The 50,796-nt window shown below is 63.5% G+C and carries 52 protein-coding genes; 24 read left to right on the top strand and 28 right to left on the bottom strand.

The features are described 5' to 3' along the window. Positions 1 to 111: 111 nt before the first annotated feature. Positions 112 to 924: a VOC family protein gene (locus tag LCM4576_RS25580; protein WP_071035291.1), complete on the bottom strand. Its 813-nt coding sequence runs from the start codon at positions 922 to 924 to the stop codon at positions 112 to 114. Positions 925 to 1,122: 198 nt separating this feature from the next. Between LCM4576_RS25580 and LCM4576_RS25575 the strand changes: the two genes are divergently transcribed. Beyond that, entirely contained in the window at positions 1,123 to 1,680 is a 558-nt protein-coding gene (locus LCM4576_RS25575) for an alpha/beta hydrolase (protein ID WP_071035290.1), read from the top strand. Between the two features lie 8 nt (positions 1,681 to 1,688). Here the strand turns inward: LCM4576_RS25575 and LCM4576_RS25570 are convergent, their stop codons facing one another. The 3 genes from LCM4576_RS25570 to LCM4576_RS25565 all read right to left on the bottom strand — a co-directional run bounded on the left by LCM4576_RS25570 (position 1,689) and on the right by LCM4576_RS25565 (position 3,025). Beyond that, positions 1,689 to 2,462, bottom strand: coding sequence for an HpcH/HpaI aldolase/citrate lyase family protein (locus LCM4576_RS25570; RefSeq protein WP_071035289.1), 774 nt, complete (start codon positions 2,460 to 2,462; stop codon positions 1,689 to 1,691). Between the two features lie 96 nt (positions 2,463 to 2,558). Next, positions 2,559 to 2,690, bottom strand: coding sequence for a hypothetical protein (locus LCM4576_RS37575; RefSeq protein WP_274534985.1), 132 nt, complete (start codon positions 2,688 to 2,690; stop codon positions 2,559 to 2,561). Positions 2,691 to 2,704: 14 nt separating this feature from the next. Then, positions 2,705 to 3,025, bottom strand: a complete 321-nt coding sequence (locus tag LCM4576_RS25565) for a DUF1476 domain-containing protein (protein WP_041000781.1) — start codon at positions 3,023 to 3,025, stop codon at positions 2,705 to 2,707. Positions 3,026 to 3,299: 274 nt separating this feature from the next. Between LCM4576_RS25565 and purC the strand changes: the two genes are divergently transcribed. The 6 genes from purC (at position 3,300) to LCM4576_RS25535 (ending at position 6,455) form a co-directional block, all read left to right on the top strand. Continuing rightward, positions 3,300 to 4,094: a phosphoribosylaminoimidazolesuccinocarboxamide synthase gene (gene purC, locus LCM4576_RS25560; RefSeq protein WP_071035288.1), complete on the top strand. Its 795-nt coding sequence runs from the start codon at positions 3,300 to 3,302 to the stop codon at positions 4,092 to 4,094. Positions 4,095 to 4,155: 61 nt separating this feature from the next. Beyond that, entirely contained in the window at positions 4,156 to 4,395 is a 240-nt protein-coding gene (gene purS, locus LCM4576_RS25555) for a phosphoribosylformylglycinamidine synthase subunit PurS (protein WP_071035287.1), read from the top strand. An 18-nt stretch (positions 4,396 to 4,413) separates the two neighbouring features. Continuing rightward, on the top strand, positions 4,414 to 4,668 hold the full coding sequence (locus LCM4576_RS25550; protein WP_071035286.1) for a hypothetical protein: 255 nt from the start codon (positions 4,414 to 4,416) through the stop codon (positions 4,666 to 4,668). After that, a complete protein-coding gene (gene purQ / locus LCM4576_RS25545) occupies positions 4,665 to 5,333 on the top strand; it encodes a phosphoribosylformylglycinamidine synthase subunit PurQ (RefSeq protein ID WP_071035285.1) in 669 nt (222 codons plus the stop codon). Before LCM4576_RS25550 ends, purQ begins: the two co-directional genes overlap by 4 nt. 41 nt (positions 5,334 to 5,374) lie before the next feature. Continuing rightward, positions 5,375 to 5,785: a hypothetical protein gene (locus LCM4576_RS25540; RefSeq protein WP_071035284.1), complete on the top strand. Its 411-nt coding sequence runs from the start codon at positions 5,375 to 5,377 to the stop codon at positions 5,783 to 5,785. Positions 5,786 to 5,792: 7 nt separating this feature from the next. Continuing rightward, entirely contained in the window at positions 5,793 to 6,455 is a 663-nt protein-coding gene (locus tag LCM4576_RS25535; RefSeq protein ID WP_071035283.1) for a Pr6Pr family membrane protein, read from the top strand. 3 nt (positions 6,456 to 6,458) lie between these two features. On the opposite strand, the gene LCM4576_RS25530 is transcribed toward LCM4576_RS25535, so the two are convergent. After that, complete coding sequence (locus LCM4576_RS25530; RefSeq protein ID WP_407067404.1) at positions 6,459 to 6,800, bottom strand: DUF1127 domain-containing protein; 342 nt, start codon at positions 6,798 to 6,800, stop codon at positions 6,459 to 6,461. Between LCM4576_RS25530 and LCM4576_RS25525 the strand changes: the two genes are divergently transcribed. The 6 genes from LCM4576_RS25525 to LCM4576_RS25500 all read left to right on the top strand — a co-directional run bounded on the left by LCM4576_RS25525 (position 6,799) and on the right by LCM4576_RS25500 (position 13,546). Continuing rightward, positions 6,799 to 8,208, top strand: coding sequence for a PLP-dependent aminotransferase family protein (locus tag LCM4576_RS25525; protein WP_071035281.1), 1,410 nt, complete (start codon positions 6,799 to 6,801; stop codon positions 8,206 to 8,208). The two genes, LCM4576_RS25530 and LCM4576_RS25525, sit on opposite strands and share 2 nt — an antisense overlap. 146 nt (positions 8,209 to 8,354) lie before the next feature. After that, a complete protein-coding gene (purL, locus tag LCM4576_RS25520; protein WP_071035280.1) occupies positions 8,355 to 10,586 on the top strand; it encodes a phosphoribosylformylglycinamidine synthase subunit PurL in 2,232 nt (743 codons plus the stop codon). Continuing rightward, complete coding sequence (locus tag LCM4576_RS25515) at positions 10,583 to 11,107, top strand: hypothetical protein (protein WP_071035279.1); 525 nt, start codon at positions 10,583 to 10,585, stop codon at positions 11,105 to 11,107. The genes purL and LCM4576_RS25515 overlap by 4 nt, the downstream gene beginning before the upstream one ends. A 203-nt stretch (positions 11,108 to 11,310) precedes the next feature. Beyond that, a complete protein-coding gene (locus tag LCM4576_RS25510; protein ID WP_040981261.1) occupies positions 11,311 to 11,544 on the top strand; it encodes a BolA/IbaG family iron-sulfur metabolism protein in 234 nt (77 codons plus the stop codon). A gap of 252 nt (positions 11,545 to 11,796) precedes the next feature. After that, positions 11,797 to 12,132 (top strand): Grx4 family monothiol glutaredoxin, encoded by a 336-nt coding sequence (gene grxD, locus LCM4576_RS25505; protein ID WP_040981263.1) that lies wholly within the window; start codon positions 11,797 to 11,799, stop codon positions 12,130 to 12,132. 145 nt (positions 12,133 to 12,277) lie between these two features. Next, on the top strand, positions 12,278 to 13,546 hold the full coding sequence (locus tag LCM4576_RS25500) for a multidrug effflux MFS transporter (protein ID WP_083361522.1): 1,269 nt from the start codon (positions 12,278 to 12,280) through the stop codon (positions 13,544 to 13,546). Positions 13,547 to 13,587: 41 nt separating this feature from the next. Here the strand turns inward: LCM4576_RS25500 and LCM4576_RS25495 are convergent, their stop codons facing one another. From LCM4576_RS25495 to rpsD, 3 genes are all read right to left on the bottom strand, one after another. Continuing rightward, entirely contained in the window at positions 13,588 to 14,415 is an 828-nt protein-coding gene (locus LCM4576_RS25495) for an inositol monophosphatase family protein (RefSeq protein ID WP_071035278.1), read from the bottom strand. A 102-nt stretch (positions 14,416 to 14,517) separates the two neighbouring features. Next, positions 14,518 to 15,408 carry a tRNA 2-thiocytidine(32) synthetase TtcA gene (ttcA, locus tag LCM4576_RS25490; RefSeq protein ID WP_071035277.1) on the bottom strand — a complete coding sequence of 297 codons (891 nt, stop codon included), beginning with the start codon at positions 15,406 to 15,408 and terminating at the stop codon, positions 14,518 to 14,520. Positions 15,409 to 15,569: 161 nt separating this feature from the next. Then, complete coding sequence (gene rpsD, locus LCM4576_RS25485) at positions 15,570 to 16,187, bottom strand: 30S ribosomal protein S4 (protein WP_071035276.1); 618 nt, start codon at positions 16,185 to 16,187, stop codon at positions 15,570 to 15,572. Positions 16,188 to 16,556: 369 nt separating this feature from the next. Between rpsD and LCM4576_RS25480 the strand changes: the two genes are divergently transcribed. After that, on the top strand, positions 16,557 to 16,760 hold the full coding sequence (locus tag LCM4576_RS25480) for a hypothetical protein (RefSeq protein WP_040981271.1): 204 nt from the start codon (positions 16,557 to 16,559) through the stop codon (positions 16,758 to 16,760). A 71-nt stretch (positions 16,761 to 16,831) separates the two neighbouring features. Here LCM4576_RS25480 and LCM4576_RS25475 read toward each other — a convergent pair whose 3' ends face one another. Further along, the gene (locus LCM4576_RS25475; RefSeq protein WP_040981273.1) at positions 16,832 to 17,014 is read right to left on the bottom strand and encodes a DUF3008 family protein; all 183 of its coding nucleotides are present in this window, start codon (positions 17,012 to 17,014) and stop codon (positions 16,832 to 16,834) included. Positions 17,015 to 17,170: 156 nt separating this feature from the next. Here LCM4576_RS25475 and LCM4576_RS25470 point away from each other — a divergent pair, with 156 nt between their 5' ends. Further along, positions 17,171 to 18,562 carry an RNB domain-containing ribonuclease gene (locus LCM4576_RS25470; protein WP_071035275.1) on the top strand — a complete coding sequence of 464 codons (1,392 nt, stop codon included), beginning with the start codon at positions 17,171 to 17,173 and terminating at the stop codon, positions 18,560 to 18,562. Positions 18,563 to 18,565: 3 nt separating this feature from the next. On the opposite strand, the gene murI is transcribed toward LCM4576_RS25470, so the two are convergent. The 3 genes from murI to LCM4576_RS25455 form a co-directional block, all read right to left on the bottom strand. Further along, positions 18,566 to 19,366, bottom strand: coding sequence for a glutamate racemase (gene murI, locus LCM4576_RS25465; RefSeq protein ID WP_071035274.1), 801 nt, complete (start codon positions 19,364 to 19,366; stop codon positions 18,566 to 18,568). Between the two features lie 173 nt (positions 19,367 to 19,539). Continuing rightward, a complete protein-coding gene (locus tag LCM4576_RS36605; protein ID WP_157901237.1) occupies positions 19,540 to 20,139 on the bottom strand; it encodes a hypothetical protein in 600 nt (199 codons plus the stop codon). A gap of 81 nt (positions 20,140 to 20,220) precedes the next feature. Then, positions 20,221 to 21,069 (bottom strand): RNA methyltransferase, encoded by an 849-nt coding sequence (locus LCM4576_RS25455; protein WP_071035272.1) that lies wholly within the window; start codon positions 21,067 to 21,069, stop codon positions 20,221 to 20,223. 208 nt (positions 21,070 to 21,277) lie between these two features. Between LCM4576_RS25455 and LCM4576_RS25450 the strand changes: the two genes are divergently transcribed. Both LCM4576_RS25450 and LCM4576_RS25445 read left to right on the top strand, forming a co-directional pair. Further along, entirely contained in the window at positions 21,278 to 22,489 is a 1,212-nt protein-coding gene (locus LCM4576_RS25450; RefSeq protein WP_071035271.1) for an NADP-dependent isocitrate dehydrogenase, read from the top strand. Positions 22,490 to 22,657: 168 nt separating this feature from the next. Beyond that, on the top strand, positions 22,658 to 23,293 hold the full coding sequence (locus LCM4576_RS25445) for a glutathione S-transferase family protein (RefSeq protein WP_071035270.1): 636 nt from the start codon (positions 22,658 to 22,660) through the stop codon (positions 23,291 to 23,293). Positions 23,294 to 23,500: 207 nt separating this feature from the next. On the opposite strand, the gene alaS is transcribed toward LCM4576_RS25445, so the two are convergent. Together alaS and recA are read right to left on the bottom strand one after the other, a co-directional pair. Continuing rightward, complete coding sequence (gene alaS / locus LCM4576_RS25440; RefSeq protein WP_071035269.1) at positions 23,501 to 26,170, bottom strand: alanine--tRNA ligase; 2,670 nt, start codon at positions 26,168 to 26,170, stop codon at positions 23,501 to 23,503. A gap of 433 nt (positions 26,171 to 26,603) precedes the next feature. Next, positions 26,604 to 27,701: a recombinase RecA gene (gene recA, locus LCM4576_RS25435; protein ID WP_071035268.1), complete on the bottom strand. Its 1,098-nt coding sequence runs from the start codon at positions 27,699 to 27,701 to the stop codon at positions 26,604 to 26,606. A gap of 383 nt (positions 27,702 to 28,084) precedes the next feature. Here recA and LCM4576_RS25430 point away from each other — a divergent pair, with 383 nt between their 5' ends. Both LCM4576_RS25430 and LCM4576_RS25425 read left to right on the top strand, forming a co-directional pair. Continuing rightward, positions 28,085 to 29,038 (top strand): carbohydrate kinase family protein, encoded by a 954-nt coding sequence (locus LCM4576_RS25430; RefSeq protein WP_071035267.1) that lies wholly within the window; start codon positions 28,085 to 28,087, stop codon positions 29,036 to 29,038. Positions 29,039 to 29,076: 38 nt separating this feature from the next. Then, positions 29,077 to 29,994 carry a pseudouridine-5'-phosphate glycosidase gene (locus LCM4576_RS25425; protein WP_071035266.1) on the top strand — a complete coding sequence of 306 codons (918 nt, stop codon included), beginning with the start codon at positions 29,077 to 29,079 and terminating at the stop codon, positions 29,992 to 29,994. A gap of 219 nt (positions 29,995 to 30,213) precedes the next feature. On the opposite strand, the gene LCM4576_RS25420 is transcribed toward LCM4576_RS25425, so the two are convergent. Then, the gene (locus LCM4576_RS25420) at positions 30,214 to 30,537 is read right to left on the bottom strand and encodes a TfoX/Sxy family protein (RefSeq protein WP_041008713.1); all 324 of its coding nucleotides are present in this window, start codon (positions 30,535 to 30,537) and stop codon (positions 30,214 to 30,216) included. A gap of 89 nt (positions 30,538 to 30,626) precedes the next feature. Here LCM4576_RS25420 and LCM4576_RS25415 point away from each other — a divergent pair, with 89 nt between their 5' ends. Both LCM4576_RS25415 and LCM4576_RS25410 read left to right on the top strand, forming a co-directional pair. Then, positions 30,627 to 31,124: a GFA family protein gene (locus LCM4576_RS25415; RefSeq protein ID WP_071035265.1), complete on the top strand. Its 498-nt coding sequence runs from the start codon at positions 30,627 to 30,629 to the stop codon at positions 31,122 to 31,124. A 78-nt stretch (positions 31,125 to 31,202) separates the two neighbouring features. Then, a complete protein-coding gene (locus LCM4576_RS25410) occupies positions 31,203 to 31,661 on the top strand; it encodes a RidA family protein (protein WP_071035264.1) in 459 nt (152 codons plus the stop codon). Between the two features lie 18 nt (positions 31,662 to 31,679). Here the strand turns inward: LCM4576_RS25410 and sufA are convergent, their stop codons facing one another. The 8 genes from sufA to LCM4576_RS25370 form a co-directional block, all read right to left on the bottom strand. Further along, positions 31,680 to 32,060, bottom strand: a complete 381-nt coding sequence (gene sufA / locus LCM4576_RS25405) for a Fe-S cluster assembly scaffold SufA (RefSeq protein ID WP_041000813.1) — start codon at positions 32,058 to 32,060, stop codon at positions 31,680 to 31,682. Between the two features lie 103 nt (positions 32,061 to 32,163). Then, positions 32,164 to 32,556 carry an SUF system Fe-S cluster assembly protein gene (locus LCM4576_RS25400; RefSeq protein ID WP_071035294.1) on the bottom strand — a complete coding sequence of 131 codons (393 nt, stop codon included), beginning with the start codon at positions 32,554 to 32,556 and terminating at the stop codon, positions 32,164 to 32,166. A gap of 5 nt (positions 32,557 to 32,561) precedes the next feature. After that, positions 32,562 to 33,803 (bottom strand): cysteine desulfurase, encoded by a 1,242-nt coding sequence (locus tag LCM4576_RS25395; RefSeq protein ID WP_071035263.1) that lies wholly within the window; start codon positions 33,801 to 33,803, stop codon positions 32,562 to 32,564. A gap of 105 nt (positions 33,804 to 33,908) precedes the next feature. Beyond that, positions 33,909 to 35,189, bottom strand: a complete 1,281-nt coding sequence (gene sufD / locus LCM4576_RS25390) for a Fe-S cluster assembly protein SufD (protein ID WP_071035293.1) — start codon at positions 35,187 to 35,189, stop codon at positions 33,909 to 33,911. 25 nt (positions 35,190 to 35,214) lie between these two features. Next, the gene (gene sufC, locus LCM4576_RS25385; RefSeq protein WP_071035262.1) at positions 35,215 to 35,970 is read right to left on the bottom strand and encodes a Fe-S cluster assembly ATPase SufC; all 756 of its coding nucleotides are present in this window, start codon (positions 35,968 to 35,970) and stop codon (positions 35,215 to 35,217) included. 33 nt (positions 35,971 to 36,003) lie between these two features. Then, on the bottom strand, positions 36,004 to 36,243 hold the full coding sequence (locus LCM4576_RS25380) for a hypothetical protein (protein ID WP_071035261.1): 240 nt from the start codon (positions 36,241 to 36,243) through the stop codon (positions 36,004 to 36,006). Continuing rightward, positions 36,240 to 37,757, bottom strand: a complete 1,518-nt coding sequence (gene sufB / locus LCM4576_RS25375; RefSeq protein WP_071035260.1) for a Fe-S cluster assembly protein SufB — start codon at positions 37,755 to 37,757, stop codon at positions 36,240 to 36,242. Before sufB ends, LCM4576_RS25380 begins: the two co-directional genes overlap by 4 nt. Positions 37,758 to 37,947: 190 nt before the next feature. Then, on the bottom strand, positions 37,948 to 39,108 hold the full coding sequence (locus LCM4576_RS25370; RefSeq protein WP_071035259.1) for a cysteine desulfurase family protein: 1,161 nt from the start codon (positions 39,106 to 39,108) through the stop codon (positions 37,948 to 37,950). A gap of 260 nt (positions 39,109 to 39,368) precedes the next feature. On the opposite strand from LCM4576_RS25370, the gene LCM4576_RS25365 reads away from it, so the two are divergent. After that, a complete protein-coding gene (locus LCM4576_RS25365) occupies positions 39,369 to 40,043 on the top strand; it encodes an alpha/beta hydrolase (protein WP_071035258.1) in 675 nt (224 codons plus the stop codon). A gap of 27 nt (positions 40,044 to 40,070) precedes the next feature. Here the strand turns inward: LCM4576_RS25365 and LCM4576_RS25360 are convergent, their stop codons facing one another. Together LCM4576_RS25360 and LCM4576_RS25355 are read right to left on the bottom strand one after the other, a co-directional pair. Continuing rightward, positions 40,071 to 40,940, bottom strand: a complete 870-nt coding sequence (locus LCM4576_RS25360; RefSeq protein ID WP_083354732.1) for a phosphatase PAP2 family protein — start codon at positions 40,938 to 40,940, stop codon at positions 40,071 to 40,073. A 47-nt stretch (positions 40,941 to 40,987) separates the two neighbouring features. After that, entirely contained in the window at positions 40,988 to 42,631 is a 1,644-nt protein-coding gene (locus tag LCM4576_RS25355; protein ID WP_071035257.1) for a glycosyltransferase family 39 protein, read from the bottom strand. A 338-nt stretch (positions 42,632 to 42,969) separates the two neighbouring features. On the opposite strand from LCM4576_RS25355, the gene tyrS reads away from it, so the two are divergent. Next, a complete protein-coding gene (gene tyrS, locus LCM4576_RS25350) occupies positions 42,970 to 44,223 on the top strand; it encodes a tyrosine--tRNA ligase (RefSeq protein ID WP_071035292.1) in 1,254 nt (417 codons plus the stop codon). An 11-nt stretch (positions 44,224 to 44,234) separates the two neighbouring features. Here tyrS and LCM4576_RS25345 read toward each other — a convergent pair whose 3' ends face one another. Next, positions 44,235 to 47,660 (bottom strand): DUF3971 domain-containing protein, encoded by a 3,426-nt coding sequence (locus LCM4576_RS25345; protein WP_071035256.1) that lies wholly within the window; start codon positions 47,658 to 47,660, stop codon positions 44,235 to 44,237. A gap of 95 nt (positions 47,661 to 47,755) precedes the next feature. Between LCM4576_RS25345 and LCM4576_RS25340 the strand changes: the two genes are divergently transcribed. After that, a complete protein-coding gene (locus tag LCM4576_RS25340) occupies positions 47,756 to 48,223 on the top strand; it encodes a peroxiredoxin (RefSeq protein WP_071035255.1) in 468 nt (155 codons plus the stop codon). 41 nt (positions 48,224 to 48,264) lie between these two features. Here the strand turns inward: LCM4576_RS25340 and LCM4576_RS25335 are convergent, their stop codons facing one another. Together LCM4576_RS25335 and LCM4576_RS25330 are read right to left on the bottom strand one after the other, a co-directional pair. After that, positions 48,265 to 49,401, bottom strand: a complete 1,137-nt coding sequence (locus tag LCM4576_RS25335) for a GNAT family N-acetyltransferase (protein WP_071035254.1) — start codon at positions 49,399 to 49,401, stop codon at positions 48,265 to 48,267. Continuing rightward, the gene (locus LCM4576_RS25330; protein WP_071035253.1) at positions 49,398 to 50,399 is read right to left on the bottom strand and encodes a sterol desaturase family protein; all 1,002 of its coding nucleotides are present in this window, start codon (positions 50,397 to 50,399) and stop codon (positions 49,398 to 49,400) included. Before LCM4576_RS25330 ends, LCM4576_RS25335 begins: the two co-directional genes overlap by 4 nt. Positions 50,400 to 50,796: the final 397 nt, after the last annotated feature.

Genomic DNA, 50,796 nt, shown 5'->3' with positions numbered 1-50,796 from the left:
ACACCGAACCCGACTTCGCTTCCCGTGCAAAGCCCTCCTTGTGGGAGAAGGTGGATCGGCGCGCTAGCGCCGAGACGGATGAGGGGTGCTCCAGCTTGGCGTAGCCGTCGCTCAAGCCTTCCCAGGCACAGTCCTGATCACCGTGCCCCAGGGATCCTCACGGCTCGTCTCGGCCTTCGCACTGTCTGAGCGCATCTCGACCCAGGCGAGGCCCGAGCGGGAGGGATCGCGGCGGCCGGCGCCGGCGCTTTGCCAGGCATTGGCGCCGATATGGTGATGGTAATGGCCGGACGACAGGAACACCGCCTGGGCGCCATATTTGGCGACGGTGTCGAAGCCGAACGCCTCATGCCACCAGGCTTCGGCATCTTCCGGCCGGCCGACGCGCAGATGCACATGGCCTACAATGGTGTTTTCCGGCGCGCCTTGCCAGCCGGCATCGCCCGCCGGCACGCTGCCCACCACCGCCGGCAGGTTCAGCCGCTCCGTCGCCATGGCTATTCTGTCACCATTCCATTTCCAGTCCTGCGGACGGCGGTCTGCATAGATTTCGATGCCGTTGCCCTCTGGGTCGGTCATATAGAGCGCCTCGCTGACCAGATGGTCGGAAGCGCCCTCGATGCCGATGCGGTTGGCGGCGGCATGGTTGATCCAGCGGCCGAGATCCGCCCGCGACGGCAGGAGAAAGGCGGTGTGGAAGAGCCCGGCGCTGCGCGGATCGTCCGGCTTGGCCGAAGAATCCTGTTCAAGCACCAGCAATGGTCGGTTGGCAGCGCCAAGCGTGATCGTGCCATCGGCGCGGCTTAGTTCCTGCAAGCCGACGACGGCGCGGTAATAGGCTGCCAGGCTTTCGGCGTCGCGCGCCTTCAACCCGACACGCGACACGCTGACCGGTGTGGTCGCGGCAAAAGGCAGTTCGCTCATCAAGCTCTCCGTTCGGGCGGCACCTATTCCCGAAATGGGATCTTGAGGYCGCCAGCTCTTGTTCCTTCTTCCCTCCAAATCGTTGATTGCGATCGTTCACACAAGGCAGCAAGAATCGAACAAGTTGTTCACACTTGCGATCACGCCGATATTGGCGACAGGGTTGCAGGCGAGAAGGCCGCTCGCTACATCGGCGCCATGAAAGTCAAAGACGCAGATATCCTGATCGTGCCGGGCTACACCAATTCCGGCCCCGAGCACTGGCAGACCCGCTGGCAGTCGAAACTGTCGACGGCGCGCCGGGTCGAACAGGYGGAATGGACGAAGCCCGTGCGCGAGGACTGGACGGCGAGCGTAGCGAACGCCGTCAACGAGGCCGAGCGTCCAGTGGTTCTGGTTGCGCACTCGCTTGGCGTGGCGGCGGCGGTGCAGGCCATCCCGCAATTCAAGAAGCCTGTCGCCGGCGCCTTTTTTGTCGCGCCGCCCGACGTCTCCAACCCGGAAATCAGGCCGAGGCATCTGATGACCTTCGGCCCATATTCGCGCGATCCCCTGCCCTTTCCGTCGATCGTGATTGCCAGCCGCAACGATCCGTTCTGCGCCTTCGAGGTCGCCGAAGACATCGCCGCCGCTTGGGGATCGCTGTTCATCGATGCCGGCGAGGCCGGGCATCTCAACCACGATGCTGGCTTCGGCCCATGGCCCGAGGGTTCGATGACCTTCGCCAAATTCCTGACGGAGTTGAAGGAGCCGTAAGGCCGGATTCAAGAACCGATTGAATCCCGCATGCTCTTCAGCAACGTCTTGGCGCCAAGCGAGATCAGCGTGTGGTCCGAGCCCATGGCGAGCAGCCGGAAGCCCATCGACACGACGCGACCGGCAATCGCCGGTTCGATGACATAGATCGCGGCATGCTTGCCGGCCTTGCGCGTCCGCTCGGCGATCGACGCGACCGTCTCCATCATGCTTTCCAGCGTCGAGCTGACGGTGGCGCCATTCGACCAGGCGATCGAGAAATCCGACGGGCCGACGAAGATGCCGTCGATGCCGTGCGTGTCGAGAATGCCATCGAGCGCCTCGAGGGCCGCCCGCGTCTCGACCATGGCGAAAGCCATGGTGCGCTGGTTCGTATCGCGCAGCCATTCGGCATGGTCGCCCTTGCCGTGACGCGGGAAGGCATAGGTCGGGCCCCAGGAACGCTCGCYCAGCGGCGGATATTTCATCGCGGCGGCGAACTGCCTCGCATCGGCCACGGAGTTCACCATCGGCGCGATCACCGCCTCGGCGCCGAAATCGAGCGCGCGGCTCGCCATGTCGAAGCGCCCGACCGGAATGCGCACCAGCGCCGGCTTGTTGGCGGCCAGAACCGGCACCAGCCCGCGCAGCACGCTGTCCTCGTGATGGCCGCCATGCTGCATGTCGAGGGTGACGGCATCGAAACCCTGTTTGGCGATGATCTCGACCGTCAGCGCATCCGGCACGCCCGACCATGCAGTGAAAAGCGTTTCGTCGGCGGCCAAGCGGGATTTGAGCGACATCGGAACTTTCCTTGTTAACAATCCGCAGTTTCGGCCGGAAACGGTGTGAAGGCAAAGAAAAACCGCCCGGTTTGGCCGGGCGGCCRATTGGTCCAGTCAGAGCAATTCCGGGAAAAGCGTGTAAAGTTTAGGTTCGACGACTTCGCCGTAACCTTCCGTCCGGAATTGCGTAAAAACAAAGAGATCGAGCATGAGACCGAAACGCGTGAAGCGGTTTTCGGACGACATCACGTCATCCAGCCTTAGCTGTTCTTGATCTGCTCGATCGCCTGCGCCATCAGCTCGTCCATGGTCCGGCGGATCTGATGGTCGGACTGGTTGACGCCGGCGGCATCGAAATCCTTGCGGATCTTGCGGAAAACATCGTGGTCGCCCGCCTCCTCGATATCGGAGACCACAACTTCCTTGGCATAGGCCTCGGCATCGGCGCCGGATTTGCCGAGTTTCTCGGCGGCCCACAGGCCAAGCGCCTTGTTGCGGCGCGCCGCGGCCTTGAAGCGAAGTTCCTCGTCGAAGGCGAATTTGCGCTCGAAGCCCTCTTCGCGGTCTTTCATGCTGCTCATGACGTCCCTCCGATCAATCCGATTCGCTTGGCAGTGAATATGTGTGATGGGCAAGCACAAACCAAAAGGCCGCGGGCCGGTCAATATGGTTCGTGGCATGCTGCGCTGCGGCATTTCGGTTCCGAAAGCGGTTGATTCGCGGGATTTGCCGATTGAGCAAACAAGGCGATTGCGATAACACCGGCATTGAACGCCGCCTTCGCCATACTAATTTAGGCAGACGGACAGGAACCGGTCACTTGCCGCCTGCCCGCAGATCCAGAGAAAAAATCAGATGAAAAATCGCCGCCGCATTTACGAAGGCAAGGCCAAGATCCTCTATGAGGGACCTGAGCCGGGAACGCTGATCCAGTTTTTCAAGGACGATGCCACCGCCTTCAACAAGAAGAAGCACGAAGTGGTCGATGGCAAGGGCGTGCTCAACAACCGCATTTCCGAGCACATCTTCAACCACTTGAACCGCATGGGCATCCCGACCCATTTCATCCGCCGGCTCAACATGCGCGAGCAGTTGATCAAGGAAGTCGAGATCATTCCGCTCGAGGTCGTCGTGCGCAATGTCGCGGCCGGATCGCTGTCAAAGCGCCTCGGCATCGAGGAAGGCACGGTGCTGCCGCGCTCGATCATCGAATTCTACTACAAGGCCGACGCGCTCGACGACCCGATGGTGTCGGAAGAACACATCACCGCCTTCGGCTGGGCCAGCCCGCAGGAAATCGACGACATCATGGCCCTGGCCATCCGCGTCAACGACTTCCTTTCCGGCCTGTTCCTCGGCGTCGGCATCCAGCTCGTCGACTTCAAGATCGAATGCGRCCGCCTGTTCGARGGCGACATGATGCRCATCGTCGTCGCCGACGAGATCTCGCCGGATTCCTGCCGGCTGTGGGACGTCGCCACCCAGGACAAGCTCGACAAGGACCGTTTCCGTCGCGACATGGGCGGCCTGGTCGAGGCGTATCAGGAGGTCGCCCGCCGTCTCGGCATCATCAACGAAAACGAGCCCCCGCGGCCGATGGGTCCGGTCCTCGTCGCCTCCTCCGAGCCGCCCAAGGGCCTGAAGCACTGATTACCAGGCCTGCCGGACAATAGCAGGCCTTTTTCCTAAACGAGCCTAACCTGGAGCATCGATGAAAGCCCGTATCACCGTCACCCTCAAGAACGGCGTCCTCGACCCGCAGGGCAAGGCGATCGAGCATGCGCTCTCCGGATTGGRCTTCGACGGCGTCGGCCAGGTGCGCCAGGGCAAGGTGTTCGACATCGAGCTCACCGGAACCGACAAGGCCAAGGCCGAAGCCGACCTGAAGGCCATGTGCGACAAGCTTCTGGCGAACACGGTGATTGAGAACTATAGTGTTGCTATAACCTGAGGTTGTAGCGGAGGCACAATGCCGGAAGCCACGAACGAATTGATGTTCGAGCTGTTGAAACGGATCCATCACGAAATCGGCGAWCTTCGCCAGGATGTGTCCGAAGCCAAACGTGAGTTGAACGTGATGCGAGGTCACATGGTGGCCACGCAGAGTGATATCCATAACATCTATGGTATTCTTGGCCGTCAGGATGAGCGACTCGAACGCATAGAGCGCCGTCTCGAATTGCGCGAACTTGCCGAAAACCAGAGGCCTTACGAACCGAAATGAAATCAGYCGTCGTCCTCCTGCCTGGGCTCAATCGCGACCGCGACATGATTGCGGCGCTGACCAAGATTTCCGGCCAGGCGCCGGCGACCGTCTGGCAGACCGACACCGAAATCCCCGATGTCRACCTGATCGCCATCCCCGGCGGCTTCTCCTTCGGCGATTATCTGCGTTGYGGCGCGATCGCGGCGCGTATGCCGGTGATGCGGGCGGTCGCCGAAAAGGCGGCCAAGGGCGTCACCGTCATCGGCGTCTGCAACGGTTTCCAGATCCTGGTCGAGGCCGGCCTGCTGCCCGGCGCCCTGATGCGCAACGCCTCGCTGAAATTTGTCTGCCGGCAGGTGAAGCTTGAGATCGCCAACGCCAACACCATGTTCACCCGCCGCTACCAGCCCGGACAGGTCATCCGCTCGCCGGTCGCGCATCATGACGGCAATTACTTCGCCGACGCCGAGACGCTTGCTCGGCTCGAGGGCGAAGGCCAAGTGGTGTTCCGCTATGCCGAAGGCACCAATCCCAACGGGTCGATCAACGACATTGCCGGCATCGTCAACGACAAGGGCAACGTGCTCGGCCTGATGCCGCACCCGGAGAACCTTATCGAAGCGGCGCATGGCGGCAATGACGGGCGGGCGCTGTTCGAGAGCGCACTCGGCCTCGCGGCTTGATTCTTTGACATCCTAATCCGGAACGCGGGGGCGGACTGACCATGAGACCGACGATTGCTCGCCTTGCTCTCCTGGCCGCCGCTGGGCTCGCCTTGGCTTCCTGCCAGTCCAGCCCCAAGACCAGGCCGGTTCCCTCAGGCAAAAGCGCCTCGCTGCTTGCGATGGAGCAGGTCACGATCGCCGCGCATAAATGCTGGATCGCCAGCAAGGACCCGGCCTTCAAGGCCTACCAGATGGCCAACGAGCTCAATTCCTACAGCGGCACGCCGCGCTTCCTGCTGGTGCCCGCCAAGCACTATGGCGGCAAGCCGCTGCTGGTCRTGCAGGCGCAAGGCAATTCCAGCCGCGTCGACGTCTTCGGGCCGCTGATGAATGAGCCGCTCGGCGCGCGCATCGGCTCTGACATCGCCCGCTGGCAGGCCGGCAATCCGTCCTGCGCGGCTTCCGCCTGAGGTTGTCATGAGCCGGTTCCTGCAGATCGCGGGACTGGTTGTCGGGCTGGTTGCGCTTGTCCTGCAATTCGCCATCAGCATGCCGGCGTCGATGGCTGCGGGGCGCAGCCTGCCCGGTTCGATCGTCTTCTATTTCAGCTTCTTCACCATCCTCACCAACATCGCTGCGGTGATGGTGCATGCCTCGCTGCTGTCCCCCGCTGGCTATGCCTGGTTTCCGGCCTTTGCCGGACAGAGAATGCGTGCCGGAGTGGCGGTCGCCATCACGCTGGTCTTCATCGTCTATGCGACGGTGCTGGCAGGCCTTTGGCAACCGCAGGGCCTGTTCCTGCTTTGCGACATCCTGCTCCACTACGTCACGCCATTCATCTTCGTGCTGTGGTGGCTCATAGCCGGTGCCGACRGCACGACGCGCTGGCGCGATATCTCCTGGTGGATGATCTATCCGCTCGCCTACCTCGCCTACGCGCTGATACGCGCCCCCTTCGCCGGCGAAGTGCCCTATCCGTTCCTTGACGTGGCCAAGAACGGCGCGGCCAGCGTCGCCGTTTCGGCCCTGGGCGTCACGGCCTTGTTCATCGGATTGAGCGTGCTTGCCGTGCTGATCGATCACGGCATCGGCCGGTTGCGAGCAAAACCCGCAACCGGGATGGCGTCGAGCCGAAGATAGGCATCACTCCCAGAATGCCCTGATGCCTTCGCGATGGGCATCGCAGYGCGAGATGCCGATATCCTTGAGTTGCTCGTCCGTCATCTCCAGGAGGGCAAGGCGGCCGCGCCGGCRCTCAAGCATGCGATCGACTTGTTTGGCGGCGGAACGGAGCACGAATACCAGCCGACCGACGAAGCCGCGACGGCTCCATGGATCGGTCTGCGCGCCAAATGCCGGACCGGCGTGGCGAATTGTCTTGATTGTATCCATTGTCATTCTGCCTTGTTTCGATTGTACCTTTTCAATCGCAGGCTCGATATGATTTGACTCATCGCGCGGTGCAATATAGAAAATTGTCACCATGACAAATTGGCTCCCTGACCTCTCCTCTGGCTCCGGTCCGCTGTATCAGCGTCTTGCTGACAGCATTGAGTCAGATATCGACAAGGGCGTCATCGACGCCGGTGCGAAACTGCCTCCGCAGCGCGACCTCGCCTATGACATCGGCACGACCGTCGGCACCATCGGCAGGGCCTATCAGCTGCTGCGCGAACGCGGTCTGGTGAGCGGCGAGGTCGGCCGCGGCACCTATGTGCTCGGCCAGCGCRCCGAAGCCCCGAAACCCGACCTCGAACTTGGCTTGCAAGGCACTCRCCCCATCGACGCGCCGAGCGGCAAGCTGCGCTTCGACAGCACCGCCGCGCCCGATGTCGGCCAGGGCGCGGTGATTGYCGACATCCTGGCGCGCACCGCGCAGGAGCACCCGCACGACATTTCGAGCTACACACGCGATTTTCCTGAACGCTGGTACGAGGCGGGCAGCCGCTGGCTTTCGCGCAATTCCTTCCGACCATCGCTCGATTCTATCGTGCCTACGCTGGGCACCCATGCCGCGGTCATGGCGGYGATCGCGGCGCTGACCATGCCCGGCGACTACGTGGTCTTCGAGCACCTCACCTATTCGCAGATCGCGCGCAGCGCCGGACTCATCGGCCGTCGCACGGCGCTGGTTTCGGCTGACGAGGATGGCATCGACCCGGATGATTTCGAGCGCGTCTGCGCGCAGAAACATCCGAAGGTGATGTTCCTGATGCCGACCGCGAAGAACCCGACGCTGGTGACGCTGTCGGCGGAGCGGCGGCAGGCGAWCGCGAAAATCGCGCGCGAATACAATGTCGCGCTGATCGAGGACGATCTTTACGGCGARCTCACCGACGACCCGACACCGCTGCTGGCCGAATACGCGCCGGAACGCACGATCGTCGCCGGCGGCCTGTCGAAATCGGTCGCGGCAGGCGTGCGCGGCGGCTGGCTCTCCTGCCCGCCGGCCTACCGCCATCGCATCCGCGTCGCCCACAAGATGATGACCGGTGGCCTGCCCTTCCTGCTGGCCGAGGTCGGCACAAGGCTGGTGATATCGGGCCAGGCGGGCGAGATCCGCAAGCGCTGCATTGCCGAAATCCAGGCGCGCCTCRCCATCGTGCGTGACGTGCTCAAGGGGTTCGACTTCAAGGCACGTGACAATGTGCCCTTTGTCTGGCTGACGTTACCGGACCCGTGGCTGTCCGGCACCTTCAAGAACGCCTGCCTGGCGCAAGGCGTACTCATCGACGACGAGGACGAGTTCAAGGCCGGCYGCTCCGGGCAGGTCTTTCACGGCGTGCGCTTTGGCGTGTCGCAACCGCGGCAAAGCAGGGATGTCGCCGGCGGTGTCGCCGTCATCCGCCGCCTGCTCGACGAAGGCCGCGCCGGCTACGACAGTTTTTCCTGATCGAGCCGGCGAGCCAGACCCTAAGCATAGCCGGAGTGRCAGTTTTCCGGCGTTTTCCCTATCTGGTGGGGGTGTATCGCGCGAAAGCTTGCGATAAGAGGAGACTCAAAGAACCTCCCCTTTCCCACGGACAAAAATCGCCGCTCATGACTATTTCCAATTCCGTGCCGATCACCCCCGAGCTCGTCGCCGCGCATGGGCTGAAGCCCGACGAATACCAGCGCATCCTCGATCTGGTCGGCCGCGAGCCAAGCTTCACCGAACTCGGCATCTTCTCGGCGATGTGGAACGAGCACTGCTCCTACAAGTCCTCCAAGAAATGGCTGCGCACGCTGCCGACCAGCGGCCCGCAGGTGATCCAGGGTCCAGGCGAGAATGCCGGCGTGGTCGACATCGGCGACGGCGACTGCGTGGTGTTCAAGATGGAGAGCCACAACCACCCGTCCTACATCGAACCCTACCAGGGCGCGGCGACCGGGGTTGGCGGGATTTTGCGCGACGTCTTCACCATGGGCGCCAGGCCGGTTGCGGCGATGAACGCGCTGCGCTTCGGCGCGCCGGACCATCCAAAGACCAGGCATCTGGTCGCCGGCGTGGTTTCGGGCGTCGGCGGCTATGGCAATTCCTTCGGCGTGCCGACCGTCGGCGGCGAGGTCAATTTCGACGCCCGCTACAACGGCAACATCCTGGTCAACGCCTTTGCGGCAGGCCTTGCCAAGACCAACGCCATCTTCCTGTCGCAGGCCAAGGGCGTCGGCCTGCCGGTCGTCTATCTCGGCGCCAAGACAGGGCGCGACGGCGTCGGCGGCGCCACGATGGCTTCGGCCGAATTCGACGACAAGATCGAGGAGAAGCGCCCGACCGTGCAGGTCGGCGATCCCTTCACCGAAAAATGCCTGCTGGAAGCCTGCCTAGAGCTGATGGCCTCCGGCGCCGTCATCGCCATCCAGGACATGGGTGCGGCCGGCCTCACCTGCTCGGCGGTCGAGATGGGCGCCAAGGGCGATCTCGGCATCGAGCTCGACCTCGACAAGGTACCGGTGCGCGAGGAGCGCATGAGCGCCTATGAGATGATGTTGTCGGAAAGCCAGGAGCGCATGCTGATGGTGCTGCGCCCCGAGAAGGAGGAGGAAGCCGAGGCGATCTTCCGCAAATGGGGGCTCGACTTCGCCATCGTCGGCAAGACCACCGACGACCTGCGCTTCCGCGTCATCCATCAGGGCGACGAGGTCGCCAATTTGCCGATCAAGGAGCTGGGCGACCAGGCGCCTGAGTATGACCGCCCCTGGGTCGAGGCGAAGAAGCCGGCGCCGCTTGCCGCGAACGATGCGCCCAAGGCCGATGTCGCCGACGCGTTGCTGAAAATGCTTGGCGGGCCGGATCTCTCCTCGCGCCGCTGGGTGTGGGAGCAGTACGACACGCTGATCCAGGGCAATTCGTTGYAGCTTCCTGGCGGCGATGCCGGCGTCGTGCGCGTCGAAGGCCATCCGACCAAGGCGCTCGCCTTCTCCTCCGACGTCACGCCGCGCTATTGCGAGGCCGATCCATACGAGGGCGGCAAGCAGGCCGTCGCCGAATGCTGGCGCAACCTGACTGCGACCGGCGCCCTGCCGCTCGCCGCCACCGACAACCTCAATTTCGGCAATCCCGAACGGCCCGAGATCATGGGCCAGTTCGTCGGCGCCATCAAAGGCATCGGCGATGCCTGCCGCGCGCTCGGCTTCCCGATCGTTTCCGGCAATGTCTCGCTCTACAATGAAACCAACGGCCGCGGCATCCTGCCGACGCCGACCATCGGCGGCGTCGGCCTCATCGCCGACTGGTCGAAGATGGCGCGTATCGGCTTTGCCGCCGAGGGCCAGATGATCGTGCTGGTCGGCGCGCCGCCGACATGGGGCAGCCATCTCGGCCAGTCCGTCTATATGCGCGACATCCACGGCCGCGCCGACGGTCCGCCGCCACCCGTCGACCTCGACCATGAGAAGCGCGTCGGCGACCATGTGCGCGCGCTGATCGCTTCCGGCATCGTCACCGCCGCCCATGACGTCTCCGATGGTGGCCTGGCCGTGGCGCTGGCGGAGATGGCGATGGCCTCCGGCATCGGCGCCACCATCCCGGGGCTTACCGGCACCGATCCGATCCCGGTCTGGTTCGGCGAGGACCAGGGCCGCTATCTGCTGACGCTGTCGATCGACCCGCAAAGCGGCGAATGGGACAGGATCCGCGAGCAGCAGGGCAAGCTCGGCATCTTCGCGCCCTGGATCGGCACCACCGGCGGGCGTGACTTGAAGCTTGGCGAGGCACGGTCGATCCCGGTCAGCGAATTGACCGCCGCCCATGAGGGCTGGTTCCCGCGCTTCATGGACCAGGCCAGTTGACGAGACTCACCGCGAAGGCGCTGATCGCAGTCGTCTTCTGGCCCTGCCTGTTCTTCTTCTGGTTTCTCGGACCGTTCGTGCTGTTCCTGCTTTCGACGACCTCGAGCGAGGTCTGTCCGCTGCTGGAGACTCGCGCGCAATTCCTTGCCGCGGCCAACGGCACGCTGCCGATGCTCGTCGTGCAGACCCTGATCTACGCGGTTCCGGTCGTCTGCCTCTTGCTGTGGAACAGACTTTCTCCGGACCCGGCGCGGGCAAGGCATGTCGCGATCTGCGTCAAGCTCTTCGCCGTCGCAGCGGCGATCGGGGCGGTTTGGGACTATGGCTCGTCCTTGATATGCGACGGCTACGGYCGGCCCTTCTTCTCACCCGCATGGCAGATAACAAGCTACCTTCCCATCGTCAGCCTGTTGATCAACATTCCGCTCTACGTGCTGGTCTTCAGCCTGGGCCGGGCCTATTCGACGCGCGATGACATCACCGAAGATGGCGTGGTTCATCCGAGCCAGGACAATTCCTAAGCATGTCTCCCGAAAGTGAGAACCGGTTTCGGGATAAGGACATGCGTAAAATCAAAACCTAAAGCGCATGGAGCGAATCTGAAAGATCGCGACGCGCTTTCGGCTTCATCACCCAACGGCACGGCTTCAATCCGGGCTGGAAAGGCTTTAGGCTCACTCCGAGTCACATACCCGGCCTGCCCCGCTTGAAACAGGATTTTGCCATGGCAATGGATGCCCACGACATCGAAAAACTGATCAAGGAAAGCATTCCGGACGCCAAGGTGACGATCCGCGACCTGGCCGGCGACGGCGACCACTACGCGGCCGAGGTCGTTGCGGAGAGTTTCCGGGGCAAGAGCCGTGTCCAGCAGCACCAGATGGTCTACGACGCGCTGAAGGGCAATATGGGCGGCGTGCTGCACGCGCTGGCGCTGCAGACCAGCGTCCCCGACTGACCGCTGCCGTCACCCAGAGCAATTCCAGGAAAAGTGTGTAACGGTTTTCCGTCAGGAATTGCATAAGACAAACAGATAGAGCGGTTCGGCGTTTCCTTGATACGGCGAACCGTTCTAGCCTTGGCACAAAATCGCGTTATCCCTTGCGCCATTCAAGTAGCGTCGCGGCTAACGTCTTGTTTCAGCCACCCTATGGGTTTATTTGAAGGACATGCTTCGAGCCTGACTCCCACAGGCGTGAAAGGATTGTCCATGACCGGCATCAGCGACTACATCGACAATGAAGTGAAGAGCAACGACGTCGTGCTCTTCATGAAGGGCACGCCCGGCTTCCCGCAATGCGGGTTCTCCGGCCAGGTGGTGCAGATCCTCGACTACATCGGGGCCGACTACAAAGGCGTCAACGTGCTCGACTCGGCCGAATTGCGGCAGGGCATTAAGGACTATTCCAACTGGCCGACCATCCCGCAGCTCTATGTGAAGGGTGAATTCGTCGGCGGTTGCGACATCGTGCGCGAGATGTTCCAGGCCGGCGAATTGCAGGACTTCCTCGTCGAAAAGGGCGTCAGCGTCAAAGGCGCCGCCTAATTGAATCGCACCGGCCAGCCGGCCGGTAGCGTTAATTTCCGGGGCAGCCCCCACCTCGGCATTGTGGTTCCCTGAGCTCGGGAACGAAACGAACTCATGCGCCGGCAGTCCGGCGCATGTTCGTTTGAAACGATCGGATTTTGCGGTGGACAAGCAGGCTGTGGCGCARCAATCGGCAACCAATTTGCCTATTCCGCGCTGGGAATTCATCGCGCTCTGCGCAGCGCTGATGGCGCTCAACTCCCTGGCCATCGACATCATGCTGCCGGCGCTGCAGCAGATCGGCRCCTCGCTTGGCGTCGAGAGCGAGAACCACCGCCAATATGTCATCACCGCCTATATGCTCGGCTTCGGCGGCGGACAGCTTTTGTTCGGGCCCATTTCGGATCGCTTCGGACGCCGCGCGCCACTGGTCTTCGGCCTGGTCGTCTATGTCGTGGCCGCGGCCGCCGCCGCCATAGCGCCCAGTTTCGCCCTGTTGCTGACCTGGYGTCTCATCCAGGGCATCGGCGCTGCAGCGACCCGGGTCATCGCCGTCTCGATCGTGCGTGACACCTTCGAGGGCCGGCGCATGGCCGAGGTGATGTCGCTGATCTTCATGGTGTTCATGGCCATCCCCGTCATCGCGCCCGGYATCGGCCAGTTCGTCATGCTGTTCGCCAGCTGGCACTGGATTTTCGTGACCATGGCTATCGGCGCGCTGATCGTTTCGACCTGGGCCCTGCTGCGCCTGCCGGAGACGCTGCATCCCGAATATCGCCGCGCGCTCTCGGTAGGGTCAGTGCTAGGCGGCTTCCGCATCGTGCTCACCAACCGGCTCACGCTTTGCTACGCCTTTRCCAGCACGTTCATCTTCGCCGCCATGTTCGGCTTCATCAGTTCGGCGCAGCAGATCTACATCGACATCTTTCACGTCGGCGAATTGTTCCCGCTGATCTTTGCCGGCGTCGCCGGCGTGCTCGCCTTCTCCAACTATCTCAATTCGCGGTTGGTCGGACAGATCGGCATGCGCCGCCTGTCGCAAGGCGCGCTGCTCATCTTCCTGTGCATCAGCCTTGCCTGGCTGGTGGTCTCGCTGGAGATGCAGATGCCGCTCTGGCTCTTCGTCACCTTTTTTGCCGGCGCGATGCTGCCGTTCGGCGGACTGGGCGCGAATTTCAACGCCTTGGCCATGGAGCCGCTCGGCGAACTCGCCGGCACGGCGGCATCCATCCTTGGTTTCATGCAGACTTTTCTCGGTGCCCTCATCGGCGCGGCGATCGGCCAGGCCTATAACGGCACCGTCACCCCTCTGGCCGCGGGCTTCTGCAGCGTCTCGGTCGCAGCTTTGCTGATGATCCTGATCGCCGAGCGGGGCAGGATGTTCCAGCCCCACAATCCCCCCGTTTCGGGGCACGTCACCGATCTTCACTAATTGCCGTCTGGCGGCCAGCGCCAGCCGGTGCGCAGGTATTCCTATTCAGCCCAAAGCTCGCGGCGCAACTCGTCCCAGCTTTGCTTGTCCGGCGCCACCAGCAGGCCGCCGTCGACATGCGACGGCAAGTAGGCGCTGCCGTCGATGCGCGCGACATGGCCGCCGGCTTCCTGATGGATCAGCGCACCGGCAAGATGATCCCAGGGCATCAGCTTGTTGTAGAGCACGAAATGGGCGTGACCGCTCGCAAGCAACCGGTACTCATGCGCCGCGCAGCGATACGAAAATTGCGACAGCGTCTTGGTCTGGTTGCGGGCGAGCCGCGAACGCTCGGGCTCTTGGAGAAACTGCCAGGAAACGGCGCCGGTCATCTGCGACATCGGCACCGGTGCCGCAACGCGTACCTTCTCCAGCGCGCCATGCGCGTGGCGGATATGGCTGCCGGCGCCCTTGGCGCCGATCAGCCAGTCCTTGCCGACCGGATCGTGGATGATGCCGGCGACGGTCTCGCCGTTGACGACGACGCCGGCCATGACGCCGAACAGCGGCACGCCGGACGCGAAGTTGAAGGTGCCGTCGACCGGATCGATGACGAAGGCAAGCGCGGCATCGCCGAGGCCCGACAGCAGCGCCGGATTGTCGGAGCAGGCCTCCTCCCCGACCACCATGGCGTCGGGATAGCGTTCGCGCAGCCGGGCGGTGATCAGCCTTTCGGCATTGACGTCCGCCTCTGTGACGAGGTCGGCGGCGGACGTCTTCTGGCGCACGTCGCCCTCGCCCAGCCGTCGGAAGCGCGGCATGATTTCGGCCTTTGCCGCGTCGGCGAGAAGCTCGGCCAGCCAGTCGATCGCTTTATCGTCAAATCGCATTGGAAATGTCTTGTCCTGTGTTCGTGCTAGAGCATGATGCCGAAAAGTATGAAGCGGTTTTCGGACGACATCATGCTCTACTTCCTTGATTTAGAGCCGGATTTAGATTTCAGGTCGAACAGAGCTGGAACCATGCGGCTCTAGCCCCGCGAAGTCGAACAGCTTCCTGTCCAACAGATGCGAGGGCCTTACATTGGTCATGGCACGGATCATCGTGTCCTTGCGCCCCGGCATGCGCTTCTCGATGTCGTCGAGCATCGCCTTCATGGCGTTGCGCTGCAGTCCTTCCTGGCTGCCGCAGAGGTCGCATGGGATGATCGGGAATTTCATCGCGTTGGCGAATTTCTCGAGGTCGGCCTCAGCACTATAGGCAAGCGGCCGCAGCACCATGACATCGCCCTCGTCATTGAGGAGCTTGGGCGGCATGGCGGCGAGACGCCCGCCATGGAACAGGTTCATGAAGAAGGTTTCGAGTATGTCCTCGCGGTGATGGCCAAGCACCAGCGCCGAACACCCCTCTTCCCGCGCGATGCGGTAAAGGTGGCCGCGCCGCAGCCGCGAGCAGAGCGAGCAATAGGTGCTGCCTTCCGGCAACTTGTCGGTTACCACCGAATAGGTGTCCTGGTATTCGATGCGGTGCGCGATGCCGTTGGCGTTGAGATAATCGGGCAGGATGTGCTTCGGGAAATTCGGCTGGCCCTGGTCGAGGTTGCAGGCGAGCAGCTCGACCGGCAGCAGGCCGCGCCATTTGAGGTCGAGCAGAAGCGCGAGCAACCCGTAGGAATCCTTGCCGCCGGAAAGCGCCACCAGCCAACGTTCGCCGGGTTTGACCATGGCGAAATCCTCGATCGCTTGACGGGTGAGCCTCAACAGCCGCTTGCGCAGCTTGTTGAATTCGACCGAGGTCGGCACGTCGCGGAACAGCGGATGAAAGCCGCCTTCGGCATCGTCGTCGATAGGCTCGAGGGATTTGAGGTCTGGCAACATATTCATGGCGCCGGCTCCGCGTTGTCAGCGCTCGGCTTTAGAGCATTTTGCAGCCGAGTGGAATCACATGGCGTCGCATAAATGCGGCCAAAGTGAATAGCCCTGACCGTCAAAGAAAAGGCCGCCTCGAGAGGCGGCCTTTGGATGCTGCGGCTGATCCAGTTCGATCAGCGCGAGTAGAATTCGACGACCAGGTTCGGTTCCATCTGCACGGCGAACGGAACGTCCGACAGGCCCGGAACGCGCGCGAAGGTCGCGGTCATCTTGTTGTGGTCGGCTTCGATGTAGTCCGGCACGTCACGCTCGGCGAGAGCGACCGATTCCAGAACGATGACGAGCTGCTTCGACTTCTCGCGCACCTCGATGACGTCRCCCGGCTTGCAGCGGTACGAACCGATGTTGGTGYGCTTGCCGTTGACGTTGACATGGCCGTGGTTGACGAACTGGCGGGCGGCGAAGATCGTCGGCACGAACTTGGCGCGATAGACGATCGCGTCGAGGCGCGACTCCAGCAGGCCGATCAGGTTCTCGGAGGTGTCGCCCTTGCGGCGGTTGGCCTCTTCATAGACCTTGCGGAACTGCTTTTCCGAAACGTCGCCATAGTGACCCTTCAGCTTCTGCTTGGCGCGCAGCTGCAGGCCGAAGTCGGAAAGCTTGCCCTTGCGGCGCTGGCCGTGCTGGCCGGGGCCGTATTCACGCTTGTTGACCGGGGACTTCGGGCGGCCCCAGATGTTTTCGCCGAGACGGCGGTCGATCTTGTATTTCGCGGATTCGCGCTTGCTCATCGCATTCCCTTTCAAAACAATATAYCCGGAACCCCATGGCTCCGGGCGAAGGAAACGCGCCCTCCTCTGGCCTCCGTTTTCGAGACCTGACAGGGTTTCCCACACAAAGCGACGGAAAACCCACGGGACACGTCAAAAGAAACCACCGGGCGTCGCCACCCGGTGTTGCTGGGCCTGTTAAACACAGATTTAACCGCTGTCAAGCTTGTGGCTGGCGGCACCGACGCCAACCCGATATCATCCCTGCGTTGCATGCGGTGCTGGGTGTGGCGGAAAGTTGCACGCCGGCGGCATCCGGGCGGATGCGGCGTTAGGACGCAAACGCCCTGCATTTGATGAAGGGACTGGAACAGAGGAGTCCGAATTCCCATGAAGAAGTTCTTCCTTACCCTGACCGGAGCCGCCGTGTTGGCCGGGTCAATGGCGGTCATGACGCCTGAGCCGGCCATGGCCAGGCATTGGCATGGCCACAAGCAGGTGTGCCGCGTCGTGGTGAAGAAAAAAGTGGTCTGGCGGCACGGCCATCGCCAAGTCGTGCGCTACAAGACCCGGCACTGCTGGTGGCGGCGCTAGCTGACGCTTGGGCTAAATCAAGACGAAGCCCGCGGACAGCACCGCGGGCTTTTTCGTCCCGATGTCTCGCTTCATGACTTCTTGCTGGGCAGGCCYTTGCGTTTGGTCTCGGCGAATTCTTCGAGCTGCTTCTCGCTCATGGAATCGTACATCTCGCGCGATGCGCCCTTGAGCTCGCTTTTCTTGATCTCGCCGCGCTTGGCGGAAAGTGCCGCGCCGGCGGCCTTTTGCTGGGCTTGCGATGTAGCGGGCATGGCGGTCTCTCCTTTGCTGCGGGAAAAACGCGGAGGCTCTGCGGCAGTTYCAACGTCATCGACTCGGCCCCTCGGTGTCGGTAAGTCAGTCGGCCGTCCCGGGCGATTTTCCTTCGCAGCCTTCCCGCGTCCGGAACGCCAGTGTAGGACGGCGGCATGAAATCGCTGACCGATCCCTCACAGGCCCTCTCCGCCGGCCTGATAAAAATCCGCACTGAATTCCACGTGCCGGATGGATTTCCGCCGGAGGTAGCGGCCGCGGCGGAAGCGGCCGCAAAGCGTGCGCCAGACCAGCATGCCGATCGCACCGCGACGCCTTTCGTCACACTCGATCCGGCGAGCTCGACCGATCTCGACCAGGCCTTCTCGATCGAGGCCAGCGGCGGCGATCTTCTCTTGCATTACGCGATCGCCGACRTTGCCTGGTTCGTCGAGGACGGCGACGCGATTGATCTCGAAGCCTGGAATCGAGGTGAAACACTTTATCTGCCGGACGGCAAGGCCGGGCTCTATCCGCCGATACTCGCCGAGGCTGCGGCGAGCCTGTTGCCCGATGGGCCGCGTCCGGCGGTCGTCTTCACGGCCCGGGTCGCCGGCGACGGCGCGGTCAAGCTGGATGGCGCTGAGCGGGCCATCATTCAGAGCCGCGCCAAGCTTGCCTATGACAGCGTGCAGGCTTCCGACGTTCCGGCCGGCTTCGCGGAACTGGCGCGGCGCATGGCGGCTAACGAAGAGCGGCGCGGCGCTTCGCGCGTCGACCCACCCGAGCAGGAGGTGGAAAGGCTYGCCGACGGTACATTCCAGCTTTCATTCAGGCCGCTCCTGCAATCCGAGCAGGACAATGCCGCGCTTTCGCTGGCCGCAAATATGGCGATCGCCGACGCCATGCTGGCGCACAAGACCGGATTGTTCCGGGTGATGTCGGGGCCGGATGCTTCCAAGGTGCAGAGGCTGCGCAACGCGGCACAGGCGCTGGGCCTGTCCTGGGCGGCCTCCACCAGCCTGCGCGACTATCAGCGCACACTCGATCCGGCCGATCCGCGACAGGCGGCGCTGATGCTGGAAATCCGCCGCGCGGGCAACGGCGCGTCCTACCAGCCCTATCAGGAAGGTGTCGTCCCCTGGCATGAGGCGATGGCCGCGACCTATGCGCATGCCACCGCGCCGCTCAGGCGGCTGGCCGACCGCTACGTCGTGCGCTGCGCGCTGGCAATCGCCAACGGCCAGCCCGTGCCGCAGGCCGTCACCGACGCTTTCGCTAGATTGCCGAAGGTGATGGGGCGCGCGGACGCCCGCGCTTCGCAGATCAACCACGCCGCCATCGACCTAGCCGAGGCGGTGATGCTCAGGGGACATCAGGGGGAGACGTTCAAGGCCGTCGTCACCGATTTCGTCGACCATGGCGTGCGCGCGCAGACTGCCGACATGCCTGTCGTCGCCAATGTAAAGGCCTCCGGGCTCAGGCAGGGCGATAGTGTCATGCTAAAGCTGGTCTCGGCCGACCCGGATCAGCGCAGCATCGTCTTCGAGCCCGCCGCGCCGGTTTGAGCGCTAAGGTGTGGTCAGTCCAAAACCCTGGATCAGCCGCCTCGTGGCGAAATCCACCTTGCCCGAGGTGAACACGGCAAGATCGGGCTCGCYCTCGCCCAGTGTCTCCCCGACCGGTCCGAGGAGCGACATGGCGCGCCGCGCGATCGCCTCGGCCGGATCGATCCAGTCGACCGGCCAGGGCGCGGTCTTGCGCATGCGGTTGACGAGAAACGGATAATGCGTGCAGGCGAGCACGACGATATCGGTGCGGTTGCCCTCGCGCTCGATGAAACAGGGGGCGATTTCGGCGCGCACGGCTTCCTCGTCGACGAACCCCTGGCGCATATAGATCTCGGCCAGCCCCGCCAACCGGTCGCTGCCGACCAGGCGCACATGGCATTTCTGCGCCCATTTGCTGATCAGGTCGCGCGTGTATTGGCGCTTCACGGTGCCCGGCGTCGCCAGCACCGACACCAGGCCCGAGCGGGTGCGTTCGGCGGCGGGCTTGATCGCCGGCACCGTGCCAACGAAAGGGTGGCCGGGGAATGTCTCGCGCAGCGCATCGATCACCAGGGTCGAGGCGGTGTTGCAGGCAATGACCGAAATCGCCGGCTGAAGCCGATCGAGCAATTTGCCGAACAGCGTGAGGATATGATCCTTGAGCGCCGGCTCCTCCCAGGCGCCATAGGGAAAAGCCGCGTCGTCGGCGACATAGACGAAGCGGCGATCGGGCATCAGCACGCGCGCCTCGCGCAGCACGGTCAGCCCGCCAACGCCGGAATCGAACATCAGGATCGGGCGTTGGCTTGATCGATCGCTCATTGTCATCAGGTCACCAGAGCAATTCCAGGAAAAGTGTGAAGCGGTTTTCTGTCCGGAATTGCGTCAAACAAAGAGATAGCGGCAGGCCCGTGATTGGACCGTCGGCGCTTCTATCGCGAATGATCGTGGTCTTGAAGAGGCGAATGCGAGCAGCTTTTGCGCAGTCGCTAAGCTCATAACCCTCGCTTGCCGAAGCCGGCGGGGCGCGGCCTGCCGAAAGGCTGCGGCGCGGACGGAATGCGCGCGGATGAGACCGCGACGCGTGGAGCGGCCGGCGCAACGGTACGTCCGGCGCGCGACGGTGCCGGCAGCGGACCGTCGAAGTCGAAAACATCCGTCAGTTCGTCGATGTTGCTGCCAGCGACGGGTTTCGCCCAAAGAATCGTGCACCAGAGGCCGAATATCGAAAGCCCAAGCAGGTTCAGTCCGCCCGGGATGCTCTCGGGATCCTCGAATTTGACGACCAGCAGCACACCTGCCTRCAAAAGGGCGTAAACGGCGGAAAGGGCTATGTAGGCCCACAGGATCCAACGGCGCCCATTGGCGTCGCGGGTACGGCGCGAGGCAAGGTTGCCGCGCAGGGCGACGAAGATGAGCGAGGCGATGAGGACGGCGCCCACCATRCCCTGCCGCGCCGGACCAGGCCCTGAATTGATCAGCCCTTCGAAGCCGATCGTGCTGATAATGCAGACAACGATTACCACGGTTTCGGCGACGGCGAGACCGAGAGAGTAAAGGAAAAAGCGCAGTCGACCAATATTGGACGTAAACATGTGCCACCCCCACTATTACAGCAAGGATGAGGCATAACCGAATAAAAATCGGTTACTTCAAATGCTCACAGCTTATCGATTTTAACTTTCCTGGTCTTTGGCACGACTTCGCGCGGCGGCGGGCAAGCGTCTCGGGTCGTCCCCGGGCGAGCCATCGCCCCGCGGCATGGCCGGCGAGAACCTGTCCAGCGATGAGATGATGCCGCGCAGCACCTTGAGCTCGGGCTCGGCAAAACCCGCGCGCGTCAGCACGGCGCGCAGATTGTCGACCATCTTCGGCTTCTTTTCCTCGGGACGGAAATAACCGCGCGCTTCCAGCGCGTTCTCCAGATAGGCGAACAGGCTGTGCAGTTGCTCCTTGGTCGCCGGCGTCAGCTCCGGCCCGGAGAAATTGGTCTGGGTCTCGTCGGCGAGGCCGGACTTCATCCATTCATAGGACATCAACAGCACTGCCTGGGCGATGTTAAGCGAGGAAAAACCGGGATCGACCGGAAAAGTGACGATCTCGTCGGCGAGGGCGACCTCGTCATTGTAGAGGCCGAAGCGCTCGCGCCCGAACAGGATGCCGGTGCGCTGGCCCGCTTCGACACGTGCCCTGAGCGCCCTGCCCGCCTCCACAGGCCCTCGCACCGGCTTGAAGCCATCGCGCTCGCGCGCCGTCGTGGCGAAGACGAAGTTGAGATCGGCGACCGCCGAGGCCAGATCATCGAACACCTTCGTTGCGTCGATGACGTGGTCGGCGCGGCTGGCGGCCGCGCGCGCCTTCTCGCTCGGCCAGCCGTCGCGCGGATTGACAAGGCGCAGTTCGGACAGGCCGAAATTCGCCATCGCCCGCGCGACCATGCCGATGTTCTCGCCGAGCTGCGGTTCGACCAGGATGATCGCCGGTCCGGCGGAAGCGGTTTTGGTTGTGTCTTCGATGGCTGGCATGGCTATGGGTAACCGGGGTTTGCGGCGTTTCGGCGTCCCCTGCCACATCCGCACCGGAAAATGAAGCATTCACAACAGYGGCACCCCTCCGCCCCGGCACGGATCGCGGTTTGCACGGCGAAAAAGCCTTTGATATACGCACCGCATCCCCGGCCGAAACCATGCGGGCAAGGCCGTTCAGATCCCCCAGCAACGAGGCATTCTTTCCATGGCGAAGATCAAGGTGGCGAACCCGGTCGTCGAACTCGACGGCGACGAGATGACCCGCATCATCTGGCAGTTCATCAAGGACAAGCTGATCCACCCCTATCTCGACCTGAAGCTTGAATACTACGACCTCGGCATCGAGCACCGCGACGCCACCAACGACCAGGTGACGATCGACTCGGCCAACGCCATCAAGAAATGGGGCGTCGGCGTGAAATGCGCGACCATCACCCCCGACGAGGCACGCGTCGAGGAATTCAAGCTGAAGAAGATGTGGAAGTCGCCCAACGGCACCATCCGCAACATCCTCGGCGGCACCATCTTCCGCGAGCCGATCATCATGAAGAACGTGCCGCGCCTGGTGCCGGGCTGGACCAAGCCGATCGTCGTCGGCCGTCACGCCTTCGGCGACCAGTACCGCGCCACCGACTTCCGCTTCCCCGGCAAGGGCAAGCTGACGATCAAGTTCGTCGGCGAGGACGGCCAGGTGATCGAGCACGATGTCTATGACGCGCYGGGCTCCGGCGTCGCCATGGCCATGTACAATCTCGACGAATCGATCCGCGAATTCGCCCGCGCCTCGCTGAACTATGGCCTGCTGCGCAACTTCCCGGTCTATCTGTCGACCAAGAACACCATCCTCAAGGCCTATGACGGCCGCTTCAAGGATATCTTCCAGGAGGTCTACGAGAAGGAATTCGAGGCCGAATTCAAGGCGCGGAAACTCTGGTACGAGCACCGCCTGATCGACGACATGGTCGCTTCGAGCCTGAAGTGGTCGGGCGGTTACGTGTGGGCCTGCAAGAACTATGACGGCGACGTGCAGTCGGATACCGTGGCGCAAGGCTTCGGCTCGCTYGGCCTGATGACCTCCGTGCTGATGACGCCGGACGGCAAGACGGTGGAAGCGGAAGCCGCGCATGGCACCGTGACCCGCCACTATCGCCAGCACCAGAAGGGCGAGGAAACCTCGACCAATTCGATCGCCTCGATCTTCGCCTGGACACGCGGCCTCGCCCATCGCGCCAAGCTCGACGACAATGCCGAATTGAAGCGCTTCGCCGAGACGCTGGAGAAGGTCTGCATCCAGACCGTCGAGTCGGGCTTTATGACCAAGGACCTGTCGCTGCTGATCGGCCCCGACCAGCCCTGGCTCTCCACCACCGGCTTCCTCGACAAGATCGACGAGAATTTGCAGAAGGCGATGGGGTGAGGAGCGGTGCGCGAAGCGCATGAAAAGCCCCGAAATGGGCTTTTCAAGTGACGAACGCCCGGAGCCATAGCGGAGGGCCGGGCCGTGTGACAAAGTCCCTCAATGTCGAAGGCTCCGAAAGGAGCCTTCGTTTTTTGTACTTCGACGAGCGGAAGGGAGAGCTGATCGATGGCCAAGCCAACTCTCTACGGCGCGGACTACAGCGTCTATGTGCGCATCGCGCGGATGACGCTGGAGGAGAAGGGCGTCGGCTACGAGCTCGTCCCGCTCGATATCTTCGCCGCCGAGGGCATTCCGGCCTGGTATCTGGAGCTGCACCCGTTCGGCCGCATCCCTGCCCTCGAGCATGACGGTTTTCGTCTGTTCGAGACCGGCGCCATCACTCGCTATGTTGATGAAGCCTTCGACGGTCCGGCCCTGCAGCCGGCCGACGCGCGCGCCCGCGCCCGGATGAGCCAGATCGCCGGCATGCTCGACGCCTATGGTTATCGCGCCATGGTCTGGGACGTGGCGGTCGAGCGGCTGGAGAAGATGCCGCCGGACGAGGCGCTGATCGCCGGCGGGCTCCGCCGGGCTGAGACGGCGTTCAAGGTTTTGACATTGCTCAAGGCAAAGGGACCTTGGCTGCTTGGCGACCAACTCACGCTGGCCGACCTGCACGCGGCGCCGATCGTGGCCTACTTTCTCAAGGTCGCGGAAGGGCGCGATCTGCTGGCGCGGTTCGTGCAGATCCGGGATTGGTATGCGCGCATCGCTGATCGTGCGAGCTTTGCGCGGACGGAAAAGGTCGCTTGGGCCGAGTGAACTTCCTCACCGTCGGCGCCGCCCCTCATTGCCCTGCCGGGCATTTCTCCCCGTAAAACGGGGAGAAAGAAGCAGTTGCAACGCCGACGATTTGCGAAAGCCGCGATGACAGCTCCTTCTCCCCGTTCAACGGGGAGAAGATGGCGGCAGCCAGATGAGGGGCAGCGCCAGCCTCGCAGAATCGGGAACCGGCCTGCGCTAAGCGACCTACGCCGCTTCCAGCGCCGCCCTTACCGCCGCGATCGCGTCGTTGGCCTTGGAGGCGTCGGGGCCGCCGGCCTGCGCCATGTCGGGCCGGCCGCCGCCGCCCTGCCCGCCAAGCGCGGCGGACGCCACGCGGACGAGATCGACGGCGCTGAAGCGGCCGGTCAGATCGTCGGTGACGCCGACGACCACGCTTGCCTTGTTGTCCTYGCCGGCGCCGACAAAGACGACTACCCCGGAGCCGAGCGTCTTCTTGCCGGCGTCCGCCAGCGGCTTCAGGTCCTTCGGCGCCACGCCGCTGACCGCCTTGCCGAGGAAGCCGACGCCTGCGACCGTCTCGTTGGCGGCCGGGGCATCGGCAACCGCCGAGCCGCCACCCAACGCCAGCTTCTTGCGCGTTTCGCTCAATTCCTTCTCGAGCTTCTTGCGCTCCTCGAGCAGCGTCTCGACGCGCGCCGGCACGTCGGCCGGCGAGATCTTCAAGGTTGCCGCCGCGGCCTTCAATCGCCTGTCCTGCTCGTCGAGATGCTTGCGCGCCGCCTCGCCGGTCAGCGCCTCAATGCGGCGCACGCCTGCCGCCACCGCGCTGTCCGATAGGATGCGCACCAGGCCGATGTCGCCGGTCGACCTGACATGCGTGCCGCCGCAGAGCTCGACCGAATAGGGCCGGTTGGCCTTGGCGCCATGCAGGCCCGTACCCATCGACACGACGCGCACCTCGTCGCCGTATTTCTCGCCGAACAGCGCCATCGCGCCCTCGGCGATCGCATCATCGACCGACATCAGCCGCGTCGTCACCGGGCTGTTTTGCACCACGATCTCGTTCGCCATGCGCTCGACCTCTTCGAGTTCGTCCGGCGAAATCGGCTTGTTGTGCGAAATGTCGAAGCGCAGGCGGTCGGGCGCGACCAGCGAGCCCTTCTGCGCCACATGGGTGCCCAGCACCTCGCGCAGCGCCTCGTGGATGAGATGCGTCGCGGAATGGTTGGCGCGCAGCTTCGAGCGGCGGGCATGATCGACCTTGAGCTCGACGGCGRCACCCGTCTTCACCGTTCCTTCAGTCACCTTGCCCAGATGCACGAACAGACCGTCGGCCTTCTTCTGAGTGTCGGAAACGTCGATCGAAAAACCCTCGCCCGAGATCACGCCGGTATCGCCCATCTGACCACCGGATTCGCCGTAGAACGGCGTCTGGTTGACGACGACGGCGACCGCATCGCCCTGCGAGGCGCTATCGATCGCCTGGCCATCCTTGACCAGCGCCTGGACGATGCCCTCCGCAGCTTCCGTCTCGTAGCCGAGGAATTCGGTCGCGCCGGTCTTCTCGCGCACTGAGAACCACACCGTCTCGGTCGCGGCTTCGCCCGAGCCCGCCCAGTGCGCGCGTGCCTCGGCCTTCTGCCGTTCCATCGCGTCGGTGAAGCCGGCGATGTCGACCGAGATGCTGCGCTGGCGCAGCGCGTCCTGCGTCAGGTCGAGCGGGAAACCGTAAGTGTCGTAGAGCTTGAAGGCCGTCTCGCCGTCGAGCATGTCGCCGGCCTTGAGCGTCTCGGTCGCGTCCGAAAGCAGGCCGAGGCCGCGCACCAGCGTCTTGCGGAAGCGCGTTTCCTCGAGCTTCAGCGTCTCGGTGATCAGCGCCTCGCCGCGCACCAGCTCGGGATAGGCCTGACCCATCTCGCGCACCAGCGCCGGCACGAGCTGCCACATCAAAGGCTCCTTGGCGCCGAGCAGCTGCGCGTGGCGCATGGCGCGGCGCATGATGYGACGCAGCACGTAGCCGCGCCCCTCGTTGGAGGGCAGCACGCCGTCGGCCACGAGGAACGAAGACGARCGCAGATGATCGGCAATGACACGATACGACGCCACGTTCTCCTGGTYCGGACCCTGGCCGAGCGCGGAGGACGCCGCGTCGATCAGATGCTTGAACAGGTCGGTCTCGAAGACGCTTTCGACGCCCTGCAGGATGGAGGCCATGCGCTCCAGGCCCATGCCGGTGTCGATCGAGGGGCGCGGCAGGTCGATGCGCTCTTCCTTCGTCACCTGCTCATACTGCATGAACACCAGGTTCCAGAATTCCAGGAACCGGTCGCCGTCCTCTTCCGGGCTGCCGGGCGGGCCGCCCCAGATATGCTCGCCGCGGTCGATGAAGATTTCCGWGCACGGACCGCACGGGCCGGTGTCGCCCATCGCCCAGAAATTGTCGGAGGTCGGAATACGGATGATGCGGTCGTCCGAGAAGCCGGCGATCTTCTTCCAGTAAGCTGCCGCCTCATCGTCGGTGTGATAGACGGTGACGAGCAGCTTGTCCTTCTTGAGGCCGAAACCCTTGGTGATCAGGTTCCAGGCAAGCTCGATCGCGCGCTCCTTGAAATAGTCGCCGAACGAGAAATTGCCGAGCATCTCGAAGAAGGTGAGATGGCGCGCGGTGTAGCCGACATTATCGAGGTCGTTGTGCTTGCCGCCGGCGCGCACGCTCTTCTGCGCGGTCGCGGCGCGCGAATAGGGACGTTTCTCCAGGCCGGTGAAGACGTTCTTGAACTGCACCATGCCGGCGTTGGTGAACATCAGCGTCGGATCGTTGCGCGGCACCAGCGGGCTGGAGGCGACGATCTCGTGACCCTCCTTGCGGAAGTAGTCGAGGAATGTCGACCGGATGTCGTTCACGCCACTCATTGATACTGCCTTTTTCGCAAGAACCGCCGGCCCGGCCGGCGGCAAATGGGCTTTGGTGTTTCAGAAGATAGATGGGCCTTTTAGCGATAGCTCTTGAGCCTGTCCAGAAACACGGAAACAGGCACGTCGCCCACAGGTGCGCAAGCGGTTTTGGGAAAACGGCATGCATAAACAAGGACCAAAGCGCATCGCCTGAATTTATGCAGCGCAAGCGCTTTGGGCCAATCAGCCGGCGAGCGGCGGCCCAGCACCACCCGCAGAACGCAAAACCGCCGGCGCGAGGGCCGGCGGTTCGGGGTACGCAGTACTCAAGAACTCGATTACATAAGCATAACCCGATAAACCAGGATTGTGGCCGAACTCCGGCTAAGCCGGCGAATTGCTTTCGCTCAATCCGTGACAGGAACCGCTGCGCGATCTTCCTGGGCCGGCCCTACATGGCGCCGGCTTCGTCCTCGAAACCGTCGTCCCCGCCTTCGGAGCTGCCATTCTCGAGGAATTTCTCGGCGATCAGCCCGGCATTCTGCCTAAGCGCCATCTCGATCTCGCGCGCCGTGTCCGGATTGTCGCGCAGGAACAGCTTGGCGTTCTCGCGACCTTGGCCGAGACGCTGCGAATTATAGGAGAACCAGGCGCCCGACTTCTCGACCACTCCAGCCTTGACCCCGAGATCGACGAGCTCGCCGGTCTTGGACACGCCCTCGCCATACATGATGTCGAACTCCACCACCTTGAAGGGCGGGGCCAGCTTGTTCTTGACCACCTTGACGCGGGTTTGGTTGCCGACGACCTCGTCGCGGTCCTTGACCGAGCCGATGCGGCGGATGTCGAGGCGCACCGAGGCGTAGAATTTCAGCGCGTTGCCGCCCGTGGTCGTCTCGGGCGAGCCGAACATGACGCCGATCTTCATGCGAATCTGGTTGATGAAGATGACCATGGTGTTGGAACGCGAGATCGAGGCGGTCAGCTTGCGCAGCGCCTGGCTCATCAAACGAGCCTGGAGACCGGGCAGCGCGTCGCCCATCTCGCCTTCGATTTCGGCGCGCGGCGTCAGTGCAGCCACCGAGTCGACGACCAGGACGTCGATGGCGCCCGAGCGCACCAGCGTGTCGCAGATTTCCAGCGCCTGCTCGCCGGTGTCGGGCTGCGAGATCAGCAGGTTTTCCAGGTCGACGCCGAGCTTGCGGGCATAGACCGGATCGAGCGCGTGCTCGGCATCGACGAAGGCGCAGATGCCGCCCTTCTTCTGCGCTTCCGCAACCGTGTGCAGCGCCAGCGTCGTCTTGCCCGAGCTTTCCGGCCCGTAGATCTCGACGATACGGCCGCGCGGCAGGCCGCCGACGCCGAGCGCGATATCGAGRCCCAGCGAGCCGGTTGGCACGGTTTCGATCTCGACCGCCTGCTCGTTGGCGCCGAGCCGCATGATCGAGCCCTTGCCGAAAGCGCGCTCGATTTGCGACAGCGCCGCATCCAGAGCCTTTGATTTGTCCACTGCCTTATCCTCTACAAGCCGCAAAGTATTCTGAGCCATGATACATCACCCCTTGGTCGTCAATGAAGGCCGGACAATCCGTGATCCCTGCCGATTTGTACCTTTTTTGTTCTCATTTGGCAAGGGGCAACAAGTATCTGAAAAACAATCAACATCTTGATTTGTTCTATTTTTGTCTCACCAGGGGCAGTGCGGAGCGCAACCACTGGTCCAGAAGAGATTTCGATGTCCGGCCATCCCGAATCGCGACCCCGATTGCAGGGTGACCGGGGGAACCTAGAGCAATTCCAGGAAAAGTGCGTAGCGGTTTTCCGTCCGGAATTGCGCAAAACTAAARAGTTAGAGCGGTTMGGCGATTCYGTGAAACGCTGAACCRCTCTAGTGTGCGCAGCCGCACGATCAATGAAAGTCAGCGACCCGAAATGCCGACATCCCCAACTATCTTGGCCCCAACGATCCTGGCTTTCGGCGGCGCCCATATCGACCGGCGCGGCCAGGTCTCGGGCATTTATGTGCCGGCCGCCTCCAACCCCGGCATGATGCGCGAGGATGTCGGCGGCGTCGTCTTCAACGCGCTGCGCAGCGTGGTGAAGCGCGGCGTGTCGGCCTCGCTGATCTCGGTGCGCGGCGGCGACGCGGCGGCCGAAACGGTCGCCTCGGCGATCGACAGCGCCGGGATCACCGACCTCTCGGTCGTGTTCCTCGACCGCACGACGCCGAGCTACACGGCGCTGATCGACGCCGAGGGCGAATTGATCGTCGGGCTGGCCGACATGGCGCTCTACGACCTCGCCTTTCCCAAGCAGATGAGGCGTTCCAAGGTGCGCGAGGCGATCGCCGCCGCCGACGCGATCCTGTGCGACGCCAATCTGCCGACGGCGGCGCTGGAGCGCCTGGTGGCGCAGGCCGGCGGCCGACCGGTCTTCGCCATCGCCGTCTCGCCGGCCAAGGTCGTTCGCCTGTCGCCGCTGCTCGGCGATCTGTCGCTGCTTTTCATGAACCGCCGCGAAGCCGCCGCGCTGGTAGCTGCCGAACTGTCGGGCAAAGCCCTTGTGGGTGCGCTCAGGCGGGGTGGCCTCAACGCCGGCGTGGTTACCGCCGGCAGCGCCCCCTTGCTGGGCTTCGACGACACCGGCATCTTTGAAATCGACCCGCCCGCGCCGCGCCGGGTCGCCGACGTGACCGGCGCCGGCGACGCCCTGACCGGCGCGACGGTCGCCGCCCTGCTGCGCGGCCTGCCGCTGCGCGCCGCGCTGCGCGAGGGCGTCGCGGCGGCAATGCTCGCCATCGAGAGCCCAGAGGCCGTGCCGTCCTTCACGACTGCCAACTTCGGCCAAGCGCTTGCCCTTGTGCCGGAGGCACGGGAGGTGGCATAGGGCACCGACAATCTAGTTCCTCCTTGTCGGAGACAGCCATGACGCCGCAAGCCGCCCGTCCCTTCATCGATATCCATCCGCCCGTGGCGGAAGCRCTTGCCGCCGGGCGGCCCGTGGTGGCGCTGGAATCGACCATCATCACCCATGGCATGCCCTACCCCGACAATGGCGCCATGGCGGCCAAGGTCGAGCAGATCATCATCGACGGCGGCGCGGTGCCGGCGACGATCGCCGTGGTCGACGGCCGCATCAAGATCGGCCTGTCGGACGGCGAACGCGAATCGCTCGCCATGACGGGCGACGCCATGAAGCTGTCGCGCGCCGATCTCGGCTTCGCGGTCGCTCAGAAGCGCACGGGCGGCACCACGGTCGCGGCCACCATGATCGCCGCGCATATGGCCGGCATAAAAGTCTTCGCCACCGGCGGCATCGGCGGTGTCCACAAGGGCGCCGAAAAGAGTTTCGATATCTCTGCCGACCTCGACGAACTGGCGCGCACGCCGGTCATCGTCGTTTCGGCAGGCGCCAAGGCGATCCTCGACATCGAAAAGACGCTGGAAGTGCTGGAAACGCGTGGAGTGCCGGTCATCGGCCATGGCAGCGAGACCATGCCCGCCTTCTGGTCCAGRCAATCGCCCTTCCGCGCACCGCTGACCCTCAATGGGCCTGAAGACATCGCCCATTTCTACCGAACGCGCCAGGCGCTGGGCCTGGGCGGCGGCATCCTGGTCGCCAATCCGGTGCCGCAGAATGACGAAATCCCGGCCGACGAAATGGCCGGCTATATCGAGGCCGCGCAAAAGGCGGCCGAGGCGCAGAACGTCACCGGCAAGGCGGTGACGCCGTTCCTCTTATCGAAGATCCTTGAACTCACCGGCGGCCGCAGCCTCAAGACCAACATCGCGCTGGTCGAGAACAATGCGAGGCTGGCGGCGGAGATTGCGAAGGCGCTGTAGCACGCGCGGCTCCCGCCAACCGCAAAGGCCGAGTTTCCCTCACACCCCCCTCTGGCCTGCCGGCCATCTCCCCCGCAAGGGGAAGATCAGCAGCTCAGCCGCCGGCTCTTCTCTTCAACGTTGGCGATTAGCGAAAGCCGGGGCGACATCCAATTCCGCCCTTGCGGGGGAGATGTCCTGCAGGACAGAGGGGGTGCTGTCCCGCCAGCATTCTAAGTTTCACTTCCCCGCCCTTCGTCCAGCCTCATAAGCCCGCCGTGCCCACACCGCCATTTCATCGGGATCGTCGAAGGCACTGTCCGGCACGCTCCAATAGGGCATCGCCACGGCCTTGCCGTGGCGCGAGCCGGTATAGGTCCACCGGGTGCAGCCGGCGGCTTCGAAGTCGGGGATGCTCTCCTCGTCCGCCTTCAGCATCAGCTCGCCGCGCACGACGACCGCGACGATGACGCCGTCGCAATAGATGCCCTTGCCGCCGAACAGTTTGCGGATGCCGATCGGGCCAAGGCTTTCGAACAGTTCTTCAAGGCGCGTATTGTCCATGCCGCGATCATCTCATCCGGCATCGGCCTTGTCATTGCCGCAACCAAAAGCATGCTGACAGATTAAAACCTGGAAACGGAGTTCCCGCCATGCCCGTCCTGCTCAAAGGCTCCTGCCGCTGCGGCGCCGTCCGCTTCGAGGTGGAAAGCCACACGCCCGTGCCGTTCATGCTCTGCTACTGCTCGATCTGCCGCAAGCAGCAGGGCGGCGGCGGTTTCGCCATCAATCTCGGCGCCGATTACGAGACGCTTGATATCAGGGGCAAGCGCAGCCTCGGCGTCTACCGCGCCGAGATCGAGGATGACGAGCACCCGCATTGCGAGGTCTCGACCGGCGAGCGCAATTTCTGCCGCAAATGCGGCTCGGYGCTCTGGCTCTACGACCCGACCTGGCCGGAGCTTGTRCATCCTTTCGCCTCGGCGATCGACACCGACCTGCCGAAACCGCCGGAAAAGGTGCATCTGATGCTGAAATACAAGGCGAACTGGGTCGAGCCCGTGGTCGGCAGAAAAGACAAGGTGTTCGACGTCTATCCGGAGGAATCGATCGCCGACTGGCACAAGCGGACGGGGATGTGGGTGGATTAGAGCAATTCCAGGAAAAGTGCGCAGCGGTTTTCCGACCGGAATTGCGTCAAGACAACCATCTGGCGACAGGAGGCCGAAATGAACCTCACGACGCACAAGAAATTCAAGGGCGATCGTTTGATGCCCTGGGGCAAGGGCACGGTCGTCTCGGATGCGAAGGGATATGTTTTTCTGTCCGGCAACACCGCCACCGTCGACGACTACGATCCGTCGAAACACCAGGGCGGCGCTGTCGGAGACGCGGCAACGCAGTGGCGCGAAATCCTTGCGAACATCAAGTCGGATCTGGAGGAGCTTGGCAGCTCGCTCGACCACCTGGTCAAGGTGACGTTCTACGTCAAAGGGCCTTTTCCGTCCGGCGGCGTTCTCAGCTCACCCAACTTCCGCCTGGACGTGCTGGACGATTTTTTTGCGGAGCATTGCCCGAAGCACTGCAGCTACAACAACCCGCCGCCATCGGAAGTGATCGGCGTCGCCGCCCTGGCGCAGCCCGATCTTGTTGTCGAGCTTGTTGTGATCGCCGCACTGCCGGACTGAGCAGCGCCGGGCAATTCCTCAGGCCGAGGCGCGTGCCTCGGCGAGCGCCTTGAGATCGGCCGGCTTCAATTCGACGGATTCGCCGCAGCCGCAGGCCGAGCTCTGGTTCGGGTTCTTGAAGGTGAAGCCGGTGCGCAGCGTCGTCTGCTCGAAATCCATCTCGGTGCCGAACAGGAAGAGCGCCGCTTCCGGCGCGACATAGACATGCGCGCCGTCGCGCTCGATATGGTCGTCCTTGGGGTTCGGCTCGGTCACCAGATCGACGGTGTATTCCATGCCGGCGCAGCCGCCCTTCTTGATGCCGAGGCGGATGCCATGCGCGTTGTCGCGCGCAGCCACGATCTCGCGCACGCGGTCGGCGGCCTTTTCGGTCATCGTGATGACGGCGAAGCGTCCCATATTCTTCCTTCTCCATTCCCTGCAGGTTCAAGGCCCGCCGAATRATTCTCACCTAAAATGGTGAAGTTTTACCACCGGCGCAAGTGCGCCAGCCTATGCTTGCCTAGTACCACCCGACCGCGACCTGCGCCTCTTCCGACATGCGGTCCGGCGTCCAAGGCGGGTCGAACACCATTGAGACCTCGACGCCGGACACGCCTTCGACGGCGYCCACGGCGTTCTCGACCCATCCGGGCATTTCGCCTGCCACCGGGCAGCCCGGTGYGGTCAGCGTCATGTCGATCTTGACCGACCGGTCGTCCTCGATGTCGATCTTGTAGACGAGACCGAGCTCATAGATGTCGGCCGGGATTTCCGGGTCGTAGACCGTCTTCAGYGCCGACACGATGTCGTCGGTCAGCCGCGCCAGCTCGTCGGCGGGGATCRCCGAGGCCGAGACGATGCCGTTGCCGGCCGTTTCCGGAACAGTCTCTGCGGTCGCGCTTGCATCGTCCATGATCATCACCCGAAGAACTTTCGCGCCTTTTCCAGCGCCTCGGCCAAAGCGTCGACTTCGGCCCTGGTATTATACATGCCGAACGATGCCCTGCATGTGGAGGTGACGCCGAAGCGTTTCAACAGCGGCTGGGCGCAATGCGTGCCGGCACGGACAGCGACGCCCTGCCGGTCGATCACCATCGACACGTCATGCGCGTGGATGCCCTGCAATTCGAACGAGATGATGGCGCCCTTGCCGGGCGCGTCACCGAAGATGCGCAGCGAGTTGATCGCCCTRAGCCGCTCATGCGCGTAGGCCTTCAGATCCGCCTCGTGCGCCGCGATGCGCTCGCGGCCGACCTTTTCCATGTAATCGAGYGCGGCGCCCAGGCCGATCGCCTGCACAATCGGCGGCGTGCCAGCCTCGAAACGGTGCGGCGGCTCGTTGTARGTGACGATGTCTTCCGTCACCTCCTCGATCATCTCGCCGCCGCCCATGAAGGGGCGCATCTCTTCCAGCCTGTCCTTCTTGCCGTAGAGCACGCCGATGCCTGACGGGCCGTAGACCTTGTGGCCGGTGAAGACGAAGAAATCGCAGTCGAGATCCTGCACGTCGATCGGCATGTGGACTGCGCTCTGGCTGCCGTCCACGAGAACCGGAATTCCACGCGAATGYGCGATACGCACGATCTCCTTGATCGGCGTCACCGTGCCCAGCGCGTTGGACATCTGGGTGATGGCGACGAGCTTGGTGCGGTCGGTCAGGCGCTTCTCGAATTCCTCGATGTGGAAAGCACCGAGATCGTCGACCGGCACCCAGATGAGCTTGGCGCCCTRCCGCTCGCGAATGAAATGCCACGGCACGATGTTGGAATGGTGTTCCATGATCGACAGCACGATCTCGTCGCCCTCGCCGATCCGCGGCATGCCCCAGCCATAGGCGACGGTGTTGATCGCCGAGGTGGTGTTGGAGGTGAAGACTATTGTGTCCGTGCTCGGCGCGTTGAGAAACCGCTGCACCGACTTGCGCGCGTTCTCATAGGCGTCGGTCGCGGCATTCGACAGGAAATGCAGGCCGCGATGGACGTTGGCGTATTGCTGGGAATAGGCGTGCTGGATCGTGTCGAGCACCACCTGCGGCTTCTGCGCCGAAGCGCCATTGTCGAGATAGACCAGCGGCTTGCCGTAGACCTGGCGCGACAGGATCGGGAAGTCGCGGCGGATCGCCTCGACGTCATAGGGAGTGGTTTCGATCTTCTGGTCCATCACAAGCTCTTCCGAGGCAGCGCCTCATTCCGTCCAGCACCCCTCATCCGTCTCGGCGCTATGCGCCGATCCACCTTCTCCCACAAGGGGAGAAGGGGAAGCCCGCTAGCCGTGCGTCGAAAACCAGCCGTCGAGCCGCTCTTCGAGCGCTTCGACCAGCGCCTCGTCGTCCAGTTCCTCGATCACTTCGGCGACGAACGCCTTGACCAGAAGGCCTCGCGCCGACTTCTCGTCGATGCCGCGCGCCATCAGGTAGAACAGATGGTTGTGGTCGATCTCGGTGACGGTCGCGCCATGGCCGCAGACGACGTCGTCGGCGAAGATCTCCAGCTCCGGCTTGGTCGAGAACTCGCCGTCATCCGACAGAAGCAGCGTGTTGCAGGCCATCTTGGCGTTGGTCTTCTGCGCGTATTGATGCACGTTGATGCGGCCCTGGAACACGCCGCGCGCCTTGCCGGTCACGACGTTGCGGATCACTTCCGTCGAGGTCGTATGCGGCACGGCGTGGTCGAGCACCATGGTGGTGTCGGTATGCGTGTCGCCGGCCAGAAGATTGATGCCGCGCAATTTGAAGTCGGCGCCCTCGCCCGTCGTCCTGACGACCACCTCCTGCCGAACCAGCTTGCCGCCGGCGTTCATCACGAACAGCGTCAGCTTGGCATCCTTGCCGATATGCGCCTTGAACTGGGCGAGATGCGTGACCGTGTCCGGCTGCTCCTGGACGATCAGCCAGGTCACTTCCGCGCCGTCGCCGACCACGAGTTGGCTGACCGAAGAGACGAGCGCCTCGCCGTCTTCGCTGGCCTCGCCCGCCTGGCGCTCGACGATGATCGCCTTGGCGCCGGCACCGACACGCGCCAGGAGGCGCACATGCGACTGGCCGCCGGCCTGCAGGTTCTGCAATTCGACGGGCTTTTCCAGCACGGCGCCGTCGGCGATGTCGACGAAATAGCCGTCGGCGACGAAGGCGGTGTTCAAAGCGCCGATCGCGTCGTCGCTGCCATAGGGATCGAGCCCGGGTGCCACGCTGCCGTCAGTCAGCTTTTCCGAGAGGCGCTGCACCGTGACGCCTTCGATCTCCGGGGTCTTGGCGTTGGAGACGCCGTTGAGCACCGGCAGCACCGCCGATCCTTCAAGGATCGGCGCCAGCGCCTTGGCCACGGCTCCAGCTTCGAAAGCCGGCACCTTGGTCAGCAGCCGGCGCAGGTCTGTATAGTGCCAGGATTCGACGCGGCGCGTCGGCAGGCCGTGCTTGATCGCCTCGATCGCGTCGTCGCGCTTGACCATCACCGCGCCGTCGCCGGGCAGCAGCGACAGCCRCTCGCCGAAGGCATCGATCAGCGCCGTCTCGGCCAATGTCCGCTGGGGCTGTGCGTGCATGTTCATCGTTCTTGCCTCGACCGCTCCCATCTCACGCGGCTTCGCCGATCACGCCGGCATAGCCGTTGGCCTCGAGATCGAGCGCCAGCGACTTGTCGCCCGACTTGATGACCTGGCCCTTGTAGAGCACGTGCACCGAGTCGGGCACGATGTGCTCGAGCAGGCGCTGGTAGTGGGTGATAACCACGATGGCGCGGTCCGGCGAACGCAGCGCGTTGACGCCGTCCGAGACGATCTTCAGCGCATCGATGTCGAGGCCGGAATCGGTCTCGTCGAGCACGCAGAGTTTCGGCTCGAGYAGCTTCATCTGCAGGATCTCGGCGCGCTTCTTCTCGCCGCCGGAGAAGCCGACATTGAGCGGCCGCTTCAGCATGTTCATGTCCATGCTGAGTGAAGCCGCCGCTTCCTTCACGCGCTTGAGGAATTCCGGCACCTTCAGCGGCTCCTCGCCRCGCGCCTTGCGCTGCTCGTTCATGGCCACTTTCAGGAATTCCATCGTCGCCACGCCCGGTATCTCCATCGGATACTGGAAGGCGAGGAAGATGCCGGCGGTGGCGCGCTCGGCCGGATCCATTTCCAGGATCGACTGGYCGTTGTAGAAGATGTCGCCCTCGGTCACCTCATAGTCCTCGCGGCCGGCGAGGATGTAGGACAGCGTCGATTTGCCCGAACCGTTCGGCCCCATGATGGCGGCGACCTCGCCGGCTTTCACCGTCAGGTTCAGGCCGCGGATGATCTCGGTGCCGTCATCGACGATGCGGGCATGCAAATTCTTGATCTCAAGCATTTTCGTTCCGTTCCAAAATCTGTCCGCTCAAATTCAATGCCAACGCCAGCGCCAGTCGCCGTCCGTCTTGGCTTTGATGAGCGGGATGGTTGCACCCGTCAGGGCACCCACGATGAGGATGATCAGCCAAGCAGGCGCACCGAGATTGATCAGACCCACCGACAGCGCGACAGCAATCAGGATCCAGGCGATCACAAAAGCCCAGCCTTTCCAATTGTCGGGTGCCGCGCCATAGCCGTAGCGCTTCGGCCTGAACCACTTATCTCCGGTCATCCGACGCTACCTTCAAGGCTGATGCCGATTAGCTTCTGCGCCTCGACGGCGAACTCCATCGGCAGTTGCTGGATGACGTCCTTGACGAAGCCGTTGACGATCAGCGCGATTGCTTCCTCTTCCGGAATGCCGCGCTGCATGACGTAGAACTTCTGGTCCTCGGAAATCTTTGACGTCGTCGCTTCGTGTTCGAACTTGGCCGTCGCGTTCTTGGCTTCCATGTAAGGCACGGTGTGYGCRCCRCACTGGTCGCCGATCAGAAGCGAATCGCAATTGGTGAAGTTGCGCGCGTTGGTCGCCTTGCGATGCGCCGAGACCTGGCCGCGATAGGTGTTCTGCGAGAARCCGGCCGCGATGCCCTTGGAGATGATGCGGCTCGACGTGTTCTTGCCGAGATGGATCATCTTGGTGCCAGAGWCGACCTGCTGGTAGCCGTTCGACACCGCGATCGAATAGAACTCGCCCGAGGAATCGTCGCCGCRCAGGATGCAGCTCGGATATTTCCAGGTGATGGCCGAGCCGGTCTCGACCTGCGTCCAGGAGATCTTGGAGCGATCGCCGCGGCAGTCGCCGCGCTTGGTGACGAAATTGTAGATGCCGCCCTTGCCTTCAGCATCGCCGGGGTACCAGTTCTGCACCGTCGAATATTTGATCTCGGCATCGTCGAGCGCGATCAGCTCGACCACGGCGGCATGCAGCTGGTTCTCGTCGCGCTGCGGCGCCGTGCAGCCTTCGAGATAGGAAACGTAAGCGCCCTCCTCGGCGATGATCAGCGTGCGCTCGAATTGGCCGGTATTCTTCTCGTTGATGCGGAAATAGGTCGACAGCTCCATCGGGCAGCGCACGCCCTTTGGCACGAAGACGAACGAGCCGTCGGTGAACACGGCCGARTTCAGCGTCGCGTAGAAATTGTCCGAGGTCGGCACCACCGAGCCCAGATATTTCTGCACCAGCTCCGGATGCTCGCGGATCGCTTCCGAGATCGAGCAGAAGATGACGCCCGCCTTGGCGAGCTCTTCCTTGAAGGTGGTGACCACCGAGACGGAATCGAATACGGCGTCGACCGCGACGCGGCCGGACTTGTAGACATTGTCGCCGATCTCGTCCTCGTCGGCGGCCGCGGGCTTCTGCACGCCGGCCAGGATTTCCTGCTCCTTGAGCGGAATGCCGAGCTTCTCGTAGACCTTGAGCAGTTCAGGATCGACCTCGCTCAGCGACTTCGGGCCCGGCGTGCTCTTCGGCGCGGCGTAGTAGTGGATGTCCTGGAAGTCGATCTTCGGATAGTGGACGCGCGCCCAGGTCGGTTCTTCCAGCGTCAGCCAGCGGCGATAGGCCCCTAGACGCCATTCCAGCATCCAGTCCGGCTCGCCCTTCTTCTCGGAGATCAGGCGAATGATATCCTCGCTAAGGCCCTTGGGGGCCTTGTCCATCTCGATCTCTGTCTGGAATCCGTATTTATACTGGTCGACGTCGATCTTTCRGACTCGATCGATCGTCTCCTGCACAGCAGGCATAAGCGTTCTCCATCCACGCCGGGGTCAAGGCCCGGCAGTTTTCAAACTATGGCACCGCTGTGATCGCGTCCCGGCGAGGGTGCGCAGCGGAGTAAGCTCCATATAGTGCGTGTCCGCCGAAAATTCACCCGGCCAGGACAAAACGCACCACTCTACCAGGCCGCAAGGCCTGAATTCGTCTTCGCCGCCGTCAGGCGGCTTCTTCCTTGCCCGCCCGACGCGCGACGATGCTCGCCAGCGCGGCCCGGAAGGCCTCTATCTCCTCGGCGCCGGTCGCGCCGCCGATCGAGACGCGCAGGGCGCCCAGGCTGTCGCCATGGCCCATGGCGTTCAGCACATGGCTTGGCCCGACCTTTCCCGACGAGCAGGCCGAGCCCGCCGACAGGGCGACGCCGGCAAGATCGAAAGCGATCTGCGCCGTCTCGGCCTTGATGCCGGGAATAGCGAAGAATGTCGTGTTGGCAAGCCTTGGAGCGGCATTTCCGAAGATTTCCGCGTCGGGCGCCAATTCGGTCACGATGRCCTCGATCTCGTCGCGCCGGCGCGCGATGGTCTCCATCTCGGCGAGACCCGCAAGCGCTGCCCTCGCGGCGGCGCCGAAACCGGCGATGCCGGCGACGTTTTCCGTGCCGGCGCGATGGCCCTTCTCCTGGCCGCCGCCATTGACCAGCGGCCGCGGCATCATCAGATCGGACGCTGCTATGATCGCGCCGACACCCTTCGGGCCGCCGACCTTGTGCGAGGACAGGATCAGATAATCGGCATAAGTGCCCGACATATCGAGCGGAATCCGCCCGGCAGCCTGAACGGCATCGACAACCAGCACCCCGCCGGCGGCCTTGACGATTTCGCCGATGCGACCGACCGGCTGGATCACGCCCGTCTCATTGTTGGCGGCGTGGATCGCCACCAGCGGCAGGCCGGCGGCCTTGTCATGCGCGGCGAGCGCGGCGGCAAGCGCATCGAGATCGGCAACGCCGTTCCGGTCGACGCCGATCCTCGTTACCTGCGCGGCCGCGAAGCGTCCGCCATTGAGGATGCAGGGATGGTCGGCGGCGGAGACGTAGAGATGGCTCATGCGGATGGCGCCGCGTCCCATCTGCCAGTCGGGCGTAAGCAGCGTCGAGGCGGCCTCGGTGGCGCCGGAGGTGAAGACGACATGCTCGGGCCTGGCATTGACCAGCCGGGCCACGTCGCGGCGCGCATCCTCTATCAGGCGGCGCGAGGCGCGCCCTTCGGTGTGGACCGATGACGGGTTGGCGGCGTCGAGCGCTGCGACCATCGCCGCGCGCGCTTCCGCAATGAGCGGCGCGCTGGCGTTGTAGTCGAGATAGGCGCGGGGTGCGGCCATTTTCGCTCAGTTCGTCCTTCCGCCAACTATCCCGCGAGGATAGCGCGTTATTTCCTTGAAATTGCAAGGCAAGCCGTCCTATTTACCCGGCTTGCGGCGCGGGCGGCCCGAACCATCGGGTTTCGGCCTCCCAGTTTTGAACCATTCTAAACTAGCTTCTAGGAAGACGCTCGCCCGGCGTCAAGGCCACAGGTGGGCCGCAGCGGAGTTGGGCCGAAGAGTTCCGGGCTAGCGTATTCATATGCCACGTGGAGTAWTTTATGCCTGAGGTCATTTTCGCCGGTCCGGCTGGTCGCCTGGAGGGACGTTATCAGCCCTCGAAGGAAAAGAGCGCCCCGATCGCCATCGTGCTGCACCCGCACCCGCAATTCGGYGGCACGWTGAACAACAAGATCGTGTACGACCTCTTCTACATGTTCCAGAAGCGCGATTTCACCGTGCTGCGCTTCAATTTCCGTGGCATCGGCCGCAGCCAGGGCGAATTCGACCACGGCACCGGTGAGTTGTCCGACGCGGCCGCGGCGCTCGACTGGGTGCAGTCGCTGCATCCGGATTCCAAGAGCTGCTGGGTCGCCGGCTATTCCTTCGGCTCGTGGATCGGCATGCAGCTTCTGATGCGCCGGCCGGAGATCGAGGGCTTCATCTCTGTCGCGCCGCAGCCCAACACCTATGATTTTTCCTTCCTGGCGCCCTGCCCGTCATCCGGCCTGATCATCCACGGCGATGCCGACAAGGTGGCGCCGCCCAAGGACGTGCAGGGCCTGGTCGACAAGCTGCACACGCAAAAGGGCATCACCATCACCCAGAAGACGCTGCCCGGCGCCAACCATTTCTTCGCGAACGACACCGAGCAGCTGATCCAGGAATGCGCCGACTATCTGGACCGCCGCCTGGCGGGCGAGCTTGCCGATCCGCGGCCGAAGCGGCTGCGCTAAGCACAGAAAACCGCCAGCCCAGGCGCCTTAAGGAGTCTGGGTTCGGTCGGCGCCAATCCCGCCGGCCTCGACCGGACCGGCCATCGACATCCGACTTCTCGGTGCGCGGAATGGCCCCAGCCGGAATGTCCGTTTGCGCACCGGCAGTTTCGAGCCTGTCTGGCCGAAGATGAAACCGAGCCGGGCAAACACCAGCCCCGAGAGCGCCGCGAACGCCAGCCCCAGGCCGAAGCCCGCGACCGTGTCGCTCGGATAGTGTGCGCCAACGAAGACGCGTGTCGAGGCGACGCAGGCGGTGACCGCCAACGCGATATACCAGCGGCGCGGAAACAAAAGCAGCAGGATACCGAACACCGCGCCCATCGTCGTGGCATGGCCTGACGGAAAGCCGGCGAAGCGCGCATCCATGGCGAAGGGATGCAGCGAGAGCACGCCGAAACTGTCGAAATAAAGCGGCCGGGCCCGGCCGATGCCGTATTTCAACAGGTTGACCGCGAGACCGGACAGGCCCACGGCGCAGAGCACCAGGAAGGCGAAACACGTCCAGTTGTAGACGAGCATCCGGCCTTGCCGGGACAGGCCGCGCCAATCCGTCAGATTGGCGATGACGAGGCAGAGCGCCGCTGGAATGAGGTACCAGCCGCCGAGGCCAAACTGCGTGAAGAAATCGGTGAAGCGCACAAAACCGGGCGACCATTCACCGCGCATCTCGCCCGCGCCGGCGTCGAGACGCAGGAAGCTCGCCACGGTGAGCARCACCCAGGCTATGAGCCAGACGCTCCATAGAATTCTCGGATAGCGCGCCGGGCGCACGGCAAAGCGTCGCTTCACGATCGACATCGTGTCGCGGAAATTGCCGAGCGAGCGGCGATAAAGGGCAAGAGGCGCTACGGACATGGCTTTAGCGCGTGCTTATACGGACATTCGACGCCTGACGCTATTCATCACGGAGCCACCCGGTAAAGCCCGAGCGACAGCTTGTCTCCTGACGAATAGTTGATGCCGTCGATCTCGGTCAGGCGCTTGGCCGATTTGCCCTGGGCGGTCAGCACATCGGCAAGCTTCTGCTCATCCTTGACCGGCGCCAGCCCAAGCGCGCAGGACGGGTCGTCAAGCAGGTGCCGCGCCACCCCCTCGACGTCGGTAAGCACCGTCTTGGTGCCGACCAGGAAGACAAGGCTCGGCTCCTGGAATTTCGCCGAGGCGAGCACCGTGGTGTCGCAAAGCCGGTTGGCGTCGACGRCAGCCTTGATGGCGGGGCTCAGCCAGATCGGCTTCAGTGACGGCGCGATGACGCCGAACAGCAGGCTGAACGTGATGCCGGCGCCGGCCGCGATCGCGCCGATGCGCGGAAGCGGCACCTGCAACTGCCGCGGAAAGGCAAGATAGCCGGTGACCAGAGCGACGATCGCCGCCGGTATGCTCCACCAGGAGAAGGTCCTGGCGAGATAGAGCGGCGCGCCGACGCAAACCACGGCCAATCCGATCGACACGACGACGACACCGAAAGCCGTCRCCCACCACAGCCATGTCTGCCAGCGCTTGAGCGGCGCGTTGGCCTGGTCCGCCGGCAAGGTGAGCAGCCAGCCGATCAGGAGCGCCATGCCCGGATAGGCCGGCATCACATAATGCGGCAGCTTGGTCGGGATCGCCTCGAACACCAGCCAGAACGGGATGTACCAGGCCAGGCAGAAGCGCAATCGCGGATCGTCCCAGAACCGGTTGATCGCCTGCAGCCCGGCGCCGACCGCGATCAGCCCGAAGGGCCACATGAACAGCGAATAGGTGAGCATATAGAAGCCGGGCGGCAGGCCGTGCGACTCCTCGCCCTGCRCCACCTTGTTCAGCATGTCTTTGCCGACCGCTTCCTGGAAAAAGGCGCCGCCGCTCTTCCAGGTGATCAGGATCAGCCAAGGCAGCACGATGACCAGCACGATGCCGACGCCGCGCACCAGCTTCATCTTCAGCAGCCAGCGCCAGTCGCGGTCGAAGGCAAAGAGGACCGCGGCGGTCAGCAGCGACAAGAGCGGTGAGACTGGCCCCTTGATGAGGATGCCCAACCCTTGCGCGACCCAGAAGATCCACGGCAGATGYCCGGGAACCGGTTCATTGCGCTTCGAGGCCCAATAGACCTGCGCCAGCGCGCCTTGCGCCGCCACGCAGCAGGCGAGCAGCATCGCGTCGGTCTTGGCGTCACGCCCCTCGAAGGCGGTAGCGAAGATCGCCGCCATCATCAGGCCGGCGGCCAGTCCTGCATTGGCGCCGAAGAGTCTTGTCCCGGTCCAGCCGACGCCGACGACGGCCAGCGCAATGCCCAGCATCGAGACCAGGCGATAGACCCAGATCGGCGCCGCGGCCCCCTCGCCGCTCAATGCGACCGCCGCCGACTGCAGCCAGTAGATGCCGATCGGCTTCTTGTAGCGCGTGACGTCCTGCAGCCGGATATCGACATAGTCGCCCGTCTCGACCATCTGCTTGGTCGCCTGGACGAAGCGGGATTCATCGCGATCCACCGGCGGCAGGCTGGCCAGCCCGCTGACGGTCATGACGATGCTGAACAGAAAGAGGAAGAGGTAGTTCCTGTTCATCGCGGGAGCTCGTCCGATCTGAAACTGCGGGATGGCCCCGTCGCGGCGCGCCTGTCTAGAGCATGATGCCGAAAAGTGYGAAGCGGTTTTCGGACGACATCATGCTCCATGTCATTGATTTGCGCGGCGCTTCATTACGCCAGCAGGAAAGGTGAAGCAAGGACGGCTGCCCCACGCAACCAAAACCGGAAACCACTTTTGCTAACGGCGTGTTTGTTGGTTGAAGCGCGATCGGACGCAAAACCGGGAAACCACTTTTGCTGATCGCGCTTGGATGCTAAACGCGCGCCTTCATATCCAGCATGGCCAAAGTGCCCGGCGACCTCCAGGAAGAAAAAATGTCCGCCTTCAAATCCGATTTCCTGCGCATCATGAGCGAGCGCGGCTTCATCCACCAGATTTCGGATGAATCGGCCCTCGACCAGCTTTTCGCCAAGGAAACGGTAAGCGCCTATATCGGCTTCGACGCCACGGCGAAGAGCCTGCATGCCGGATCGCTGATCCAGATCATGATGCTGCACTGGTTGCAGCAGACCGGCCACCGGCCGATCGCGCTGATGGGCGGCGGCACCTCGATGATCGGCGACCCGTCCTTCAAGGACGAGGCGCGCAAGCTTTTGACTCCGCAGGACATCGACGACAATCTCGTCGGCATCCGCCGCAATTTCGCGCCTTACCTGAAGTTCGGCAGCGGTCCGGGCGACGCGGTCATGGTCAACAACGCCGACTGGCTGATGCAGATCAACTACGTCAACTTCCTGCGCGATGTCGGCCGGCATTTCTCCGTCAATCGCATGCTGGCCTTCGATAGCGTGAAGCTCAGGCTCGACCGCGAGCAGTCGCTGTCTTTCCTCGAATTCAACTACATGATCCTGCAGGCCTACGACTTCGTCGAACTCTACAAGCGCGTCGGCTGCCGGCTGCAGATGGGCGGCTCGGACCAGTGGGGCAACATCGTCAACGGCATCGATCTCGGCCACCGCATGGAGGGGGTGCAGCTCTTCGCCTTGACCACGCCGCTGCTCACCACCTCGTCCGGCGCCAAGATGGGCAAGTCGGCTTCCGGCGCGGTCTGGCTCGATGGCGACATGCTGAGCCCCTACGAGTTTTGGYAGTACTGGCGCAACACCGAGGACGCCGATGTCGGCCGCTTCCTGAAGCTCTACACGACCCTGCCCTTGGACGAAGTCGCGCGCCTGGAAAAACTCGGCGGCTCAGAGATCAACGAGGCGAAGAAGATCCTCGCCACCGAGATCACCGCCATGCTGCACGGCCGCGAGGCGGCAGAGACGGCGAGTGAGACCGCGCGCAAGACCTTCGAGGAAGGCGCGCTCGCCGACACGCTTCCCAGCATCGAAGTGGCCAAATCGGATCTCGAATCCGGCATCGGCATCCTGGCGCTGTTCGTGAGCGCCGGGCTGGCCGGCTCGAACGGCGAAGCGCGCCGGCATATCCAGGGCGGCGCCGTGCGCGTCAACGACCAGCCGCTGACCGACGACCGCCGCGTCGTCACGCTTCAGGATCTCGGTCCCGAAGGCGTCGTGAAGCTTTCGCTCGGCAAGAAGAAGCACGTGCTGGTGCGGCCGAGCTGATCGGCCGCACCCTACTGCGCGGTTTGGGACGGCTGCTGCCTGTACTCGAAGATCGAGCGGAATATCCCGGGCGCCACGACTGACAATGGGTTGATGTTGAGCGTCGGCTTGTTGGCGTTGCCGCGCAACCGGTAGGTGACGCCGATCAGGCCGCGGTCGCGCCCGTTGCCGAGCAGCGGCCCGAACAGCGGCAATTCGCCGAAGATGCGGTTGAGGCCATAGACCGGCATGAAGGTGCCGGTCATGTCCATGTTGTTGTTCGGATCGTAGAGCGTGCCCTGGAAGGTCGTGCCGATGCGCGGGCCGCGCAGCAGGCCGTTCGCCAGCCTCAGATAGCCGGAACCCTTGTCGATCTCGGCGAAGCCGCGCTCGAACTGCACCCTGGACGTATCGATATTGCCTTTGACGGCCTCGTTCAGGCTGCGTGTGTCGCCGGCCGGCGTCGTCGAAACGATCGAGGCGAGCTTGGGCTCGTTGACGATATAGAAATTGCGGGCGTCCACCTGTCCCTTCATCGGCCCGTCTGCGGAGCCCGAGAGCGACAGCGTGATCGCGCCGCCTTCCATGTGCTCGTAGACGTTGAGGAAACGCAGGATCGCGCCGGCATCGGCCGACTTMACCCTGAGCACGCGGCCGCCTTCACCGGTTGTGTTGTTGATCGTGATCGCCGCGCCCGAGCTTGCCGCGGCGGTGACGTTGAGCCCATTCACGCGCGATCCGGCGGCGCTGTATTCGAGTTTGAGATTGGACAGCACCTCGTCATGGAAGCCGATCAGCGATGCCACGTCGGCGCTCACCGAGACAGCGTCGCTGCCTGCGCCCTTCGTCGCGGTGTCGACATCCGAGGTGAATTGCTTGATCAGCGAGCGGGCATCGAGCGACGCGCCGCTGACGTCGACGGCATAGCYCTTGCCGGAGCGCTTCACCGAAACGGCGACGTCGTCGCCCCGGTTCAACGAAACCTTGCTGAAGCGGGCCGTGGACAACGCGCCGTTGACCAAGGTCAGATTGCCGTCGATGGAAAAGCTTTTGCCGCCGAGATCGAAATCCGACAGCGTGGTAGTGCTGCCGGACTTCGCCATGTCAAACGTGACCTTGGCGGGAATGCCGGCGCCTTTGCTCCAGCCCGCCCAGGGAATGTCGAGCCTGGCGTTGGTCAGGTCGGCCGAAACCTGCTGGGCGCCCTCGCCGCTCTTGTCGATCGCCACCTTGATGGTTCCCGAAAGCAGGTCCGACAGGCCGGGCATGCTGGCGTTACGCGTCTTATCGTCGAGGATCAGCGTAACCTTGYGGCTTCGCGCCGGCCCGTCATCTTCGAGCGGCTCGACGAGATCGAGCTCGGCTGGAATGCCGTTGAGCTTGGCTTCGGCGGAGATCACCGCCTGCTTGGGCCCGACGGTAATCGAGCCGTCGGCCTCGGTCACCGTCTGGTCCTCGAACGGTTTCGCTAGCGACAGATTCTGATAGTCGAGCGAAACCAGCCAATCGAGCGTCGAGGTGTCCATGCCTTTCGTCAGCGGAATGTCCGCCCTGACATGCCCGGTGACGGTGCCGGACAGATCCTCGGACGCCAGCCCAACATGGCGCATGGCATTGATCGGCTCGTAGGAGGCAAGCTCCGCGATCGCCGGCGCCTCGCCCGCGACATCCATGTCGAGCTTGCCGACCACGATCGGCAGGTTCGCGTTCTTGATCGTCAAGGTGYCGCCGCTTGCCGCCACGGTGCGGCCGCTCGGCATATAGACGCTGCCGGAGGAGAGCGCGATGTCGACATCGTTGCCGTGGAACGCGACGGCGCCGACGGCGTCACGCACCGGCGGGATGCGCCCGGCGGTATCGAAGCGCGATCCTTCGATCTGGAAACGGCCGAACACTTCGTCGCCGGTCAGCGGCACGCCGTTGCCCATGCGCCCCGGCACGACCTGGAACTGCAGATTGGCGTCGGTCACCGTGCCGCCGAACAAATTGCCGAGCACCCAGAGCCGCGCGTTGCGGGCCGAGAACCACGGCCACAATTGCTTGACATGCGAGACCGGCATGTCGTGAACGTTGAGCGACAGCGATACTCCCGGCGGACCGTTGTCGACGAAGGCGACCGTGGCGGCGCCCAGCACCTCACCCGGTCCGCCGGAGCGCACGGCGATCTGCTCGGCGACGAGCTTGCGGCTCTTCGGCTGGTAAACGCCGGCGATACGGGCCAGGAACTGAAGCGCCGGTTCCGGCGATTCCGAAGGTGCCAGCGTCGAGCCATCGCTGGTGAGGTCATAGCGGTAGGCGGGTTCCTCCCCCGCCACTGCCGGCTTCGGTCCGATCGATCCGGCAAAATCGAAGCTGGAGCGGCCGCTTTTGATCAGCAGCCGGTCGACCGATATCTTGTTCGAACCGGCCACCAGCGTGGCATCGGCATCGACATCGGTCGGCAGCAGCCCGCGTTCGTCCAGGTCGAGCACCGAACCGTTGAGCGAGAGCGAGGCCGCCAGGCGTGATGGGCTGTCGCCCGACGCCTCCGAGCCCGAGAACTTCAACGCGATCGACCCCACCTTCCCGCCCTCCTCGGACGAGCCGGCCTCGGTCGAATTCCCCTCGCCGGAGGGGCCGGCTATCTCGAGCTTGGCATCCAGCGACGAAATGCGCCTTGCCGTCGCATCGCGTGTCGCCGAGGYGACCAAGGTTGCGTGCCGGCCATCGACATCGGCATCGTAGGAGGCCTGCATGCTTCCCGTGCCGGTCTGCGCGACGGTCGCCGAGGTGACGGTCACGCGCTTGACCGRCCCGGTGTCCGGCAGCTCGAACCCGACATTGCGCAGGYCGATCTGGCGCATGGAGTCCTCGCGCACGGCATCCAGCGCGTCGTTGACGCTGGYAAACACCGCCGTCGACACTTTCTCCGGATCGACAAGGCCGTCCTGGTTGCGCAGCACCGCCGTCCAGTCGCCGCCGCCGGAGGGCATGGCGGCCACCACGATATGAGCGTCGGAAAATCTGGCGCTGGTCAGCCGGACATCACCGGAAAGCAGCGGCAGCAGGCGCATGCCGAAACGCACGCGTCCGATATCGGCCATGGGTTTGCCGTCAGCCGTCTTCAGGCTGACGTCGTTCACCTGCAGGGCAACGAAGCTCGACCCGTCGAGCGTCAACCGCGCCGCGCCGACGGCGACGTGGACGTCGACGCCGGCGAGCTTCTCGATGGCGGTCTCCGCCTCGGCCCGGAGGCGCTCCGTGCCGATGCCCGAGGCGCCGAGGACATAGACGCCCGCCGCCGCCAGGAGCACGAGCGCACAAAGCCCGGCAAACACGCGACCGAGGATGCGAAAGCGCCGCCGCACCGCCGCGCGGCCAAGCGGCGGCACGCGGCACGCGGACGGAAGCTTCGCCAGGTCGGTGATCTCGTCACGCCTGAACCTGATCTTCTCGTGCTGCGGGTCTTCCTGATCCAAGCAATCTTCCGTTGTGACGAACTCGTCGTGGACGAATCCCCGCCTCACGTTATATCGATGCTCTCCCGCGCGTAACCGCAAACAAGGGCATCGACATGTCTGATCTCCAGGTGGGCGACGCTGCACCCCAATTCGATCTTCCGCGTGACGGCGGCGGCTCCCTCAGCCTCGCCGCGTTCCGGGGCAAGCCCGTCGTACTCTACTTCTATCCGCAGGACGACACCACAGGTTGCACCAACGAGGCGATCGGCTTCTCGCAGTTGAAGCCTGAGTTCGAAAAGGCCGGCGCCGTGGTGATCGGGCTCTCACCCGATAGCGTGAAGAAACACGACAAATTCAAGGCGAAGCACGATCTTACCGTCGATCTCGTCGCCGACGAGGAGCGCAAGGTGATCGAGGCCTATCATCTGTGGGTCGAGAAGACGATGTACGGGCGCAAATATATGGGTGTCGAGCGCGCCACCTTCCTGATCGGCACGGACGGCCGTATCGCCCGCATCTGGCGCCAGGTTCGGGTCAAGGGCCATGCCGAGGCCGTGCTGGAAGCCGTTCGCGCGCTCTGAGCGTCGCAAAAGCCCCCCAAAGCAATCGACAATTATGGTCGTTACTCGTCAGGTGCCTCGGCCTTCGGCTGCCGCCGCGTCCTCCAGGATTTCGAACGATGGCTCACCTGATCGGCCAGCGCGGCAAGATGGCCACGCAAGCCGCGCGCGCCCATCATGGACGACAGCGTGACTGACTGCGTGGCGAAGCGCCGCTTGAAATCCTCGCCGCCGCAGAGAAAATCGACCGTGGCAAGGCCACGGTCGAACGACCATTGGATATAGTCCATCATCAGCACCATACCCGGCGAGGCGCGCTCGTATTCGGGATCATAGGTGGTGACGAAAGCCATCATCGTGCCGCGCTGCTCGAAATTGATCGAGACGGCGACGATCGTGTCGTCAAGCTCCAGCACGAAGATGCGTAACAGCCCGAGGTCGGCCAGCACCGAAATCAGCGCGGCGAGAACCGGCGAACCTTTGTCGAACAGATCCGAGGCGCGACCATGGCGAGCGAGCCAGAGGCGCTTCAACGTCGCGACGCRCTCGAGCACCGGCTCGCGCGGCTCCTCCGCATCCAGCAGCCGGAAACGCAATGCACCGCTTTCTTCCATGAACTTGCGGCCGCGACGATAGTTCTGCCGGCCCTTCTTGGACAACGTCTCGAACCATTCCGCCCCACGCTGCCATGAGCCAGCGACACGATAGCTGATTTCACTGCGGTGATTGGGCCGAAGCGCCTTGCCATGAGCCGGTTTCAGCAGGGCATGCACACCGGCATCCGGCAGCAGACGGYTGAGATAGATCAGATCGAAGCCACCCTGGTCAAAAACATACTGCCAGAGGCTGGAGATCGCCCGCGGGTCGGTGTCGGGCGCAACCAGCGCGTCGCCATAGTCACTGTGATCCTTCGCCGCCCATTCCAGTATGCGGATGCCGGAACGCCTGAAGGTCGCGAGCGCTATCACGCCATCGAGCCGGTCGCCGTTCCAGGCAAGCCCGATCCTGAGCGCGCGCCTCTCCTGCTGCGGGGTCGTGCGCCACCAGGCCGCGATCCAGTCGGGGTGCTGGAAGACAAGCCCGTCAGCCCGCTGCCAGAGCGCGCTCCAGGCKGGTGCGATCTCGGCCAGGCGCGCCGCCGATGTCACGACTTCGAAGGTGCGCGTGCGCGGGATTGCGAGCACAACGGGAGCGTTCATGGCCGTGTCCCCTCCGAGGCTTGCGAGGTGCGTGACCGTGGCTTTCCGGGCCGCATGCGCCTGGCGATATGTCCCCACATCCGCTTCAGCGGCATGACGTAAAGGCCTGCGAGCGACTGATAGTCGCGCACATCGCGGTCGACCAGCCCGAACTTGAAGTCCTCGTCAGGCCTCGGCACACACAATGTTCCGAAGAGCCGGTCCCAGAACGAGAAGAGCAGCCCGAAGTTCTTGTCGTAGTGGCGCGGATCGACGYTGTGATGCAGCTGATGCCAGTGAGGACACAGGATCAAATGGTTGAGCGGGCCGAACGAGATCTTGAAATGCGTGTGCCTGACGAAATCCATCATCAGGATGTTCCGCATGACATAGACGTTGACGCCAAAAACGGTCAGTTCGACAAGGTTCAGCGAAATCAGCGACCAGATGCCGAAGCAGAACCCCACGATGATGCCGTCCCAAGCTCGGTTCATCAACTCGTCGAGCGGATGGACCCGGTCCTTGGTGATCCCGACCATCACCTCGGCCGAGTGATGCACCTTGTGCAGTTCCCAAAGCAGCGGATAGCGGTGCTGGGCGACGTGATAGAGATAATAGGAGATGTCGTAGGCGAGGAGCATGCTGACGGTGAAGATCAGAACCGTCACCGGCCCTGCCGGCCCCTCGGTCAGAGGCGGCTGGAAGTGGAACAGTGTCGAAAACAGCCAGTTGGTCCCGTATCCCACCGCCGTCACGAAGACGATTCCGGCGGGCAGCATCAGGAAAGGCATCAGGGCCTTCTTCGTGACCCAGAACAGAAGGTCGGCCTTCGCGGAGGGATGGGTGATGACCTCACGCGGGACGGCGAACTCGAAAAACTCCTTCCAGCTCTTCTCCTCGGCCGTGCGCCAATAGGCCACAAGCGCGCTGACAAAGGCAGTCAGCAGCAAAAGCCCGGTCGCCAACAGACTGGTGCCCGAAATCTTGTCGAGGATCTTGCCAACCAGATCGTCCAGCATTCCTACCGCCACGGTGAATCCCAAATACCAACACGCCTTTACTCGAAAAACGTCAACTAAACGCAATCGAAGACAGTTAAGAAACCTGAGCCCTGCTCTGCGAGCTATAGGCTGCTGCTGGCAGAACATCGGTGTTCATGGCCAACGATTTCCCGGYATGAGGTCCGCATCCTGGAGATTTTCGCGCAACTTCTTGCCCGTGCTGCGTGCATTCGGCGCCGCGCAGTCGGCACGGCAAAACTTTGTTAACCCTAATAATGTGTAATCAGGCTTGTCGTTGATCCCCATAACGAAAGCTCCGTCCCGTGAAACAAACCGGTCAGTCAGCGGTCTTCGGCAGGCGCAAGGAACCGCACACGGTCATCATCGCCCGGGGCAACGAGATAAGGCATTTCAC

It is taken from the genome of Mesorhizobium sp. LCM 4576 (assembly GCF_001854815.1).
Taxonomy (GTDB): domain Bacteria; phylum Pseudomonadota; class Alphaproteobacteria; order Rhizobiales; family Rhizobiaceae; genus Mesorhizobium; species Mesorhizobium plurifarium.
Note: the sequence above shows the minus strand (reverse complement) of the source record. Positions and strands in the feature narration are given on the sequence as shown.

What these genes read in the sequence shown, in the direction of transcription:
- LCM4576_RS25580 (WP_071035291.1), bottom strand. Translation starts at nt 924, where the DNA reads ATGAGCGAACTGCCTTTTGCCGCGACCACACCGGTCAGCGTGTCGCGT.
- LCM4576_RS37575 (WP_274534985.1), bottom strand. Translation starts at nt 2,690, where the DNA reads ATGTCGTCCGAAAACCGCTTCACGCGTTTCGGTCTCATGCTCGATCTC.
- LCM4576_RS25565 (WP_041000781.1), bottom strand. Translation starts at nt 3,025, where the DNA reads ATGAGCAGCATGAAAGACCGCGAAGAGGGCTTCGAGCGCAAATTCGCC.
- LCM4576_RS25510 (WP_040981261.1), top strand. Translation starts at nt 11,311, where the DNA reads ATGGCAATGGATGCCCACGACATCGAAAAACTGATCAAGGAAAGCATT.
- grxD (WP_040981263.1), top strand. Translation starts at nt 11,797, where the DNA reads ATGACCGGCATCAGCGACTACATCGACAATGAAGTGAAGAGCAACGAC.
- LCM4576_RS25495 (WP_071035278.1), bottom strand. Translation starts at nt 14,415, where the DNA reads ATGCGATTTGACGATAAAGCGATCGACTGGCTGGCCGAGCTTCTCGCC.
- ttcA (WP_071035277.1), bottom strand. Translation starts at nt 15,408, where the DNA reads ATGAATATGTTGCCAGACCTCAAATCCCTCGAGCCTATCGACGACGAT.
- LCM4576_RS25480 (WP_040981271.1), top strand. Translation starts at nt 16,557, where the DNA reads ATGAAGAAGTTCTTCCTTACCCTGACCGGAGCCGCCGTGTTGGCCGGG.
- LCM4576_RS25455 (WP_071035272.1), bottom strand. Translation starts at nt 21,069, where the DNA reads ATGCCAGCCATCGAAGACACAACCAAAACCGCTTCCGCCGGACCGGCG.
- LCM4576_RS25445 (WP_071035270.1), top strand. Translation starts at nt 22,658, where the DNA reads ATGGCCAAGCCAACTCTCTACGGCGCGGACTACAGCGTCTATGTGCGC.
- LCM4576_RS25430 (WP_071035267.1), top strand. Translation starts at nt 28,085, where the DNA reads ATGCCGACATCCCCAACTATCTTGGCCCCAACGATCCTGGCTTTCGGC.
- LCM4576_RS25420 (WP_041008713.1), bottom strand. Translation starts at nt 30,537, where the DNA reads ATGGACAATACGCGCCTTGAAGAACTGTTCGAAAGCCTTGGCCCGATC.
- LCM4576_RS25410 (WP_071035264.1), top strand. Translation starts at nt 31,203, where the DNA reads ATGAACCTCACGACGCACAAGAAATTCAAGGGCGATCGTTTGATGCCC.
- sufA (WP_041000813.1), bottom strand. Translation starts at nt 32,060, where the DNA reads ATGGGACGCTTCGCCGTCATCACGATGACCGAAAAGGCCGCCGACCGC.
- LCM4576_RS25380 (WP_071035261.1), bottom strand. Translation starts at nt 36,243, where the DNA reads ATGACCGGAGATAAGTGGTTCAGGCCGAAGCGCTACGGCTATGGCGCG.
- LCM4576_RS25340 (WP_071035255.1), top strand. Translation starts at nt 47,756, where the DNA reads ATGTCTGATCTCCAGGTGGGCGACGCTGCACCCCAATTCGATCTTCCG.